General features: G+C 59.7%; 52 protein-coding genes and 1 pseudogene (2 of these 53 cut by a window edge). 29 read left to right on the top strand and 24 right to left on the bottom strand.

Annotated features, from left to right (window positions below; all coding sequences use genetic code 11):
* Positions 1–338: the 5' end (the start) of a hydroxymethylpyrimidine/phosphomethylpyrimidine kinase gene (locus tag JFT87_RS00805; RefSeq protein WP_201198137.1), read on the bottom strand. 460 nt of this gene lie to the left of the window's left edge; the window shows 338 of its 798 coding nt (coding positions 1–338); the start codon lies at positions 336–338; the stop codon falls past the left edge of the window.
* Between the two features lie 370 nt (positions 339–708).
* On the opposite strand from JFT87_RS00805, the gene JFT87_RS00800 reads away from it, so the two are divergent.
* The 4 genes from JFT87_RS00800 (at position 709) to JFT87_RS00785 (ending at position 7,214) form a co-directional block, all read left to right on the top strand.
* Positions 709–3,093 (top strand): hybrid sensor histidine kinase/response regulator, encoded by a 2,385-nt coding sequence (locus tag JFT87_RS00800; RefSeq protein ID WP_201198136.1) that lies wholly within the window; start codon positions 709–711, stop codon positions 3,091–3,093.
* Between the two features lie 72 nt (positions 3,094–3,165).
* Positions 3,166–4,815, top strand: coding sequence for an acyl-CoA dehydrogenase family protein (locus JFT87_RS00795; RefSeq protein WP_201198135.1), 1,650 nt, complete (start codon positions 3,166–3,168; stop codon positions 4,813–4,815).
* A gap of 182 nt (positions 4,816–4,997) precedes the next feature.
* On the top strand, positions 4,998–6,497 hold the full coding sequence (gene amn / locus JFT87_RS00790; RefSeq protein ID WP_201191944.1) for an AMP nucleosidase: 1,500 nt from the start codon (positions 4,998–5,000) through the stop codon (positions 6,495–6,497).
* Positions 6,498–6,572: 75 nt separating this feature from the next.
* Positions 6,573–7,214, top strand: a complete 642-nt coding sequence (locus JFT87_RS00785; protein WP_242486353.1) for a pseudouridine synthase — start codon at positions 6,573–6,575, stop codon at positions 7,212–7,214.
* Here the strand turns inward: JFT87_RS00785 and JFT87_RS00780 are convergent.
* Entirely contained in the window at positions 7,209–7,415 is a 207-nt protein-coding gene (locus tag JFT87_RS00780; RefSeq protein WP_201191946.1) for a DUF2788 domain-containing protein, read from the bottom strand. The genes JFT87_RS00785 and JFT87_RS00780 overlap by 6 nt on opposite strands.
* Before the next feature lie 282 nt (positions 7,416–7,697).
* Positions 7,698–8,177, bottom strand: coding sequence for an Lrp/AsnC family transcriptional regulator (locus tag JFT87_RS00775; protein ID WP_007937367.1), 480 nt, complete (start codon positions 8,175–8,177; stop codon positions 7,698–7,700).
* 415 nt (positions 8,178–8,592) lie between these two features.
* Between JFT87_RS00775 and JFT87_RS00770 the strand changes: the two genes are divergently transcribed.
* Positions 8,593–9,711 carry a DUF6515 family protein gene (locus JFT87_RS00770; protein ID WP_201198134.1) on the top strand — a complete coding sequence of 373 codons (1,119 nt, stop codon included), beginning with the start codon at positions 8,593–8,595 and terminating at the stop codon, positions 9,709–9,711.
* A 24-nt stretch (positions 9,712–9,735) separates the two neighbouring features.
* Here JFT87_RS00770 and JFT87_RS00765 read toward each other — a convergent pair whose 3' ends face one another.
* Both JFT87_RS00765 and JFT87_RS00760 read right to left on the bottom strand, forming a co-directional pair.
* Positions 9,736–10,644: a cation diffusion facilitator family transporter gene (locus JFT87_RS00765; RefSeq protein WP_201198133.1), complete on the bottom strand. Its 909-nt coding sequence runs from the start codon at positions 10,642–10,644 to the stop codon at positions 9,736–9,738.
* A 29-nt stretch (positions 10,645–10,673) separates the two neighbouring features.
* Complete coding sequence (locus JFT87_RS00760; RefSeq protein ID WP_201198132.1) at positions 10,674–11,093, bottom strand: polyribonucleotide nucleotidyltransferase; 420 nt, start codon at positions 11,091–11,093, stop codon at positions 10,674–10,676.
* A 109-nt stretch (positions 11,094–11,202) separates the two neighbouring features.
* Here JFT87_RS00760 and hrpB point away from each other — a divergent pair, with 109 nt between their 5' ends.
* Entirely contained in the window at positions 11,203–13,722 is a 2,520-nt protein-coding gene (gene hrpB / locus JFT87_RS00755; protein WP_201198131.1) for an ATP-dependent helicase HrpB, read from the top strand.
* 185 nt (positions 13,723–13,907) lie between these two features.
* Here the strand turns inward: hrpB and JFT87_RS00750 are convergent, their stop codons facing one another.
* On the bottom strand, positions 13,908–14,987 hold the full coding sequence (locus tag JFT87_RS00750; RefSeq protein WP_201198130.1) for an endonuclease/exonuclease/phosphatase family protein: 1,080 nt from the start codon (positions 14,985–14,987) through the stop codon (positions 13,908–13,910).
* 73 nt (positions 14,988–15,060) lie between these two features.
* Positions 15,061–15,735, bottom strand: coding sequence for a YciC family protein (locus tag JFT87_RS00745; RefSeq protein ID WP_201198129.1), 675 nt, complete (start codon positions 15,733–15,735; stop codon positions 15,061–15,063).
* Positions 15,736–15,912: 177 nt separating this feature from the next.
* On the opposite strand from JFT87_RS00745, the gene JFT87_RS00740 reads away from it, so the two are divergent.
* From JFT87_RS00740 to JFT87_RS00730, 3 genes are all read left to right on the top strand, one after another.
* A complete protein-coding gene (locus JFT87_RS00740) occupies positions 15,913–16,671 on the top strand; it encodes a DUF2076 domain-containing protein (RefSeq protein WP_201198128.1) in 759 nt (252 codons plus the stop codon).
* Between the two features lie 189 nt (positions 16,672–16,860).
* Complete coding sequence (locus JFT87_RS00735) at positions 16,861–17,340, top strand: LabA-like NYN domain-containing protein (RefSeq protein WP_201198127.1); 480 nt, start codon at positions 16,861–16,863, stop codon at positions 17,338–17,340.
* 22 nt (positions 17,341–17,362) lie between these two features.
* The gene (locus tag JFT87_RS00730) at positions 17,363–17,974 is read left to right on the top strand and encodes a 3'-5' exonuclease (protein WP_054052626.1); all 612 of its coding nucleotides are present in this window, start codon (positions 17,363–17,365) and stop codon (positions 17,972–17,974) included.
* A 121-nt stretch (positions 17,975–18,095) separates the two neighbouring features.
* On the opposite strand, the gene JFT87_RS00725 is transcribed toward JFT87_RS00730, so the two are convergent.
* On the bottom strand, positions 18,096–18,551 hold the full coding sequence (locus JFT87_RS00725; protein ID WP_201198126.1) for an Lrp/AsnC family transcriptional regulator: 456 nt from the start codon (positions 18,549–18,551) through the stop codon (positions 18,096–18,098).
* Between the two features lie 165 nt (positions 18,552–18,716).
* Between JFT87_RS00725 and yedA the strand changes: the two genes are divergently transcribed.
* Together yedA and JFT87_RS00715 are read left to right on the top strand one after the other, a co-directional pair.
* Complete coding sequence (yedA, locus tag JFT87_RS00720) at positions 18,717–19,643, top strand: drug/metabolite exporter YedA (protein WP_201198125.1); 927 nt, start codon at positions 18,717–18,719, stop codon at positions 19,641–19,643.
* Positions 19,644–19,708: 65 nt separating this feature from the next.
* Positions 19,709–21,043, top strand: coding sequence for a DEAD/DEAH box helicase (locus JFT87_RS00715; protein ID WP_201198124.1), 1,335 nt, complete (start codon positions 19,709–19,711; stop codon positions 21,041–21,043).
* A 69-nt stretch (positions 21,044–21,112) separates the two neighbouring features.
* Here the strand turns inward: JFT87_RS00715 and JFT87_RS00710 are convergent, their stop codons facing one another.
* On the bottom strand, positions 21,113–22,360 hold the full coding sequence (locus JFT87_RS00710) for a TIGR03862 family flavoprotein (RefSeq protein ID WP_201198123.1): 1,248 nt from the start codon (positions 22,358–22,360) through the stop codon (positions 21,113–21,115).
* Between the two features lie 284 nt (positions 22,361–22,644).
* Positions 22,645–23,565 (bottom strand): histone deacetylase family protein, encoded by a 921-nt coding sequence (locus JFT87_RS00705; protein ID WP_201198122.1) that lies wholly within the window; start codon positions 23,563–23,565, stop codon positions 22,645–22,647.
* Positions 23,566–23,651: 86 nt separating this feature from the next.
* On the opposite strand from JFT87_RS00705, the gene JFT87_RS00700 reads away from it, so the two are divergent.
* The 3 genes from JFT87_RS00700 to JFT87_RS00690 all read left to right on the top strand — a co-directional run bounded on the left by JFT87_RS00700 (position 23,652) and on the right by JFT87_RS00690 (position 25,785).
* Complete coding sequence (locus JFT87_RS00700; RefSeq protein WP_201198121.1) at positions 23,652–24,221, top strand: GNAT family N-acetyltransferase; 570 nt, start codon at positions 23,652–23,654, stop codon at positions 24,219–24,221.
* 104 nt (positions 24,222–24,325) lie between these two features.
* Positions 24,326–25,195, top strand: a complete 870-nt coding sequence (gene tesB / locus JFT87_RS00695; protein WP_201198120.1) for an acyl-CoA thioesterase II — start codon at positions 24,326–24,328, stop codon at positions 25,193–25,195.
* Positions 25,192–25,785 (top strand): HAD family hydrolase, encoded by a 594-nt coding sequence (locus JFT87_RS00690; protein WP_201198119.1) that lies wholly within the window; start codon positions 25,192–25,194, stop codon positions 25,783–25,785. The genes tesB and JFT87_RS00690 overlap by 4 nt, the downstream gene beginning before the upstream one ends.
* Before the next feature lie 96 nt (positions 25,786–25,881).
* On the opposite strand, the gene JFT87_RS00685 is transcribed toward JFT87_RS00690, so the two are convergent.
* The 5 genes and pseudogenes from JFT87_RS00685 to JFT87_RS00665 all read right to left on the bottom strand — a co-directional run bounded on the left by JFT87_RS00685 (position 25,882) and on the right by JFT87_RS00665 (position 31,421).
* Positions 25,882–26,835 (bottom strand): alpha/beta hydrolase family protein, encoded by a 954-nt coding sequence (locus tag JFT87_RS00685; protein ID WP_201198118.1) that lies wholly within the window; start codon positions 26,833–26,835, stop codon positions 25,882–25,884.
* Positions 26,836–27,735 (bottom strand): KPN_02809 family neutral zinc metallopeptidase, encoded by a 900-nt coding sequence (gene ypfJ, locus JFT87_RS00680; protein WP_201198117.1) that lies wholly within the window; start codon positions 27,733–27,735, stop codon positions 26,836–26,838.
* A gap of 134 nt (positions 27,736–27,869) precedes the next feature.
* Complete coding sequence (gene ypfJ / locus JFT87_RS00675; protein ID WP_201198116.1) at positions 27,870–28,718, bottom strand: KPN_02809 family neutral zinc metallopeptidase; 849 nt, start codon at positions 28,716–28,718, stop codon at positions 27,870–27,872.
* Positions 28,719–28,866: 148 nt separating this feature from the next.
* The gene (locus JFT87_RS00670; RefSeq protein WP_201198115.1) at positions 28,867–29,700 is read right to left on the bottom strand and encodes an aldo/keto reductase; all 834 of its coding nucleotides are present in this window, start codon (positions 29,698–29,700) and stop codon (positions 28,867–28,869) included.
* Positions 29,684–31,421, bottom strand: a pseudogene (locus JFT87_RS00665) (FAD-dependent oxidoreductase). Before JFT87_RS00665 ends, JFT87_RS00670 begins: the two are co-directional and overlap by 17 nt.
* Positions 31,422–31,598: 177 nt before the next feature.
* Between JFT87_RS00665 and JFT87_RS00660 the strand changes: the two are divergent.
* The 4 genes from JFT87_RS00660 to JFT87_RS00645 all read left to right on the top strand — a co-directional run bounded on the left by JFT87_RS00660 (position 31,599) and on the right by JFT87_RS00645 (position 35,479).
* Positions 31,599–32,375 (top strand): IclR family transcriptional regulator, encoded by a 777-nt coding sequence (locus JFT87_RS00660; protein ID WP_201198114.1) that lies wholly within the window; start codon positions 31,599–31,601, stop codon positions 32,373–32,375.
* Between the two features lie 215 nt (positions 32,376–32,590).
* Entirely contained in the window at positions 32,591–33,652 is a 1,062-nt protein-coding gene (locus tag JFT87_RS00655) for a Gfo/Idh/MocA family protein (protein WP_201198113.1), read from the top strand.
* A gap of 2 nt (positions 33,653–33,654) precedes the next feature.
* Entirely contained in the window at positions 33,655–34,470 is an 816-nt protein-coding gene (locus tag JFT87_RS00650; RefSeq protein ID WP_201198112.1) for a sugar phosphate isomerase/epimerase family protein, read from the top strand.
* Between the two features lie 118 nt (positions 34,471–34,588).
* On the top strand, positions 34,589–35,479 hold the full coding sequence (locus JFT87_RS00645; RefSeq protein ID WP_201198111.1) for a DMT family transporter: 891 nt from the start codon (positions 34,589–34,591) through the stop codon (positions 35,477–35,479).
* Positions 35,480–35,565: 86 nt separating this feature from the next.
* Here the strand turns inward: JFT87_RS00645 and JFT87_RS00640 are convergent, their stop codons facing one another.
* Positions 35,566–36,882, bottom strand: coding sequence for an MFS transporter (locus JFT87_RS00640; protein ID WP_242486356.1), 1,317 nt, complete (start codon positions 36,880–36,882; stop codon positions 35,566–35,568).
* Between the two features lie 328 nt (positions 36,883–37,210).
* On the opposite strand from JFT87_RS00640, the gene quiC reads away from it, so the two are divergent.
* Together quiC and JFT87_RS00630 are read left to right on the top strand one after the other, a co-directional pair.
* Positions 37,211–39,112: a 3-dehydroshikimate dehydratase QuiC gene (quiC, locus tag JFT87_RS00635; protein ID WP_201198109.1), complete on the top strand. Its 1,902-nt coding sequence runs from the start codon at positions 37,211–37,213 to the stop codon at positions 39,110–39,112.
* A 102-nt stretch (positions 39,113–39,214) separates the two neighbouring features.
* Positions 39,215–39,892, top strand: a complete 678-nt coding sequence (locus tag JFT87_RS00630) for a TetR family transcriptional regulator (RefSeq protein ID WP_201198108.1) — start codon at positions 39,215–39,217, stop codon at positions 39,890–39,892.
* Positions 39,893–39,947: 55 nt separating this feature from the next.
* Here JFT87_RS00630 and JFT87_RS00625 read toward each other — a convergent pair whose 3' ends face one another.
* Complete coding sequence (locus JFT87_RS00625) at positions 39,948–40,802, bottom strand: shikimate dehydrogenase (protein WP_201198107.1); 855 nt, start codon at positions 40,800–40,802, stop codon at positions 39,948–39,950.
* A 5-nt stretch (positions 40,803–40,807) separates the two neighbouring features.
* Positions 40,808–41,248 carry a type II 3-dehydroquinate dehydratase gene (gene aroQ / locus JFT87_RS00620; RefSeq protein ID WP_201198106.1) on the bottom strand — a complete coding sequence of 147 codons (441 nt, stop codon included), beginning with the start codon at positions 41,246–41,248 and terminating at the stop codon, positions 40,808–40,810.
* Positions 41,249–41,576: 328 nt separating this feature from the next.
* On the opposite strand from aroQ, the gene JFT87_RS00615 reads away from it, so the two are divergent.
* Positions 41,577–42,005 carry a DUF4160 domain-containing protein gene (locus JFT87_RS00615; RefSeq protein ID WP_201198105.1) on the top strand — a complete coding sequence of 143 codons (429 nt, stop codon included), beginning with the start codon at positions 41,577–41,579 and terminating at the stop codon, positions 42,003–42,005.
* Positions 42,002–42,448 (top strand): DUF2442 domain-containing protein, encoded by a 447-nt coding sequence (locus tag JFT87_RS00610; protein ID WP_201198104.1) that lies wholly within the window; start codon positions 42,002–42,004, stop codon positions 42,446–42,448. Before JFT87_RS00615 ends, JFT87_RS00610 begins: the two co-directional genes overlap by 4 nt.
* A 54-nt stretch (positions 42,449–42,502) precedes the next feature.
* Here JFT87_RS00610 and trmA read toward each other — a convergent pair whose 3' ends face one another.
* Complete coding sequence (trmA, locus tag JFT87_RS00605) at positions 42,503–43,582, bottom strand: tRNA (uridine(54)-C5)-methyltransferase TrmA (protein WP_201198103.1); 1,080 nt, start codon at positions 43,580–43,582, stop codon at positions 42,503–42,505.
* Positions 43,579–44,874, bottom strand: a complete 1,296-nt coding sequence (locus JFT87_RS00600) for an NCS2 family permease (protein WP_201198102.1) — start codon at positions 44,872–44,874, stop codon at positions 43,579–43,581. Before JFT87_RS00600 ends, trmA begins: the two co-directional genes overlap by 4 nt.
* Before the next feature lie 223 nt (positions 44,875–45,097).
* Between JFT87_RS00600 and JFT87_RS00595 the strand changes: the two genes are divergently transcribed.
* Together JFT87_RS00595 and JFT87_RS00590 are read left to right on the top strand one after the other, a co-directional pair.
* The gene (locus tag JFT87_RS00595; protein WP_201198101.1) at positions 45,098–45,547 is read left to right on the top strand and encodes a DUF4879 domain-containing protein; all 450 of its coding nucleotides are present in this window, start codon (positions 45,098–45,100) and stop codon (positions 45,545–45,547) included.
* A gap of 67 nt (positions 45,548–45,614) precedes the next feature.
* Complete coding sequence (locus tag JFT87_RS00590; protein WP_201198100.1) at positions 45,615–46,166, top strand: DJ-1 family glyoxalase III; 552 nt, start codon at positions 45,615–45,617, stop codon at positions 46,164–46,166.
* 6 nt (positions 46,167–46,172) lie between these two features.
* Here JFT87_RS00590 and JFT87_RS00585 read toward each other — a convergent pair whose 3' ends face one another.
* A complete protein-coding gene (locus JFT87_RS00585; protein ID WP_201198099.1) occupies positions 46,173–47,411 on the bottom strand; it encodes an MFS transporter in 1,239 nt (412 codons plus the stop codon).
* Between the two features lie 553 nt (positions 47,412–47,964).
* Here JFT87_RS00585 and JFT87_RS00580 point away from each other — a divergent pair.
* From JFT87_RS00580 to JFT87_RS00570, 3 genes are all read left to right on the top strand, one after another.
* Entirely contained in the window at positions 47,965–49,404 is a 1,440-nt protein-coding gene (locus JFT87_RS00580; protein WP_201198098.1) for a cytochrome ubiquinol oxidase subunit I, read from the top strand.
* A gap of 2 nt (positions 49,405–49,406) precedes the next feature.
* Positions 49,407–50,414 (top strand): cytochrome d ubiquinol oxidase subunit II, encoded by a 1,008-nt coding sequence (cydB, locus tag JFT87_RS00575; RefSeq protein WP_201198097.1) that lies wholly within the window; start codon positions 49,407–49,409, stop codon positions 50,412–50,414.
* 76 nt (positions 50,415–50,490) lie between these two features.
* A complete protein-coding gene (locus JFT87_RS00570; RefSeq protein WP_201198096.1) occupies positions 50,491–50,658 on the top strand; it encodes a DUF2474 domain-containing protein in 168 nt (55 codons plus the stop codon).
* 78 nt (positions 50,659–50,736) lie between these two features.
* Here the strand turns inward: JFT87_RS00570 and JFT87_RS00565 are convergent, their stop codons facing one another.
* Positions 50,737–51,861 carry a methyltransferase gene (locus JFT87_RS00565; protein WP_201198095.1) on the bottom strand — a complete coding sequence of 375 codons (1,125 nt, stop codon included), beginning with the start codon at positions 51,859–51,861 and terminating at the stop codon, positions 50,737–50,739.
* Positions 51,862–52,037: 176 nt separating this feature from the next.
* Positions 52,038–52,751, bottom strand: coding sequence for an autoinducer binding domain-containing protein (locus JFT87_RS00560; RefSeq protein ID WP_201198094.1), 714 nt, complete (start codon positions 52,749–52,751; stop codon positions 52,038–52,040).
* A 314-nt stretch (positions 52,752–53,065) separates the two neighbouring features.
* Here JFT87_RS00560 and JFT87_RS00555 point away from each other — a divergent pair, with 314 nt between their 5' ends.
* Positions 53,066–53,842 (top strand): ferredoxin--NADP reductase, encoded by a 777-nt coding sequence (locus JFT87_RS00555; protein ID WP_201198093.1) that lies wholly within the window; start codon positions 53,066–53,068, stop codon positions 53,840–53,842.
* Between the two features lie 45 nt (positions 53,843–53,887).
* Here JFT87_RS00555 and mscL read toward each other — a convergent pair whose 3' ends face one another.
* Positions 53,888–54,301 (bottom strand): large-conductance mechanosensitive channel protein MscL, encoded by a 414-nt coding sequence (gene mscL / locus JFT87_RS00550; RefSeq protein WP_201198092.1) that lies wholly within the window; start codon positions 54,299–54,301, stop codon positions 53,888–53,890.
* A 287-nt stretch (positions 54,302–54,588) separates the two neighbouring features.
* On the opposite strand from mscL, the gene JFT87_RS00545 reads away from it, so the two are divergent.
* A protein-coding gene (locus tag JFT87_RS00545; RefSeq protein ID WP_201198091.1) for a catalase crosses the window boundary here: on the top strand, positions 54,589–55,976 show its 5' portion. 154 nt of this gene lie beyond the right edge of the window; the window shows 1,388 of its 1,542 coding nt (coding positions 1–1,388); its start codon is at positions 54,589–54,591; its stop codon lies off the right edge, out of view.

Here is a 55,976-nt window from a genome sequence, read left to right as displayed (position 1 = left end):
CGCAGCACCGGGTCACAGACCACCGGCAAGTGCGGGTGCGCCGAGAGCAGTTCGACCACGGTGTCGACCATTTCCAGGGAACCGAGCATGCCCAGTTTCACGGCCGCGACTTCGGAGTCGTTGAGCACGGCATTGGCCTGGGCCAACACCCACTCACGGTCGAGGACGCGGAAGTCCGTGACGTTGACTGTGTCTTGCACGGTCAGGGCAGTGACGGCCGGGGCCGCATGACAACCCTGAGCGAGCAGGGCTTCGATATCTGCCTGCAAGCCGGCGCCACCACTTGGGTCGTGGCCGGAGAGACAGAGGACAACGGGGCGAGAGCTGTAGATATTCATGGTGCGCGAGCTTACCACCAAACATGTTTTTTCGGTGCGTGCGGACATCGGCGTGTGTTGTCGAAAGTTCAAAAGATCGCAGGCTTCGCCCGCTCCTGCACAAGTTGTGAGCAGGCCAGAAACTGTAGGAGCTGCCGAAGGCTGCGATCTTTTTGTCACATTCTGACCAGGCAAACAGCTCTATCTCAATGCATAGCGCTGAAACGCCCGTTCTAGAGCCTCTACTGTAAAAATTTCAATGGTGCTCAATGGCCATCAACGGCTATGCTAGAGTGGATCCAAACCAATAACAGGTAATACCGGTTTTACGTCTACTCAAAAGGAATGGGGGGCTTCCTGACACAACCGGACAGGCCACGCTGGGGCTTAAATGCGCTATTTGCTGATGTTGCTGTTGTGCTTGCCCCTCCTGGCGAGCGCCGTTGAATTTGACGAATTCACCCAGAGCCTTCCCCTGGGTCGAACCATGCAGGTGTACGAAGACGCGGGCGGTCAGGCGACCATTGCCGACGTCCGTGCGCAAGCCGCCGCCGGAAACTTCAAAACCCACGATAAAGCCACCCTCAACGCCGGCTACTCGCGTTCGGTGTTCTGGCTGAAAATCGACCTGCAGTACCGCCCGACCAACCCGGACGCGCAACGGACCTGGCTGCTGGAACTGGCCTATCCACCCCTCGATCATCTTGATCTGTACCTGCCGGATGCCACGGGCGTGTATCAGTTGATTCGCCGTACCGGGGATCAACTTCCGTTTGACAGTCGCGAGATCCGTCAAAACAACTATCTGTTCAGTCTGGATTTCAAACCCGAGCAAGCGCAAACGGCGTATCTGCGCCTGCAAAGCGAAGGCTCGATCCAGGCGCCAGTGACGTTGTGGTCGAGCACCGCGTACCTCGAAGAGCAGCCTTTGCGCCTGTATGTGTTGGGCCTGATCTACGGTGTGTTGCTGGGGATGGTGGTCTACAACCTGTTTATCTTTCTCAGCGTGCGCGACACCAGTTACCTGTATTACATCTTCTATATAGCCTCGTTTGGTTTTTACCAGCTGTCAGTGAATGGCGCGGCGGTGGAGTATTTCTGGCCGAACAATCCCTGGTGGGCCAACGCCGCCACGCCGTTTTTTATCGGCTGTGCCGGGTTGTTCGGCAGCCAGTTCGCCCGCAGTTTCCTGCAAACCGCGCAACACAGTCGCTGGCTGGATCGGCTGCTGTTGGGCTTGATTGCGTTTGGTGCGGTGGTGGTCGGGTTGTCGCTGATGACCAGTTACGCCCTGGCCCTGCGCTTGGCGACTACCCTGGCGCTGCTGTTTACCGTGGTGATTTTTGCCGCCGGGATCTTCGCCTGGGTGCGTGGCCTGCGTGTAGCGCGCTATTTCATCATCGCCTGGTCGGCGTTTTTGCTTGGTGGCGTCATTAATACGCTGATGGTGCTGGGCTACCTGCCAAATACATTCCTGACCATGTACGCCAGCCAGATCGGTTCGGCCATCGAAGTGGCGCTGCTGTCCCTGGCGCTGGCCGACCGGATCAACGCCATGCGCGAGCAACAAGCGCAAACGCTGTTCGATGCCGGACAGAAGCTCGAAGTGCTTAACCAGCAACTGGCCCGCAGTAACAAGCTCAAGGACGAATTCCTGGCGACCCTGACCCACGAGTTGCGCACGCCCATGAACGGCGTGATCGGTTCGCTGGAACTGATGCAAACCGTCGAGATGGACCCGGAGCTGGAGCAATACCAGCAAACCGCCGCCGGTTCGGCGCGGGACATGATGCGCATGGTCAACGGCATCCTCATCCTGACCGAGTTGCAGGCCGGCAAACTCAAGGTTTACCCGCAAACGTTCAGCTTGCGCGGCGTGATCGAGACCTTGCGTACGCAGTTCGAGGGCAATGCGTCGAGCAAGTCGCTGGACTTCAAGGCCGAGGTGACGCCGGGGCTGCCTGATCGCCTGCTTGGCGACAGCAGCAAACTGGCGCAGTGCCTGGAATGCCTGCTGGACAACGCGATCAAATTCACTCGGGTCGGCGGGGTTGCGCTGCGGGTGACGGGCAAGACGACGGATCAGGGGCGGCTGGCCCTGTCCTTTGCGGTGATCGACACCGGGATTGGCTTTACCGATTTTGGGGAGGCGACGATGTATCAGCGTTTCTTCCAGCTCGACGGCTCGATGACCCGCGAATACGGTGGCCTGGGCGTTGGCCTGGCGATCTGTCGGCAATTGATCGAATTGCTCGGCGGACGCCTGACTCACCGTTCCGAGCCGGGGCGCGGCAGTCGCTTCCAGTTGGACGTCGAAGTCGAGTTGCCGGTGGTGGAGCGCACGCCTGTGCCTTTGATGCCCCGGGACTTTCCGCGTTTGCGCCTGCCTCAGGATTGCACGGTGCTGCTGGTCGATGACAACAGCATCAATCAATTGGTAATGCGCGGCATGTTGCTCAAGCTTGGGTTCCGGGTGCGATCCGCCGACAGCAGCATGGCCGCACTCGACCATTTTCAGCGTGAAACCTTTGATGCCGTGGTGCTCGATTGCCAGTTGCCGGCTCAGGACGGCGCATCGCTTTGCTGCCAGATCCGTGCCTTGCCGGGCTGCGACGAATTGCCGGTGTTCATGGTCGCCTTGAGCGTTGATCGGGAACGCTGCCCGAGTGGCGTCGTGATCGATTACCTGAGCAAACCGGTGAAATTCGAGGATTTGCAGGCAGCGCTCTATCGTCGGGTACTCTGTCCGAAACAAGGTGAAAGCGCCGACATTTAGGCAGATATGACACTTTGTTCGGCCGGGGAGCGGTGCTTAACTGAAATCCTGGCTGACCAAAGGAGCCCCGTCATGAACCTGCATCAGTTCGCCGAAACCCACGAAGTCACCAACCAGCCGCCGTCGCTGGACGGCACCAACCTGTACCGCATTGACCTGCCGTTACAGGAGTGGTCGCGACGTTTTGGGGCCGGTTGGGCCGAGTCGCGGATCGATGCGTACGGTGCGCTGGCCGGCGGTCCGCTGATGGAAGCGGGGTTCCTGGCCAATCAGAACAAACCGGTGTTTGTCAGCCATGATCGCTACGGTCATCGCATCGACCTGGTGGAGTTTCACCCGGCCTATCACGAACTGATGCGCACGGCGATCGAGCACGGTTTGACCTCGTTGCCCTGGACCGATCCGCAGTCCGGCGCCCACGTCGCTCGCGCCGCCATGAGTTACCTGCACAGCCAGGCCGAGGCCGGCAGTGGTTGCCCGCTGACCATGACGTTCGCCAGTGTCCCGGCGATGCGCCTGCAACCGGATCTGGCCAAGCAATGGCTGCCGAAAATCCTCGCCACCGAATACGACCCGCGCAACGTTGGCATGGCCCACAAGGCCGGCGTCACCATCGGCATGGCCATGACCGAGAAACAGGGCGGTACCGACGTGCGGGCCAACACCACCAAGGCCTATCCGGTTGGCGCCAGCGGTCCGGGCCAGGCGTATGAGCTGGTGGGGCACAAGTGGTTCTGTTCGGCGCCGATGTGCGATGCCTTCCTGACCCTGGCCCAGACCGACAAGGGCTTGACCTGTTTCTTGTTGCCGCGCCATCGCCCGGACGACACGCGCAATCAGTTCTACATCCAGCGCCTGAAGAACAAACTCGGCAATTGCTCCAATGCCTCCAGCGAAGTGGAGTTCCGTGGCGCGCTGGCGTGGATGGTCGGCGAAGAAGGCCGGGGTGTTCCGACCATTATCGAAATGGTTGCCATGACCCGCTTCGATTGCATGGTCGGTTCCAGCGCGCTGATGCGCCAGGCGCTGACCCAGGCCAGCCATCACTGCGCCCACCGCACGGTCGGCGGAAAACTGCTCAGCGAACAACCGTTGATGCAGAACGTGCTGGCGGATCTGGCCCTGGAAAGCGAAGCCGCCCTCGCGCTCAGCCTGCGTATGGGCAAGGCGCTGGATCATCTGGATGACAGCCATGAAGCAAAATTCGCCCGGCTGGTGACGGCGGTGGGCAAGTACTGGATCTGCAAACGCGCACCCGGAATGATCAACGAAGCCGCTGAATGCATGGGCGGCGCCGGTTATGTCGAAGAAAGCATCCTGCCGCGGTTGTACCGTGAGGCGCCGGTGAATTCGACGTGGGAAGGTTCCGGCAACGTGCAGTGTCTCGACGTGCTGCGGGCCTTGTCGAAAGAACCGGGGGTGCTGGATGTGCTGTTCAGCGAGTTGGGCGATGGGCATGGCGACAAACGTTTGGCTGCGCACATCAGCCAGTTGCAGGCAGCATTCAAGGACACCAGTGACATTCAATACCGTGCGCGGCAGCTGACCGAAGATATTGCGTTGGGGCTTCAGGCCAAGCTCCTGTTGGAGGCCGGAAACTCAGCCGTCAGCGACGCCTTCATTGCCAGCCGCCTGAGCGGCGGTGGCCGCGTATACGGCGCGCTACCGCGAGGCCTCGACGTCGAAGCCATCGTCGCCCGCGCAACCCCACAAGGATTCTAACCCACCACAAATCCCCATGTGGGAGCGGGCTTGCTCGCGAAGACGGAGTGTCAGTCAGCATAGATATTGAATGACCCACCGCATTCGCGAGCAAGCCCGCTCCCACAGGGGATCTTCATTGATTTAAAGATTTAGGTACCGCCACAACGCCACTGTTCCCGTGACGCGACGATGCAGGCAAGATGAAGGTCTGCAAGTCAGAACACAGGAAGCTGATCGTGACCGAAGCGTTTATTGTTGTTCAAACCGCCGAACAAGCCGTTGACCGGCTCGCCGCCCTGCATGAGCAGGCTACTTCTGCGCTGAGCCAGGCGCTCAAGCGTTACCTCAAGGATCGTGTCGAACCGGACGCCGAACAGCGTGCGATGTTTCGTTATCCCGAACTGCGTTTGACCTACCTCTGCCAGGGTGAAGTCCCTCAGACCACTCGCGCCTACGCCAAGGTTCAGTTGCCGGGGACTTACAGCGTCACCGTCACCCATCCTGCGGCGTTCCGTAAATACCTGCTGGAACAGCTGGTGCCGTTGATGCACGACTTCACCGTCACGGTCGAAGTCGGCGTCAGTCAGCAGAACATTCCGTATCCGTACGTGGTCGAGCAGGGAGATGAGCTGGCCGGTTCCGGCGTCACCGCTGCCACGCTGGCGCGAGTATTCCCGAGTACCGACCTGTCCGCCGCCACCGACGGCATCGCCGATGGCTTGTACGACTGGGAAAACACCGATCCGCTGCCGCTGGCCTTGTTCGATGCGGCACGGGTGGACTTCTCCCTACGCCGACTGGTGCATTACACCGGTAGCGACTGGCGCCATGTGCAGCCTTGGATTCTGCTGACCAACTACCACCGCTACGTCGATCAGTTCATCGTCCATGGTCTGGAACAGTTGCGCAGCGACCCGCGTTTTGTGCGCATGGTCTTGCCGGGCAACGTGATCATTGAAAAGAGCATGGACCACGGCGAAGCCTCCGCGATTGCGGCGGGCGTGGTCTGGCACCGATACCAAATGCCGGCCTATCACCTGATCGCCAGCGATGGCCACGGTGTGACCCTGGTGAACATCGGCGTCGGCCCGTCCAACGCCAAGAACATCACCGATCACCTGGCGGTGCTGCGTCCGCATTGCTGGCTGATGATCGGCCACTGCGGCGGTTTGCGTCAGTCGCAGACCATTGGTGACTACGTGCTGGCTCACGCCTATATGCGCCGCGACGGGATTCTCGACCGGGTTGTGCCGCCGAACATTCCGATCCCGGCCCTGGCTGAAGTGCAGATGGCGTTGCAGCAAGCGGCGGCCAACATCACTGGTGAGAAGGGCGATGAGCTGAAAAAGCGCCTGCGCACCGGCACCGTGCTGACCTACGACGACCGTAACTGGGAACTGCGCTGGGCTCAGGAACGTCCGTTGATCAACCTGTCCCGCGCCGTGGCGGTGGACATGGAAAGCGGCACCATCGCCGCGCAAGGTTATCGTTTGCGGGTGCCATATGGCACGTTGCTCTGTGTCTCGGACAAACCTTTGCACAGCGAAATCAAGCTGCCGGGTTCGGCCAACGCCTTCTATGAGCGCGCGGTCAGCCAGCACTTGAAAATCGGCATCGAGGCGGTGGACTTGTTGCGCACCGAACTCAACTCGTTGCACTCGCGCAAACTGCGCAGCTTCGACGAGCCGCCGTTCCGCTGATAGAGAGTTGTCATGGTCATTTGGCGGTCAGGCCACTAGCATAGTGAGCCCTGACCGTTAGATGCTCCTTTCCCCATGTCTCGTCCTCAACGTCCCGTTTCCCGCCGTCCTGGCGTGAAGCCTGCGCCAACCACTTCAGCCCCGCGCCGAGTCGCCAAAGCGCCGCCGGCCGAGCCGAAACTGATTCTGTTCAATAAACCGTTCGATGTGCTGACGCAATTCAGCGACGGCGAGGGGCGGGCGACGCTCAAGGATTTCATCGAGATTCCGGGGATCTACCCGGCCGGGCGGCTGGACCGCGACAGCGAAGGTTTGCTGCTGCTGACCAACGACGGCCAGCTTCAAGCGCGGATCGCCGACCCGAAACACAAACTGGCCAAGACCTATTGGGTGCAAGTGGAAGGCGAGCCGAGCGCCGAGCAGTTGCAGCGCTTGCGCGATGGCGTCGAGCTGAACGACGGCATGACCTTGCCCGCCGAAGCGCGGCAGCTTGAAGAGCCAGCACTGTGGCCGCGCAACCCGCCGGTGCGTTTTCGCAAAAGCGTGCCGACCAGTTGGCTGGAGTTGGTGATTCGTGAAGGTCGCAACCGTCAGGTACGACGCATGACTGCTGCGGTCGGCTTACCGACATTGCGCCTGGTGCGAGTCAAAATTGGCGACTGGACGATCGAAGGGCTCGATCAGGGCCAGTGGAAGGAAGTGCCAGCGCGTTTATGACGAGCTTTCGATGTAGGCGATGACCACGCTTTTGATGATGAACGCGAGAATCCCCAGGCCCAGCACGAAGAACAGAATGAAGGTGCCGAATTTGCCGGCCTTGGATTTTTTCGCCAGATCCCAGACGATGAAACCCATGAAAATGATCAGAATGGTGACCAGTCCGGTCATCATCCACTCTTCGAATACTGCTGGATCCATTAGGTTTCTCCGACGCGCGCGGGGCTAAAAGGGCGCGGCGAGTATACGCCAAGGTGTGTGGGGGTGGCATTGATCTGGGTCTGATCCGGAGCTGTTGCCCTCACCCTAGCCCTCTCCCAGAGTGAGAGGGGACCGAACCGGGGATGCTGATGAACTCCGCCGACCTGTTTTAGCGGTTGTGGATCCATAATCGACTCGATCTTTCAGGTCAACGTATAGCGGCAGACCCTGCGGTCGGCTCCCTCTCCTTCCGGGAGAGGGCTGGGGTGAGGGGGCTTTTGATCAGCTGCGCAAATGAGTCAACGGCAACTCGGTACTGTTCAACACCTGGTTCAACACAAAACTCGACCGCACACTGGTCACGCCTTCAATCCGGGTCAAATGCCCCAGCAGCAGTTTCTGATAGTGGTCCATGTCCGGCACCACCACCTTAAGCTGATAGTCGGCATCCATCCCGGTCACCAGGCTGCATTCCAGCACCTGCGGCAACGTCCGAATTGCCGCTTCGAAATTTTCAAAACGCTCGGGCGTGTGGCGGTCCATGCCGATCAACACATAGGCCGTCAGACTCAAGCCGAGCATCTTGCGGTCCAGCAAGGCGACCTGGCGGGAGATGTAGCCGTCGTCTTCCAGCTGTTTGACCCGGCGCGAGCACGGTGAAGGCGACAGGCCGATGCGTTCGGCCAGTTCCTGGTTGGAGATGCGCGCGTCACGCTGCAGTTCCGCCAAAATGCTCAGGTCGTATCGGTCGAGTTTGCTCATCAATCAGGCCTTTGTCATAACTATTGCGGAAGATTATCTATCCAGGGTTAAAAATTGCGCAAGTGATGTTTGTTTGAGCAATCTTCGCAATCCCCTGCCGGTGGCCCAAGCCTATTCTTATTACCAGAATCACTGCTCGGACAAACAGTCCACAACGGCTCGCCCAATCAGGCCTGCCGCGGCCGCCACCCCCACCGGGGATGTGCCGGCCTCCGAGCTACACACTGTCCAGAAGACGGCGTGAGGTGAGCCAACGTCAAAAGCGTTGAGCACGGACGAAGTTCTCAAAGGGAGGCCGACGGGTCTCCCTTTTTTATTGCCTGCGAAATAAGTTGCGCGACTGATAACCTGTCGCAGAACCGGCCTGTGGTTTTTCAGTCTTACGTACAGGCCCTAACCCGCAGTGAGGAAAAGCATGAAGTCGCACATCTGGCGTTTGGCCGGTGTTGGTTTGCTGTGTGTAAGTGTCACTGCGCAATCGCTCGCCGATGACCCCGAGAGCCGCAGCCCCAACGGTGGGCAGCATGGCCCGCAGCATCAGGGCAACAATAATCAGGAACATGGCGGCAGTAATCAGCCGCGCCCGCAGAACAATGTGCCGCAAAATCAGCCACGCCCGCAGAACACCCCGCAACAGAATAATCAGCCGCATCCGCAAAACGTTCCGCAGCAGAATCAGCCGCGGCCGCAGAACAACGAAGTCATTCGGGGTGAGAACAGCCGACAGTTCGAACACAACGGGCAGCCGCACAATAACAATGGTCAGTGGCAAAACCACGACCAGAACCGGCCTGCCTACAACCCCAATCCGGTGCGCCAACCGCCACCGCCGGCCAACAGCCTGCCGATTCAGCCGCGCCCCGATGCCGTGCGCCAGACCCAGGAACCGCGTCAGGGTTACTACCGCGACGAGCGTCCGCAAAACGGCTACAACAACCAGCATTGGCAGACCAACAATCGCCCAAACGACAATCATTGGCCGGGGCGCCCGGATGGGCACGGTAATGGCTGGGGGCCAGGACCGCAGTATCGTCCTGGTCATATGATCGACCGCTTCCCGGATCGTAACTTCCGCGTGCCTTACCGTGGCCAGGATTACTTCTTCTCTGGCGGCTACTGGTATCGCCCGCAAGGTCCGCGTTATGTGGTGGTGCAGCCGCCTCGCGGGATTCGTGTGCACTACATGCCCGATTACGCCCGTGAAGTCTGGATCGGCGGGGCGCTGCTGTTCCTCGCGGCGGGTTCTTACTACGCCTACGAAGAAAGTACCCAGGATTATGTCGTGGTCGAACCGCCAGTGCAGCAACAACCGCAACCGCAATCCCCGGGTTATGACGTCGAGGCGTATCCAGCCAACGGTCAGTCGCCGGAGCAAGTGCAGCAGGACGGTTACCAGTGCTATCAGTACGCGGTGCAGCAAAGCGGCTTCGACCCGCGCACCGCGACCTATCAACCGGCGCCCGAAGTGGTTCAGGCGTATCGCCAGGCGCAGGGCAATTGCCTGAGCAGTCGCGGTTATCAAGTCCAGTACTAGCAGCGGCGAGCTGCAAGCTTCGAGCTACAGGATTGAAGCTTGAGGCTCGCGGCTTGTAGCTGCTTTTATCGGGTCGGCGTGCACCAGCACTTCGGCTCGCGGGTAAGCGGCGTGAATCGCATCGGCGGCTTGATCGCTGATGCCGTGGGCGACTGACAGGGTCAGCTCTCCCGGCAGTTCCAGGTGCAGTTGCACAAACCAGTGATTGCCGGAAATCCGCGTGCGCAGGTCATGCGCTCCCAAAACACCCGGTACCCCGCAAGCCAGTTCAAGCATGTGCTGGCTGACATCCGTCGGCAGCTCTTCATCCATCAGCACCGCAAAACTTTCCCGGGCGATCTGCACCGCACTCCAGAGGATGTACCCGGCAATCCCCAGGCCAAACCAGGCATCCAGTTGATTCCAGCCGAACCCGGCCAGCACCAGTGCCACCAGAATGCTGCCGTTGAGCATCATGTCCGACCGGTAATGCAGGGAGTCAGCGCGCACAGCGTTGGAGCCGGTTTCCTTGATTACCCGATGTTGCAGCATCAGCAACGCCAGGGTCAGCGCGAGGGAAAAGACGATCACCCCGATGCTGAGCCACGGTGCGCCGACCGGTTCCGGATGCTTGAGCCGATCAATCGCCTGCAATGCAATCAACACCGCACTGCCACCAATAAACAGCGCCTGGGCCATGCCCGACAGCGATTCGGCCTTGCCGTGGCCGTAACGATGATCGTCATCGGCCGGGCGCAGGGCGTAATGCACCGCCAGCAAGTTGAGCAGCGAGGTGATGCCGTCGAGCGCCGAGTCGGTCAGCCCGGCGAGCATGCTCACCGAACCGCTCAGCCACCAGGCAATGCCTTTGGCAACAATCAGCGTACAGGCGACAGCCACGGAGGCGCGGGTCGCCAACCGCAGCAGGCGAGCATGTTCAAGGCTGGTGGTCATGGGAACGGCTTTTCCTTTAAGTGCACGGGTTACGCGGCAGGTTGCAGGCCGAACATGGCCAGTTGCTGGGTGCTGCCCTTGTGTTGGATCAGGCGTGGATCGTCCAGCGGGAAGCTGCGGCCCAGTTCAGTTTCGAGAATGGTCTGCAACTTGTGGTTATCGACCTTGCCGTCAGCACCAATCGCTTCCTTGAGTTTTTCCGGCGCCACTTGAGCGGTCTTGCCCGGCTCGAAGTAAATCGCGCCAGTGGCGAAGTCCACGGCAAACGCGACCAGGCCGGGGATGATGTAGAACAGCAAACCCACGGCATCGAGGACGGCGATGGCCGGGTCGACTTTGCCGTCGATCTGACCACGACGGTCAGGGTAGAAAATCGAACCGCAGGCGGTCACCTGGGTCAGCAGGGTGGCGACCAGTACACCGCCAATCAGGCGAAAGGGGATACGCATATGAAATCTCCTGAGTCATCTAGAAACGAAGCGTCGTTGTTATGAATTAAGACCGCGACAAACGCCTGGCAGTTCGCCGTTATACTCGGCCCTCTGTTTTGGAGCCAGCATGATTTCTTTGCCGATTGATGAAGTTTTACCCGCCCTGCGTGAAGCCTTGGCGACACGCCATGAAGCCGTGCTCGAAGCACCGCCCGGCGCCGGTAAAACCACCCGCGTGCCGTTGGCCTTGCTCCACGAGCCGTGGCTGGCCGGGCAGACCATTCTGATGCTCGAACCGCGCCGGCTGGCGGCGCGGGCAGCGGCGGAGCGCCTGGCCAGTGAGTTGGGCGAGAAGGTCGGGGAAACTGTTGGCTATCGCATTCGCCTCGACAGCAAAGTCGGCCCCAATACCCGGATCGAAGTGGTCACCGAAGGCATTCTCACCCGGCGCTTGCAGGATGATCCGGCGCTGGATGGCGTCGGTTTGCTGATCTTCGATGAATTCCACGAGCGCAGCCTCGACGCTGATCTCGCACTGGCCCTGAGTCTTAATGGCCGGGAGCTGTTTCGCGAAGACCAGCCGCTGAAAATCCTCTTGATGTCCGCGACGCTGGAAGGCGAACGCCTGGCCGGGTTGCTCGATGACGCGCCGATCCTGCGCAGCGAAGGCCGGATGTATCCGGTGGTGATGCACTGGGGCCGGCCGTTCCAGCCCGGTGAATTCATCGAGCCGCGTCTGGTGCAAACCATCCTCGAAGCCTTGAATGACGAAACCGGCAGCGTGCTGGTGTTCTTGCCGGGGCAGGCGGAAATCCGTCGGGTGCATCAACAGTTGGCGGATGCCTTGGGTGCGAGCACGCAGATTTTGCTTTGTCCGTTGCACGGTGAACTCGATCTGGCCGCGCAACGCGCCGCGATTGATCCGGCACCTGCAGGCTTTCGCAAAGTGGTGCTGGCCACCAACATCGCCGAGACCAGCCTGACCATCGACGGCGTGCGCGTCGTCATCGATGCCGGGTTGGCGCGGGTCCCGCGTTTCGACCCCGGCAGCGGCATGACTCGCCTCGACACCCAGCGCATCTCCCGCGCCAGCGCCACTCAGCGCGCCGGCCGGGCCGGGCGGTTGGAGCCGGGCGTGTGTTATCGCCTGTGGTCGCAGGATCAGCATGAACAACTGGCGGCCTACGCCAGTGCGGAAATTCTCTCGGCAGACCTTGCCGGCCTGGCCTTGCAATTGGGGCGTTGGGGCGTAAAGCCTGGGCAATTGGTGTGGCTCGACGTGCCGCCGGCAGCGGCTTATGCACAGGCTCAGGATCTGCTGGAGCGCCTCGGCGCACTCGACGGCGAAGCGCTGACCCGACACGGCCAGGCCATGGCCGAACTGCCGGCGCATCCACGGATCGGGCATTTGCTGTTGCGCGGTCAGGCGCTAGGGCTGGCCGACATGGCTTGCGATGTCGCGGCCCTGCTCGGCGAGCGGGATATCTTGCGCGGCGCCGGGGCGGATCTGCACAGCCGATTGGTGCTGTTATCCGGCGAAGAACGAGCCGCACGCGGTGCTCAGGGCGGTGTGCAACGAGCCCGGCAACTCGCACGGCAGTATCGCGGCTACTTGCGCGGCAAAGCGTCGGAGCTGGTCAGCGATCCCGATCACCCGCGTTGGCTCGGTGCGCTGTTGGCGCTGGCTTATCCGGATCGAGTCGCGCAACAGCGGCGGCCCGGTGGCGCGGAATATCGTCTGGCCAATGGCCGGGCGGCGTTGTTCGCCGAGGCCGACAGTTTGATGAAACAGCCTTGGCTGGTGATCGCCGATCTGGGCAGCCGTCAGGGCCAGCGTGAAGAGCGAATATACCTGGCGGCGGATTTCGATCCGGCGTTGTTCGATTCAGTCCTGGCCGAGCAAGTACGCTGCGTCGATCAACTGGATTGGGACGAGCGCGAAGGCGTGTTGCGGGCCGAGCGTCAGCGCAAGGTCGGCGAGTTGATCCTCAGTCGCGAGCCCTTGACCGGCCTCGACGAAACCGCCCGCAGCCAGGCGTTGGTCAATCTGGTGCGGCGCAAAGGTCTGGAACTGTTGCCGTGGACCCCGGAGCTGCGTCAGTGGCAGGCGCGGGTGGCGTTGTTGCGGCAGTTGGACCTGGGCAGTAAAGGTGAGAGCGAATGGCCGGATGTCAGCGACGCCGCGTTGCTCAAGAACCTTGAACACTGGTTGATGCCGTACCTGGGCAAGGTCTCGCGGCTCAGTCACTTCGGCAATCTCGACCTGTCGAGCATCGTCCATAACCAATTGCCGTGGCCATTGCCGCAACGGCTCGATGAGCTGGCGCCGCATCATCTGAGCGTACCGTCCGGTTCATCGATTCGGCTGGATTACAGCGAGCATCCACCGATTCTGGCGGTGCGTTTGCAGGAACTGTTCGGCCTGGCCGAAACCCCGCGCATCGCTGGCGGCCGGCAGGTGGTCAAACTGCATCTGTTATCCCCGGCGCGGCGGCCGGTGCAGGTCACCCAGGACCTGGCCAACTTCTGGCGCAGCACCTATGCCGAGGTGAAGAAGGATTTGAAGGGGCGTTATCCGAAGCATTACTGGCCGGATGATCCGTTGGTGGCCGAAGCCACCGCGCGGGCTAAACCGCGCGGCACCTGAGGAGCGCAACCAACAAAAGAAGATCGCGCAGTGCCTGATTGAAGATGGACGGATCCTTCATGGCAAGTGCACCAGCGTAAGGTCTGTCCCCGGTTACATTCTGCCTGGGTTCCAAGCGTTCTTTGCGCTCAGTCGTTCGCACAATGATTTGTGTTGTACCGGAGATCCGGCTCCCAGAATTTGATCTATGGGGTGGCGGGCAGGAGGAAACGCGCGATCACCGGCAAATGATCGGAGATCCGCAATGTATCGTCCTGGCGCACCGTTGCCTCGACCCGTTTGATCCGCGGGCTGTAAAACAGGTAGTCGACCGTCCGGTCCGGGCCGTTCAAGCCGGGATCGTTCGGGTAATGGGTCAGCCATTGCGCCCGATCAGCACCGCTGGCTTCGTTGTTGGTCGGGATCATCGGGTATTTGTCCCACAGCACATGCAATGCGCTGTCGGCGGAGTAGGGCGTACGTTGCTCGGCGGGCAGGCGTCGGTATTGGCCCAGCGGCAACAGATTGAAGTCGCCGCCAATCAGCCACGGTGTGCCGCGGCTTTCGTATTTGTCGAGGACCTTGGCCACCGCTGTCACTTGGGCTTGCAAGGTGTCGTCGGGCTGGCGGACGCGGTCCAGGTGGGTATTGAGCACCGCGATCTGCCCGCCATCGCTCAACGGCAGATACGCCACCAGCAAAGCGTTTTTCGGTTTGAACTGACGGCTGATGACGTTGGCGGGTGCCACCGGCAATTGCAGGCGCTCGGCATGTCCGATCTGGAAGCGGCTCAGGGTGGCGAGTTGCCGGCCGACGCTGCCGAAGATATGCGGATCTGGCACAAAGTCGGCCTTCCAGTCGAAGGCGTGGGCGTTGCAGGGGTACAGGTCGGCGACCCGTTCCTGCAAGAGTTTGACCTGATTCTGATAGTCGCTGGCCTTGGCGCCGTCATCGAGTTCTTGCAGCAGCACGACGTCCGGTTGCTCGTCACGAATCACCCGCGCCACTTCATCGAGGCTGAAGGCCATGTCTTCGAGCGTGGGGCTTTCGTCGTCACCCTGGGCCAGGTCGTTCCAGAACACGTAGCGTTTACCCGCCAGGTACTGAACGTTCCAGGTCATCACCTTCAAGGCTTGACCGGGCACCAGGGTCGGCGCCTTGGCGTTGCAACTGACCGGCAGCACTTCCTTGGCGTCGGGTCGCCAGGTCACGCTGTAGATCAGCAGGCCGATCAGGCCAACGAAAGCAAACAGGCCCAGCAGGGTGTAGCGCAGTAGACGGGTCATGGCTCGGCTTATAGCGTTACAAAGATGACCCGAGCATACCCGAGAGCGAGGGCCGCGCCCAAGGGTAGAGCGGTCAGACAGGTCTGTCGTTTTTGTCAGGCACTTCGCCAATCAGCATAAACAGGCGGAACAGCACCACGCTGGTGAACAGTTGCAGGAAGCTGTGGACGCTGTCGATCAGCAGGGCGATTGCCGGGTTCTGTGGTTCGGGATAGACCGCGTAGCTGGCGCCCTTGAGCACCCACAACGGCCCCATAACACAGAGGATGCACACCAGAATGCGCAGGAAATGGCCGCGGGTCAGGCGCAGGCTTTCTTTCATCGCCGCCAGCGGCGCCATACCGCGCAGCACCAGCAAGTACTCGGCGAAGGCCAGCGTCACCATCAGCCACAGGCCCGGCAGGAAATACAGCGACAGGCCGATCAGGATCAACAAGGTGTTGAGCGCGGTGAGCAGGGCAAAGCGTGGCCACAACGTGGCGGACATCGCCAGCAGGTCACGGATGCGCGGCGATTCGCCACGGCTGCGGGCGTCGAGAAACAGGATCAACGCGGCGGTATACAGCGGATACACCAGTAAACCAACGACCACGCTGTAACCGGGGAAACCGTCCGGGGCGGCGGTGTTGTCCACCAATTGTTGCAAGAACGCCTCAAGAATCACCAGCGGCAGGCACAGTTGCACGATCTGGCCCAGATTGCGCTTGAAGAAGTACAAGGAGTCACGCAGCACATCGAACGGATTCATCAGTCGGTATCGCAGGTTAAAAGCAGTCCCACACTTTAACCGATGAAGCGTCGGGGGGCGCAAACGTAAACGTTAGGTAAAGGCTATTGAAACATCCTGTATCAGCCCCATAACTGGTAGGCGCCTTGTCCATCGTGGATGAGGAAGACGATATTCCCGGCAATCTACGAGGTCGCCATGAACAGCGAAGAACAAACCCTGATCGATGGACTGTTTTCCCGGCTGCAACAGGCCGAAACGGATTCAGCCCCGCGCGACGCTCAAGCCGAGGCGCGGATCAAGGAACACCTGACTCGCCAGCCCGCCGCGGGCTATTTCATGACCCAGGCGATTCTGGTGCAAGAGGCTGCCATCAAGAGCCTCGACGAACAGAACAAGCAACAGACCCAGCAAATCCAGCAATTGCAGGACGAACTGCAACAGGCCAAAGCACAAAGTGCCGCGCCTGCGCCGAGCGGCGGCGGGTTTTTGTCGAGCATCTTTGGTGGCGGCAGCTCGCGCCCAGCGCCAACCCAAAGCGCTCCAGCCTCGACCGGCGGCTGGCGCGAGCCGGCGCCGCAGCAGAACTTTAACGCGCCTGCGCCCCAGCAGAACTTCGGCGCGCCGCCGCCTAACTACGCGCAGCAAGCCGCTCCGGCGGCGGGCAGCGGCTTCCTCGGTGGCGCGCTGAAAACCGCGGCTGGCGTGGCCGGTGGTGTGATGCTGGCAGAAGGCATCAGCAGTATGTTCCACAGCAATCAGCAGCCGCAGCAAATCGTCGAAGTCATCAAGGAAGAACCGGCCCAGGTCAATGATCAAAGCGGTAATGACCGGGGCAATGACCAGCGCATGGCCGGCAACGACTCCAACGATCAGGGCGACCTTAGCGACACCGACTACAACAACGATGACGACTCATCGTTCTTCGGCGGCGATGACGACGACTCCTTCGTCTGACACCTGCATTCATCAGGTTTGACACCAAACCTGTGGTGAGGGGATAAATCCCCTCACCACTCGTCAGCAGCACCTGCGCGCCTGCCGGTGATTATTCGCGGAACAATCCTTCAGGCTGGCATACTGGGCAACTTTTCGGGCCTGGGGCCTGATCCTGCCCGCGCGCTTGTGCGCTCATGAGGATGCACGGTGAAAAAAATCGCAGTGTTTGCCGATGTCCAAAACCTCTATTACACCGTGCGTCAGGCTTATGGTTGCCACTTCAACTATGCCGCGCTGTGGGCAGATATCAGTAAACAGGGCGAGATTGTCGAGGCGTATGCCTACGCCATCGATCGTGGTGACAGCAAGCAGCAGCAGTTCCAGCAGATCCTGCGCAACCTGGGCTTCATCGTGAAGCTCAAGCCTTACATCCAGCGCAGCGACGGCTCGGCCAAGGGCGACTGGGACGTAGGTATTACCCTCGACATCATGGACGCCGCCGATCATGTCGACGAAGTGGTGCTGGCTTCCGGCGATGGTGATTTCGACATGCTGCTGGATCGCATCATCAGCAAGCACGGCGTACAAGCCGTGGCTTACGGCGTGCCGGGCCTGACCGCGAACTCGCTGATCCGCGCCGCCAGCCGCTACGTGCCAATCGAAGGCGCGTTGCTGCTCAAGAATTGATTTTTACGGAGTTGAAACAGGTTTGGAACGCATAGCAGTCATCGACTTTGAAACCACCGGGATCTCCCCAAGCAGTAGCTGCCGGGCCACGGAAATCGCCGTGGTGATCCTTGAACAGGGGCGCATCGTCGAGCGTTACCAGAGCCTGATGAACGCCGGCGTGCGCGTACCGGCGTTCATCGAACAACTCACTGGCATCAGCAACGCCATGCTGCGCACCGCACCGTCGGCCGAGCAGGTGATGAACGAGGTGAACGAGTTCGTCGGCATTACGCCGCTGCTGGCGCACAACGCCGCGTTCGACCAGAAGTTCTGGGACTTTGAACTGGGGCGGATCAAACGCACACGGTTGCAGAACTTTGCCTGCTCACTGTTACTGGCCCGGCGTCTGATGCCGGCGGCGCCGAATCACAAACTCGGGACGCTCACCACTTTCGCCAGCCTGCCTAATACCGGCAAGGCTCACCGGGCGATGGCGGATGCCGAGATGGCGGCGAACCTGACGACGCACTTGGCTGAGCAACTGCGGCAGCAGCACGGGTTGCGGGAGTTGTCCCATGATTTGCTGGTCAGCTTGCAGAAAGTGCCGGCGGCGAAGATCAACGAACATCTCAAGCGCCATCGCGGGTTCTGACGACACCGCAAATCCCCTGTGGGAGCGGGCTTGCTCGCGAAAGCGGCCTGTCAGTCACATCGAGGTTGGATGTGCCGACGCTTTCGCGAGCAAGCCCGCTCCCACAGGGGCATGTTCGTCCTCAGGATTTGCCGTTGTTTTCGATGTGGTCGAGCGGCACGCGTTTTTCGATGGCGCTCGACAACACAATCGACGTCTTGCTAAACCCAAATTTCGCCACCCGATTAATCAACGCCTCCAACTCCGGCATCGACCCCACCGCCGCTTGCATGATCACGCACGGATCCCCCGTCACCCGGTGGCACTCGGTCAGTTGCGGGATTTTGATCAGTTCGTCGTAGGTTTTCTGATTGCCGTGCTGGTTTAGCCGCAATTCGATGACGCACTGGATCGGCAGGCCGATTTTTGACAGGTCGACCTTGGCCTGATAACCGGTGATCACCCCGCAGGACTCAAGTTTGGCCACGCGCTCGGCCACGGCCGGGGCGGACAGGTTCACCTTGCGCGCCAGTTCGGCGTAGGACGCTCGACCGTTTTCCAACAGGGCGCTGAGGAGCATGCGGTCGTACTTGTCCATCGTGGGAATTCCTGAAAATGACATGACTTTCGAATACACGGTTTATAGCGGTGATCTCCGTGTTTTGAAAAGTGTACCGGCGCGATAAACAGGTTTTGTAGCTTATTTTTAGCCGTTGGCCTTTCTAGAATATCTGCTCTCCTTCTCTTGCCTGAGAGCTGCCCAATGCCTGGCTTACGTCGCTTCCCCTTACCGTTGATCGCTGCTTTTTTCGCGTTGTACGTGATTTGGGGCTCGACCTATCTGGTCATTCGCATTGGCGTGCAGTACTGGCCGCCGTTGATGCTCGGCGGTATTCGCTTTGTGATTGCCGGATCGTTGATGTATGCGTTCCTGCGCTGGCGCGGGGCCCCGGCACCGACCTGGGCGCAGTGGAAAGCGGCGGGCATGATCGGCATTTTGCTGCTCAGTTTCGGTAACGGTGCGGTGAGCATGGCCGAGCATAGCGGGGTGGCCTCCGGTGTTGCCGCGCTGGCGGTGGCGACGGTGCCTTTGTTTACGCTGCTGTGCGGTTATTTCTGGGGGGCGCGTAATACGCGTCTTGAATGGGCCGGGATTGTGCTCGGGTTGGTCGGCATCGCCATGCTCAACCTCGGCTCCAACCTGCAATCGAGCCCGTTGGGCGCGATGTTGCTGGTGTTCGCCGCCGCAGCCTGGGCTTTCGGCTCGGTGTGGAGCAAACACTTGCCGTTGCCCCAGGGCGCGATGGCCAGTGCTGCGGAAATGCTGGTGGGTGGCGTGGTGTTGTTGATCGGCAGTGCGCTGAGTGGTGAGCGTCTGGACAGTGTGCCGCCGGTCGAAGGCTGGTTGGCGCTGGCCTACTTGATCGGTTTCGGTTCGATCATTGCCTTCAACGCCTACATGTATTTGTTGAAGCACGTACGTCCAGCGGCGGCCACCAGTTATGCCTACGTCAACCCGGCGGTGGCGGTGTTGCTGGGCATCGTGTTTGTTGGCGAGACCATCGGTATCGAGGAAGCGATTGCCATGGCGGTGATCATCAGCGCCGTGGTCTTGATCGGCTTGCCACAATGGCGTCGGCGCCCGGAACGACCTGCGGTGGTGGCACCGACAGAATCCCGTGTGAATTAGGGTAAACTGCGCGCCATTGCACACTCGTTTTGCACAACCGCGCTGAATTTTCCTACGGTAATCCCATGACTTTCGCCTCCCTTGGCCTGATCGAACCCTTGCTGCGCTCTCTCGAGACGCTCGGCTACCAGACACCTACGCCGGTCCAGGCGCAAGCCATTCCGGCGGTGCTGGCCGGTCGCGACCTGATGGCTGCGGCCCAGACCGGCACCGGCAAGACCGCCGGTTTCGCGCTGCCGCTGCTGCAGTTGCTGGCCATGGAAGGGCCGAAAGTGGCCTCCAACTCGGTGCGTGCACTGATCCTGGTGCCGACCCGCGAACTGGCCGAACAGGTTCACGAAGCCGTGCGCCAGTACGCCGAGAACCTGCCGTTGAGTACTTACGCGGTGTACGGCGGCGTCAGCATCAACCCGCAGATGATGAAGCTGCGCAAAGGGGTTGATGTGCTGGTGGCGACTCCGGGTCGTTTGCTCGACCTGTATCGCCAGAAGGCCCTCAAGTTCAATCAGCTGCAAACGCTGATCCTGGACGAAGCCGATCGCATGCTCGATCTGGGCTTCTCCGAAGAGCTGGGGAACATTTACCGCGTGCTGCCGAAGCAACGTCAAACGCTGTTGTTCTCCGCGACCTTCTCCGACGCGATCCGCTTGCTGGCCGGGCAAATGCTCAACGACCCGCTGAGCATCGAAGTCAGCCCGCGCAACGTGGCGGCCAACACCGTCAAGCAATGGGTTGTGGTGGTGGACAAGAAGCGTAAGCCGGAGCTGTTCATTCACTTGCTGCGCAAGGGCAAGTGGAAACAGGTGCTGGTGTTCGCCAAAACCCGCAATGGCGTGGACGCGCTGGTGGAAAAACTTCAGGGCCTGGGCATCAATGCCGACGGCATTCACGGCGACAAACCCCAGGCGACCCGTCAGCGCGCGCTGGATCGTTTCAAGGCCAGCGAAATACAGATTCTGGTGGCGACCGACGTTGCGGCCCGTGGTCTGGATATCGAAGATCTGCCGATGGTGGTCAACTTCGACCTGCCGATCGTGGCTGAGGACTACATCCACCGTATCGGCCGCACCGGTCGTGCGGGTGCCACCGGTGAGGCAATTTCCCTGGTGTGCGCGGATGAAGTGAATCAGCTGTCCGCCATTGAGATGCTGACCCGTCAGACCCTGACGCGCCAGATGGAGCAGGATTTCGAGCCTGAACATCGGGTGCCGGATACTGATTCCAGTGGTCAGGTGGTGAAGAAACCGAAAAAACCGAAGAAGCCAAAGACCTCCGGTGGCAGCAAGCGCAACCTCGGTAAATGGGTTGAGAGCGGGGATGCTTCGGCGGTGGAACCTTCGCTCAAGCCTGTGCGAAAAGTGCCGGTGTTTAACACTGGGCCGCGTAAGCGTAAGCCGTAAAAGCGGCTTCGAGTAAATAGCTGCAAGCTGCAAGTCAGAAGCGTTGTGCTTTTGCTTGCAGCTTGTGGCTCAAAGCCTGGCGCTGCTTTTAAGCCACTGCACGACACCCAACCCCGCCGCCCGCCCACTGGCAAAACACCCCGTCAGCAAATAGCCGCCCGTCGGCGCTTCCCAGTCCAGCATTTCGCCCGCGCAGAACACCCCAGGCAGCTGCTTGAGCATCAAGCGCTCATCCATCGACTCGAACTTCACGCCGCCCGCACTGCTGATGGCTTCGTCCAATGGACGGGTTTTCACCAGCGTCAGTGGCAATGCCTTGATCGCTTTTGCCAGCAATGCCGGATCGGCAAAGGATTCTGCGCCGGTCAGTTCGCGCAACAGCGCCGCTTTGACGCCATCAAGACCCAACTGACTGTGCAAGTGTTTGGACATCGAGCGTGAACCGCGCGGTTTGCTCAGCGCAGCCTCAACTTTATCCACAGGTCGGCCCGGCAATAGGTCGATATGAACAGTCGCCGAGCCATGCAGATTGATGGCTTCACGGATCGGTGCCGACAGGGCGTAGATCAAACTGCCCTCAATGCCCGTGGCGGTGATCACGCACTCGCCGAGGCGCGGGATGTCGTCATTGAGGCCGATGGCGATATTTTTCAGCGGCGCGCCGGCGAATTTGCTGACCATCAATTCGCTCCAGGCCTGCACCTCGAAGCCGCAATTGCTCGGTTGCAACGGCGCCAGTCCTACGCCGTGCTGTTCAAGTGGCAGCATCCAGGCGCCGTCCGAACCGAGGCGCGACCAACTGCCGCCGCCGAGGGCTAACAAGGTTGCGTCGGTTGTTAAGGTTTTTTCACCTTCGGGGCTGGACACTTTCAGGCTGCCATCGGCATTCCAACCCAGCCAGCGGTGGCGGGTGTGGATAACTACGCCACTGTCCCGCAGGCGTTTGAGCCAGGCGCGCAGCAGGGGCGCGGCTTTCATGTCCGTAGGAAATACCCGGCCGGAGCTGCCGACAAAGGTTTCGATGCCCAGGTCATGAATCCATTGGCACAACGCATCGGCATCAAAGTCGCGCAGCAGCGGGGCAATGTTCGGCGCGCGCTCGGCGTAGCGTGAGAGGAATGCCGGGTAGGCTTCGGAGTGGGTGATGTTCATGCCGCCGACCCCGGCCAACAGAAACTTGCGGCCTACCGAGGGCATGCCGTCGTACAGATCAACGCGAATTCCGGCCTGGCTCAGCACTTCAGCGGCCATCAGGCCAGCGGGGCCACCGCCGATGATGGCGACGTGAGCGGGGGAGGAGGCGGAGTTCTGGGTCATGGCGAGCGCTGCGGTATGGCGGGATAAGCCGCGCATTCTAACAGCGCAGATCCTTTGTAGGAGCCGAGCTTGCTCGCGAAAGCGCTGGGTCAGTCAGTGAGATGTTGAGTGCACCGACGCCTTCGCGAGCAGGCTCGCTCGCACAAGGGGATTTTCGTTTCATTCAGTACCTGGTTAAAAAATAGTCAGTACGCTGTGAGCCTCGGCCACTATGGGCGGTAGGCGCTTTCACTCAGGTTATCCACAGGCAGTTCCACAGGCATTGTGGGTAAAGCATCCACAACTCAGTGACAACCTGATGACTGCCAGACCCGTTGCGCACTGTGATGGAGGATGCCGTGGCGGCGGGCCAGGGCCTGGCGGTCCTTGCTGTAGCCGCCGCCGATCACCCCGACCACCGGAATGTCCCGGCCCAGGCAGTGGCGCATCACGCTTTCATCGCGGGCGGCGACGCCTTCGTCTGTCAGCTTCAGGTAACCCAGTGCGTCATCCTTATGCACATCCACCCCGGCGTCATACAGCACCAGATCGGGTTGGTAGAGCGGCAGCAAATAGTTGAGCGCGTCGTCCACCACCTTCAAGTAATCGGCATCGCCCATGCCCTTGGGCAGTGGAATGTCCCAGTCACTTTCGGCCTTGCGTGCAGGAAAATTCTTCTCGCAGTGCAGGGAAACGGTCACCGCGTCCGGGGTGTTGTGCAGAATCCGTGCAGTCCCGTCGCCCTGGTGTACGTCGCAATCGAAGATCAGTACCCGATTCACCCGACCGCTTTCCAGCAGGTAATGGCTGATCACCGCCAGGTCATTGAAGATGCAGAACCCCGCCGGGTAGTCGTAGTGAGCGTGGTGGGTGCCGCCGGCCAGGTGACAAGCCAGTCCGTGTTCGAGTGCTTGTTCGGCCGCCAGCAATGAACCGCCAACCGCCCGCACCGTGCGCCGGGCCAGGGCTTCATTCCACGGCAGGCCGAGCCGCCGCTGGTCTTCGCGGGACAACTCGCCGCTCATATAGCGTTCGATATACGCAGGGTCATGAGCGAGGGCCAGAATCTCGGCAGGACAGAGCTCAGGACGCAGCAAATCGGCGTCCCGGGTCAGGCCGCTGTCCACCAGGTGATCGCGCAGCAGGCGAAACTTGTCCATCGGGAAGCGGTGCTCCGCCGGGAACTCGGGGCTGTAGTCTTCGTGGTAGATCAACGGCAGGGGCATGGCAGATTTATCTAGGAAGGCCTGTAGGAATCAGTGAAGGATCCTACCAGCGATGTAGACTCGGAGCATGGAATTGGAGGAGCACGATGGAGCCGATACTGGAACTCGAAAGCGCACGACTGCTGCTCAGGCAATGGCGCGATGAGGATTTGCCGGAGTTTGCGGCGATGTGTGCCGATCCACAGGTGATGCGTTATTTCCCGGCGCCGTTGAGTCGACTGGAAAGTGCTTCGCTGATCGGGCGGATTCGCGGGCATTTTGCCGAGCACGGTTTCGGTCTCTGGGCGCTGGAGCGCAAGGATACCGGCCAGTTCATCGGGTTTACCGGGCTGGCGGAGGTTAACTTCGATGCGCCGTTTGTGCCGGCCATCGAGATCGGCTGGCGCCTGGCCCGCGAGCATTGGGGGTTGGGTTACGCCAGTGAGGCCGCGTGGACCGCTCTGCGCTGTGGCTTTGACCGGTTGGCGCTGAAGGAAGTCGTGGCCTTCACCACGCAAACCAATTTGCCGTCGGAGAAAGTCATGCAGGCCATCGGAATGCACCATGAGTCAGCCGATGACTTTGAGCACCCGAGGCTCGCGGTCGATCATCCGCTGCGTCACCATGTGTTGTACCGCATCACCCGTGAGCAATGGCTGCAAACCTTGCATGGATAAGCAGGCACGGACGTTTACAATGGCCGCCATTGGCGTGAGCCATTAACTGAGTCGACCGCCGCAGCCAAGACTGCGCGGCATTGCGTTGTGTGAGGAGAGCCTGAATGAGCCAAGTGTTGGAAGATCTGGTAGACCTGCTGACCCTGGAACCGATTGAAGAAAACCTGTTCCGTGGCCGCAGCCAGGATCTGGGTTTCCGTCAGTTGTTCGGCGGCCAGGTGCTCGGCCAGTCCCTGTCGGCGGCCAGTCAGACCGTTGAAGAAACGCGGCATGTACATTCGATGCACGGTTATTTCCTGCGTCCGGGCGATGCCAAGTTGCCGGTGGTGTATCAGGTTGATCGAGTGCGCGATGGCGGCAGTTTCAGCACTCGTCGGGTGACGGCGATCCAGAAGGGCAATCCGATTTTCACTTGCAGTGCCTCCTTCCAGTACGACGAAGAAGGCTTCCAGCACCAGACCGAAATGCCACAAGTGGTCGGCCCGGAAAACCTGCCGTCTGAACTCGAGCTTGCCCAGCAACGCGCGCACTTGATTCCGGAACACATGCGCGAAAAACTGCTGTGCCCGAAACCGATCGAATTCCGCCCGGTGACCGAGACAGATCCCTACAACCCGCAAGCGTCTGACCCGATCAAGTATGTGTGGTTTCGTGCTGATGGTGCCTTGGCCGATTCGCCGGCGCTGCACAAATACCTGCTGGCCTACGCCTCGGACTTCGGACTGCTGACCACTTCACTGCTGCCTCATGGCAAATCGGTCTGGCAGAAAGACATGCAGGTCGCCAGCCTTGACCACGCGTTGTGGTTTCATTCGGACCTGCGTGCCGATGACTGGTTGCTCTATGCCATGGACAGCCCGTGGGCCGGCAATTCCCGCGGGTTCTCCCGTGGCAGCGTGTTCAATCGCGCCGGGCAACTGGTGGCTTCGGTGACTCAGGAAGGCCTGATTCGCCATCGCAAGGATTGGGCATGAGCCTGGCCGAGGTGCGGCACTGGGTGTTCGACATGGACGGCACCCTGACGGTGGCCGTGCATGACTTCGCGGCAATTCGCGTGGCGCTGGCGATCCCGCCCGAAGACGACATCCTGACCCACCTCGCCGCACTGCCAGCCGAAGAAGCCGCTGCCAAACATGCGTGGTTGCTGGAGCATGAACGGGACTTGGCGTTGGGTTCGAAGCCGGCACCGGGTGCCGTGGAACTGGTGCGGGAACTGGCCGGGCGCGGTTATCGCCTCGGCATCCTTACTCGTAACGCACGGGAATTGGCCCATGTGACGCTGGAGGCAATCGGCCTGGCCGACTGCTTCGCGGTCGAGGACGTGCTGGGCCGTGACGAAGCGCCGCCGAAGCCGCATCCCGGTGGTTTGCTGAAGTTGGCTGAAGCCTGGAGCGTGCCGGCGAGCGAGATGGTGATGGTCGGGGATTACCGCTTCGACCTGGATTGCGGTCGAGCGGCGGGCACGCAGACGGTGCTGGTGAATCTGCCTGAGAACCCGTGGCCGGAGTTGGCGGATTGGCATGCGCAGGATTGTGTTGAGTTGCGGCAGATGCTTTTCGCTTGAGATTGTTGCTGGATGCTTGGGCCTCTTCGCGGGCGAGCCTTGCTCCTACAAATCAGCGCTGATCTGTTGGAGCAAGGCTTGCCCGCGAAGACGTCCTTACTGCTCGAACAGAGCCTTCTGCCCCTCCGGCGAGGTCAACATTCCATCGCCGTTATGCCCAACCCCGGGTACCTCGACCAGTCGTTGATTGACTCCTTCCGGATGGCGGCGCAGCAGGTAGCCGAAAAACAGCTTGCCGCGCTCCAAGCGATAAGCGCCTTGCGCTTCGGCTGAACAGCTCTTGTCCAGCGCCGGATGCTGGGGGTCGATATCCTGTTGCCCGAGTAAATAAATCACTTCGCGTTTGGTGTAACTGCTTTCCAGCTGCAACGGTGTTTGCCCGCCGGCATACACCGGCATGTCTGCCAGACCGTACTTCCAGCGATTGAAACCCGCGCACTTGGCATGATCGAACGCCACCGGTCGTTGCTCATTGAAGTACGCATAAGAAGACGGATTGGCTACCACATAACGCAAGCGGATGCCGTTGGCTTTAAGCGCCGGCTGATCCTTGGCGAGCAGGGCGTAACGCTGCACCACCTGGCCGCCGCCAGAGTGGCCGAAGATCACGATTTGCTTCACGTCGGGAAATTGTTTGCGATCACTGATGCGCGCAACGATTTCATCCAGCGCCGCATAGGAACTCAATGGATTCGGCCCTGTGGATAAACCGCCGCCCATCCATTCGTTGCCTTTCCAGCGCAGCAATGTTGCGGGCAAGGAATACAGGGCAACATCGCTTTCGTTGAGAAACTGCGGCGCGATCACCAGCGTGTGCGCGGTTTGTCCCGCCAGTTCGGCAGCGCTTTCGGCGCTTTTGCGATAGGTCTCGGCGTTACGCAACCGACCATGAATGACGATCAGCACGCGCTCGATCTTCTCGGGCGCGGGGCCGATGCCCACCGCCATTTCGCCAGCCTTGAATTGCAAGCGACCGGAGCTGATCGCGTCGACGCCGGCCGCTTGCGCGGTGCTGCCAATGATCAGTAACGCCAAAAGCCATCTATGCATTTACAGGTTTTTCGCCGCAAAGGTATCGCACTGGCCAACCTGGCCTTGGGCGAAACCGGTTTTGAACCAGCGCACCCTTTGCGCTGACGTGCCATGAGTAAACGAGTCCGGGACCACGCGGCCCTGACTTTGCTGTTGCAAGCGGTCGTCGCCAATGGCATTGGCGGCGTTCAAGGCTTCCTCGATGTCACCGGGCTCCAGCCAGTTCAGACGTTTCTGAGCATTGTTGGCCCAGACCCCGGCCAGGCAATCGGCCTGAAGCTCTTGGCGCACCAGTAAACCACCATCGCCTTCCATCTGCCGGCCTTGTTGGCGAGCCGCCTGAATTTTCGCGGAAACGCCGAGCAACGTCTGAACATGGTGTCCGACTTCATGAGCGATCACGTAGGCCTGAGCGAAGTCGCCCGCAGCGGAGAAGCGTTGCGACATTTCCTGGAAGAACGCCATGTCCAGATAAACCTTCTGATCGGCCGGGCAGTAGAACGGACCGGTCGCCGAAGTCGCCAGGCCGCACGCCGAGTTCACGCGGTTGCTGAACAGCACCAGGGTCGGGTTCTTATATTGCTTGCCGGCCTGCTGGAAAATCTGGCCCCAGGTGTCCTCGGTATCACCGAGGATCGAGCGCACGAATTCGGCCTGTTCGTCATTGGCCGGTGGCGCCTTGCGAGTCTGAGTCGTGGCCGGCGCCGATTGTTCGGTCATTTGCCCGGTCAGTTGTCCGAGGATCTGCAACGGATCCTGGCCGGTAATCCAGCCAATCCCGACGATCAACAGGATCGCCGTCAGGCTCAAGCCCTTGCCACCACCAAAGCGCATTCCGCCGCCGCCACCGCCACCACCGACATCATCACCACGGGCATCGACCACGTTGTCGCTGCGTCGGCCTTTTTTCCATAGCATGTGGGAATCCTCTATTTGTACGGTAAAGAGTTACGTGGTGATGAGTGTTGCTGGTGCGCGGTCACGGCGCCAGTCCGGTCGTCAGACCATGCTGATCGCTGACGGTTCGACCAGACACAGCCGTATCGGTGAGCTTACAGTTGCGCGGCGTTGAAGGTAGCGCAGGCATCGATCCGGCCGCTATCGAATCCTGCGCTGAACCAGGCGCTGCGTTGCTGCGAGGTACCGTGGCTGAAGGTCTCCGGGCGTACTGTCTGGTTTTGCGCGCGTTGCAGGTAGTCGTCACCGAATGTGGCGGCTGCGTTCAGAGCCCCGTCGATATCACCCGGCTCCAGCCACGCCAGACGCTGCTGGGCATGATGTGCCCAGACCCCGGCCAGACAATCAGCCTGTAGCTCAGCGCGTACCTTGAGGCCGGCGTCGCCGGTCACTGGCAGGCGAGCCGACAGCGCAGTTTCAAACGCCGCGGAAAGTCCCAGTTCGAGCTGTACGTGATGGCCGACCTCATGCGCGATGACAAAGGACTGGGCGAAGTCGCCGACCACCGAATAACGCTGAGCCATTTGTTCGAAGAACGCCGGATCCAGATAGAGCTGTTGATTTTCCGGGCAATAGAACGGGCCGCTTGAAGCCGCAGAAAAGCCACAACCAGAAGCCACGCCATCGCTGAACAGCGTCAGCGTTGGGGCCGGGTAATGCCGATCACTCTTGGCAAACAGTTGTTTCCAGGTGTCTTCGGTATCGCCCAATATCGATTCGATGAACCTCAGTTGAGGATCGTCGTTGGGCGCTATCAGTTGGCTGACTTGATCTTCGACGGAATCTTGCGACGGTAGCGCATTGAATGTCGAATGGAGTGCCGCGCCGCTCAGTACGACAGCGGCCAGTCCTGCACCGAGATTTTTCCCTGTCAGTGTGCGGGCGTCCTTGCCCTTTCGCGTGTCGTTGATGTTTTCACTGCGTCTTGCCTTGTTCCATAGCATGGTTGCGGTCTCTCATAGGTTGATGAGGCGTTTGTCGCCTCGCCTATGAATAACTGCATGGATCAAGTTCTGCAGGGCGGATGTGTAAGAGCGCGTAAGACCGATCTTGTAACGGACGTTTCGAACCGGGCAAACGCTGCTTTCCTACTCAATCATCAAACGCGTCCCACACTGGCGCGAAGTCCGGGCTGACTTGACGTTCGCGCTTCGACAGGCTGGCGATCAGTGCACGGTCGTCATCGTCCAGATTGACCTCCAGCGCCGCCAGATTGGCCAGTTGATTGGTTTTACTGCTGGCCTTGGGAATGGCCGCAACATTGGCTTGGTCGAGCAGCCATTTCAGTGCGACCTGGGTCGGCAGCACGCCATGTTTCGCCGCAATTTGCTGGATCTCGCTAATGTGTGAAACCTTGTTGCGGGCCAGCGGTGTATAGGCCGTCAGCGCCATGTCGTGTTGCCGGGCGTAGTCGAGCAGGGCGTTTTGTCCGAGAAGCACGTGGTACTCGACCTGAATCGCCGACAGAGCAATGCCGTATTCCTCGACGACTTTGCGCAGCAGCGGCAGAGGAAAGTTCGCCACGCCGATATTGCGCGCCAGTCCCTGCTGTTTGAGCGAGGCCAAGGTGTCGAGGGTGCGTGGCAGATCCCAATCGGTGCTCGGCCAGTGGATCATGAAGAGGTCGACGTAGTCGCTGCGCAGAGCCTTGAGGCTGCGATCCATGGAGTGGCGCATGGCGTCTGGTTGCAACTGATCCCACCAGACTTTTGTGGTGACGTGAATCTGCTCGCGGGGTGTCGGCGTATTCGCCAGCGCTTGTCCGACCGCGTCTTCGTTGTTGTAGCCCGCTGCCGTATCAATGTGTCGGTAACCCAGTTCCAGCGCCTGCTCTACTGCACGGGTGCATTCTTCATCGAGCATCGGCGAGGTGCCGAGCCCGAGTTTGGGCATGTTCAAACCGTGTGCGTTAACGATGCGCTGCATGATCGCTCTCCTGTTCGAAAGCAGTGATGCCGGCGATGTGGCGCGCGGCGATGTAGCCGAACGTCAGCGCCGGGCCGATGTTGATTCCCCCGCCGGGTAATGACCCCCATGATGCTGGCCATATCGCCGCCCGCCGCATAAAGCCCGCTGATGGGCTGATCGCTGCCGTCGAGCACCTGGGCGTGTGGGTTGACTTTGAGACCGGCGAAAGTGCCAAAGCACCCCGGTTGTACTTTCACGGCGTAGAACGGGCCGGCTTCTATTGGGGCAACGCAAGGGTTGGGCAGGTTCGTCGAATCGCCTTGCTTGCGGTTGTATGGGGTCGAGCCGCGACCGAATAACGGGTCTTCGCCGTGGCGCGCGTGGCGGTTGTAGTCGTCGAGGGTTGCGCGCAAACCGCTCGGGTCGATGCCACAGGCCAGGGCTAATTCTTCGACGGTATTACCGGTTTTTCAGATAGCCGCTGCGGATAAATTCTGACAGCGGAAGCGGAAACGGCCGCGAGATGCCGAGGCCATAGCGGCGCTGAAAGGCGTGTGTGCAGATCAGCCAGGAGGCAACATCTTCGCCGTGTGGCGCGGCGTCGACCATGGCGCTGACATAGTCGAAGTAACCGTTGGCTTCATTGACGAAGCGCTGACCGTTGCGCAATACGCCGATGATCCCCGGTTTGCCGCGCTCGATGATGTGTGGGAAATGACCGGTGCTGCCGTCGGAATGTGGCACCAGCGACACCGGTGCCCACGCGACGGGCGAAGCGACATTGTTGTTGACCCTGGCACCGACGCTTTCACCCAGGCGCAAGCCGTCGCCGTTGACCGCCAGTGGCGGCAGCGCCCAGTGTTCGTGGCCCGTAGGCGTGCGCGGGAACAACGCTTTGCGCCGCTCGATGTCATTGGCGAAGCCACCTGCCGCGAGCACCACGGCTTTACGCGCATGAATGCGCATCGGGCCTTTGTCGGTGTTGACCACCGCGCCCGAGACGCGGGAGCCGTCGCGCAATAATTCAGTGACCGGCGCCGACTCCCAGAGCAGGACGCCGAGGTCGTCGGCCGATTTTGCCAGTCGCGCAATCAGCGCCACGCCGTTGACCAGTTGCAGTGCTCGGCCATGCAGCGCAAGGTCAAACAGGTGCCGAGTGAAACGTCGGGTTACGTGCCATGCGGCCTTGAACGAGCGGGTCAGATTGAGGAAGGCCGACAGATCCGCCCCGGCCATGATGGGCATGCCCATGAAGGACGTTTCGCGCAGGGTAGTGCGAAGGCGTTTGAGCAAGCGTCCGACTTTGCGCCCCTCGTAGGGCGCGGCAATCACTGAGCGTCCACCAGTGCCCGCGCCTGGCGTGTCGCCATGAATGTCGGCGATGGCGTTGCCGTCGGCAAATTGCAGCGCGGTGTGTTGTTCGAAAAACGCGACCATGCGCGGGCCTGCTGCTAGGAAGGCGTCGATCATGCCCGGGTCGAAGTGCTCGCCCAATTCATGGCGCAGATAAGTGCGCGGTTGCTCGACGTCTTCGATGATGCCGGCACGACGGGCCAGTGGGTTGCAGGGCACCCATGCCCAGCCCCCGACCACGCCGTGGCGCCGCCAAATACCGGATCTTTTTCGACCACGATGACTTTCAGGCCATGCCACGCTGCTGTGACGGCGGCTGAAAGCCCGGCGGCGCCAGAACCGACGACCAAAACGTCGCAGTCGATATCAGAGAGTTCGGCAGGCATCAGACAACGCTCCAGCGGTTATTTATTTTTGGAATTTGATTCCAGAAAATAACCAGTGCGACAGGCGGACGACAAGCCTTGAAACCACAAAACGGGCGGTTATCGGACAGCGAGTTCCAGATTTCGCATCCGGGAGGTTGTCTTCTAGAATCGGACAAATTGTGTTGGGAGCCTCCCATGGCCGGCAGTCAGATTGAACGAGTTTTCAGTGTGCTGGAAAGCCTCACCAGCGACCCGCGTGGCCTGCCGATGCAGACGTTGGCGGAGCAACTGGATATTCCGAAAAGCGCGACCCATCGCCTGCTCGCCGAGCTGATTCGGCTGGGTTATGTGCGGCAGAATCAGGACACCTTGCGCTATCACCTGTCGACCAAACTGGTGGCGATGGGGTTCCGTTATTTGTCGAGTAGCGGGGCGGATATTGTCCAGCCAGTGCTGGATCGCCTGGCGCAGGAAACCGGCGAGCTGGTGCGTCTGGGGGTGATTGAAGGTGAGCGCCAGACCTGGATCGCCAAATCCCAGGGCGCTCGATCCGGGCTGCGTTATGACCCGGACATGGGGCGCGATGCACCGCTGTTTTACACCGCGTCCGGCCACGCGTGGCTGGCCTGCATGAGCGATGCCGAGGCGTTGTCGCTGGTGGAGCGCCAAGGGGCGGAGCGACCCAAGGATCTGGGGCCGAATGCGCCACGCTCCAATATTGAATTGCTTGAGCGCCTGCGCCTGGCGCGCGAGCAGGGTTATGCCTGGGTCGAGGAAAGCTCGGCGGTGGGCACTTCGGCGATTGCGGCGGTGGTACGACATCCGGGCGATGGACGGGTGATCGGTGTGCTTAGCGTTGCCGGGCCGAGCGCGCGAATGCCGGGTGCAAGTTTGCATGAGCTGGCGCCGCTGTTGTTGACGTTTGCCGAGGAGTTGTCGGCGGCGAGTCTGGCGTCGGAGTTGTTCATCTAATCGCCCAATCCCCTGTAGGAGCTGCCGCAGGCTGCGATCTTTTGCTGTTGTTTTTAAAATCACGATCAAAAGATCGCAGCCTGCGGCAGTGCCCACAGGGGAGAAGTTGTGCGGTGTTCGCACGGTTTTGGGATTGCTGGGTTTTGGATTGTGGAACTCGGTTCTAAATTGTTGCTGGAGTGATATTCCAACAACAATCACAAAAGGATCGAGCCTTGAATTCGCCCCTTCGAATCGCCCTGATCGGCGCTGGCAACATGGGTCAGCAACATTATCGGCACCTGCAAACCCTCACTGAAGCAACACTGTGCGCGGTGGTGGATCCCGGCCCGCAAGCCGCAATCCTGGCGGCTGAGTGGGGTGTAAGGCATTTCGCCGATCACCGTCAGATGCTCGAGCAAATCAGGCCAGACGCGGTGATCGTTGCCAATCCGAACAATCAACATGTCAGCACGGCGCTTGATTGTCTGTCGGCGGGTGTGCCGGTGTTGCTGGAAAAACCGGTCGGCGTGCACCTTGATGAAGCGCGCGAACTGGTGGCTGCGGTTAAAAGCAGCGGCGTGCCGGTACTGGTCGGCCATCACCGACGCCACAACCCGCTGATCGTGCGTGCCCATGAGTTGCTGCAGAGTGGCGCACTCGGGCGTCTGACCACGGTCACCGCGCTGTTCCAGTTGCGCAAACCGGACAGTTATTTCGAGATCCCGTGGCGTCGACAACCGGGAGCGGGCATGTTGCTGACCAACCTGATTCACGACCTCGATCTGCTCCGGCACCTGTGCGGTGAAGTGCGCTCGGTGCAGGCGATCACCGACAACGCTGTACGTGGTTTTGCCAATGAAGACAGCGCGGCGGTTTTGCTGCAATTCGAGGGCGGCACATTGGGTACGTTGAGCGGCTCGGATGCCGTCGCAGCGCCGTGGAGTTGGGAGCTGGATTCCGGCGAGAACCCGGTGTATCCGCGTCAGGCCGATCAGCCGTGCTACTTGCTGGCCGGCACCGCCGGGGCATTGAGCATTCCCCAGCTCAAACGCTGGCACTACGCCGCTGATCAGGTCGACGCCGGTTGGCATGAACCGTTACTGATGGTGGAAGAGTCCTACACCGGTGACGAAGCTTTACGTTTGCAGTTACAGCATTTCGTACGCGTGGCGCGGCGTGAGGTCGAGCCGCTGGTGAGTGCGGCCGACGCCGCCCGCACCCTTGCGCTGATTGAGGCCATTCGCGACGCCGCTGCTACCGGCCGTGCTTGCGCCCCTGCACTGATCGAGGCTTGAACATGAGCGAACGAATCCTGTCATTGGCCAGCCTGACCGTGCTGGAGCTGTCGCCGCCGCAGATGGTTGAAGTGGCGGCGCGCGCCGGTTACAGCCATGTCGGCTTGCGTCTGGAGCCGGCAACGCCTGAGGAATATCACTTCCCGTTGGTAGCCGATGGCGACTTGCGTCGTCGGACAATGGCGCAGTTACGTGATACCGGTGTGCGTGTGCTCGACGTGGAAATTCTGCGTCTGAAACCGCAAACCGTCGTGGCCGATTTCGAGAAACTGCTGACGGTCGGCGCGGAGTTTGGTGCGACTGAGTTGCTGGTGGCCGGTAACGACCCTGACGAGCAGCGGCTCACCGATAACTTCACGGCACTCTGCGATCTGGCGGCGCCGTATGGGTTGCATCCGCATCTGGAATTCATGCCCTGGACGGATGCACGCAATCTCGAGCAAGCGCTGCGCATTGTCGAGAACGCGGATCGCGAAAATGCAGCAGTGCTGGTCGATGCGTTCCACTTTGATCGTTCGGCGTCACGGTTGCAGGATCTGGCAGGGGTGCCAGCGTCGCGCCTGCGTTATGCGCAATTATGCGATGTCGCGGGACCGAGACCGTCAGACATGGCCGAGATCTTGCGTCAGGCGCGCAACGAGCGGCGGTTTCCCGGCGAAGGCGATTGCGACCTGCTCGGGTTGCTGAAAGCGCTGCCGGCTAATATCCCACTGAGCCTGGAAATTCCCACGGTTAAACTGCTGGAGCAGGGCGTGAGTGGATTGCAGCGGGCGCAGATGGCGATTGATAAAACTCGAGCGTTGTTGGCGCGACTGTAAGCGGCGCTGCGCACCTGTTCGCGGGCAAGCCTTGCTCCTACGGGGTTTACCCAACCCCTGTAGGAGCAAGGCTTGCCCGCGAAGCTTTTGATCTTTTTCGGCACCACAAGGAAACCCAATGACCATCAGCACCCCACTCTCCGGTGTAAACAAACCCTTCAAGGGGATTTTGCTGATCGTTGCCGCGACCTTCCTGTTTTCCAGCCATGACGCGTTGTCGAAATACCTCTCCGGGTTCTACCCGATCATCATGGTGGTCTGGGCCCGATATCTGGTTCACACCTTGTTGATGGCCGGGATTTTTCTGCCGCAATCCGGGTTGCGTGTCCTACGCACCAAACGACCATTGCTGCAGTTGGCGCGGGCGTTGTGTCTGCTGGGTACCAGCCTGTTTTTCACCACCGGTTTGTTGTACATACCCCTGGCCGAAGCCACGGCAGTCAACTTTCTTGCGCCGGTGTTGGTCACTGCGCTGTCGGTGCCGCTGCTCAAGGAGCACGTCACCCGTGGCCAATGGATCGCGGTGATTTGCGGTTTTATCGGCGTGCTGATCATCATCCACCCCGGCGGCGAACTGTTCACCCCGGCGGTGTTGTTGCCGTTCTGCTCGGCGATGTTTTTCTGCTTCTATCAGTTGCTCACTCGCAAGCTCAGCCAGATCGACAGCCCGACCACCAGCAACTTCTTCGCCGGGTTGTGCAACACCCTGGTGATGAGCGCGCTGGTGCCGTTCTTCTGGCAGTTGCCAAGCCTCGGTCATGGGTTGTTGATGCTGGCGCTGGGGAGTTGCGGGATGACCGCGCATTTGTTCCTGACCCAGGCGTTCCGTTACGCCGCACCGGCATTGCTGGCGCCGTTTGGTTATTGTCAGATTGTGTTTGCCGGGCTGCTGGGCTGGCTGCTGTTTTCTCACACGCCGACCCTGACCACGGTGGTCGGGATCGCGGTGATTTGTTGCAGCGGGTTGGCGGCTGCGTGGCAGCAAAGCAGAAAACACAAACCTTTGTAGGAGCTGACGAGTGAAACGAGGCTGCGATCTTTTGATCTTCAGCATCAAGATCAAAAGATCGCAGCGTGCCGCAGCTCCTACAGGGTTTAGTCGGTAACGGCAGGAATCTTGCGCGGTGCCATGAAGTACATCCAGATCAGCGCGATGAAGTACATCGCCGGAATCATGGTGAACAGCACCGTGTAGTTGTTGTTGGTCACCGTCAGGATGTGCCCGACCAACTGCGTCATGAACATGCCGCCGATGGCCGCGCACATGCCGCCGAAGCCGAACACCGTGCTCATCATGTGTTTGGGCGTGTAGTCCATCACCAGGCTCCAGATGTTCGCAGTCCAGGCCTGGTGCGCACCAATGGCCAGGGAGATGGCGAACACCGCGACCCACAAGTTGCTGGAACCCGCCGCCATGATCACGCCGATGATGCAGCAGGCGAACAGGAACATCGACATCAGTCGCGCCTTGATCGGGTTGACTCCACGGCCGATCAGGAAAGAGGACAGAATCCCGCCACCGACGCTGCCGAAGTCCGCCGTCAGGTAAATGATGATCAGCGGGATGCCCATCTGGGTCACGTTGATGCCCAGGTTGTATTGCTGATTGAGGAACGGTGGCAGCCAGTAAAGGTAAAACCAGAACACCGGCGCGGTCATCGAGTAGGCGAGGGCGAAGGCCCAGGTGCCACGCATGCGCAGGATTTTCGAGAACGGGACGCGGGATTGTTCCGGCTCGACTTCCTTCTGGATGTAATCCAGTTCCGACTGTTTAACGCTCGGGTGATCTTCAGGGTTGAAGTACTTCAAACCCCAGAACACCAACCAGATCCCGCCCAGTGCCGACATGCACAGGAACGCCGCTTGCCAGCCCCACGCGTGAAGAATCAGCGGCAACAGCATCGGCGTGAACATCGCGCCGACGTTGGTCCCGGCGTTGAAGATGCCGGTGGCCACGGCGCGCTCGCCCGCCGGGAACCACAACCGGGTGGTTTTCACACAGGCCGGGTAGTTCGCCGCCTCGGTCAAACCAAGAATAAACCTACAGACCATGAAGCCTGCGGCCGACGTGGCCAGGCCATGGGCGCCGGTGGCCAGGCTCCAGAGCAGTACCGCGCAGAAGAACACGCGCTTGACGCCGACCCGGTCGATCAACCGGCCTTGCAGCACGAAGCCAATGGCGTAGCCGACCTGAAACCAGAAGTTGATGTTGGCGTAGTCCATCGCCGTCCAGCTCATTTCCTTGGCCAGGATCGGTTGCATGACGCCCAGTGCGGCGCGGTCGATGTAGTTCAGAGTGGTGGCGAAAAATACCAGCGCCAGCATGCCCCAACGGGTTTTGCCGACCGCCATGGCGCCGCGGATCTTGTCGCCGATGCCGCTGCTGGCAGGAGTCATGGAGGAACGCTCCATGGGAGAGCTTTGAGAAGGAGTCATGTAGGCCACCCGATTATTTTTATGTGGTGTTCTAGGTCTTTGGTAACCGAGACCGATGGTTTGTGACCGGTCTCAATGTGCAGCAGATGTTGGGCAGTGGACGAAAAGTCGTCAATTCGCCAAGGGCCATTGTGTTCGATAATCGCCCGCAAAACTAACCGGGTAGTACACTTTAAATTGCTGTGCGGGATACTGCAGCCAATAATTTACCCCAAGAAAAACGCGATCCCTGTAGGAGCTCCTACAGATAGCAGCGCGTGCAATGCCTCTAACAAGATGATCTCCACCCACCGGGAGTCGATATATGCAGCGTTCCATTGCCACTGTTTCCTTGAGCGGTACCCTGCCGGAAAAACTTGAAGCCATCGCCGCCGCCGGGTTTGACGGGGTGGAGATTTTCGAGAATGACCTTCTCTACTACGACGGCAGTCCCCGTGAAATTAAACAGATGTGCGCCGATCTCGGGATCGCCATCACGCTGTTTCAACCCTTCCGGGATTTCGAAGGTTGCCGCCGCGATCGTTTGCCGCGCAATCTGGAACGGGCAGAACGCAAGTTCGACCTGATGCAGGAACTCGGCACCGATCTGGTGCTGGTCTGCAGCAACGCTTCGGCTGACTCCCTCGGCGATGAACACATCCTGGTGGATGACTTGCGTTTGCTGGCCGAGCGGGCCGGTGCTCGTGGCTTGCGAATCGGTTACGAAGCCCTGGCTTGGGGCCGTCACGTTAATACTTATCAACAGGTGTGGAACATCGTTCGCCAAGCTGATCACCCGAGCCTCGGTGTGTTGCTGGACAGCTTTCACACGCTCTCGCTCAAGGGCGATCCGAGCGCCATCGCCGAGATTCCGGGCGACAAGATTTTCTTCGTGCAAATGGCCGACGCGCCGATCCTGGCCATGGATGTGTTGGAGTGGAGTCGGCATTTCCGCTGTTTCCCCGGCCAGGGCGAATTTGATCTGGCAGGTTTCCTCGCACCGATTATCAAGAGTGGCTACACCGGGCCGCTGTCGCTGGAGATCTTCAACGACGGCTTTCGCGCCGCGCCGCCACGGGCTAACGCCGCCGACGGTTTGCGCTCGTTGCTGTACCTGGAAGAGAAAACCCGCCAGCGTCTGGCCCAGGAAGCCAAGCCTGTGGCCAACGTCGATATCCTGTTCGAGACCCCCAAGGCCAGCGAGTACAACGGCATCGAGTTTCTTGAGTTTGCGGTAGATGAAAGCCTCGGCGCCAAGCTTTCGCACTGGCTGGAGCGGCTGGGTTTCGTCAAGGCCGGGCAACATCGCTCCAAGAGCGTCAGCCTGATGCGCCAGGGCGATATCAACCTGATTCTGAACTCCGAACCGTACTCCTTCGCCCACAGCTTTTTCGAAGCCCACGGCCCGTCGTTATGCGCAACGGCAGTGCGGGTCAAGGACAGCGCCAGTGCCCTGGCGCGTGCCGTGGCCTACAAGGGCCAGCCCTATCGCGGGCTGGTCGGCCCCAACGAACTTGAGCTGGCGGCGGTGCGCGCACCGGACGGTAGCCTGATTTATCTGGTGGACGAGGAGGCCGATGTCTACGGCACCGATTTCAATCTGCAACCAGTGGCGACGGCCAGCGGCGGCCTCAAGCGCATCGATCACATGGCGATGGCGTTGCCGGCGGACAGCCTCGACAGTTGGGTGCTGTTCTATAAAAGCCTGCTGGATTTTGAGGCAGACGACGAAGTGGTGCTGCCCGATCCGTACGGCTTGGTGAAGAGCCGGGCGCTGCGTAGCCGTGACAGTTCGATCCGCTTGCCGCTGAACATTTCCGAGAACCGCAACACCGCGATCTCACACGCACTGTCGAGTTATCGCGGTTCCGGGGTGCATCACATTGCCTTCGATTGCGACGACATCTTTGCCGAAGTCAGCCGCGCGAAAGAGGCGGGCGTGCCGCTGCTGGATATCCCGCTCAACTACTACGACGACCTCGCCGCGCGGTTCGATTTTGACGACGAGTTCCTCAGCGAACTGGCCTACTTCAACGTGCTCTACGACCGTGATGCCCAAGGTGGCGAGTTGTTCCATGTGTACACCGAGCCATTCGAAGGGCGGTTCTTCTTCGAGATCATTCAGCGCAAAAATGGCTACGCCGGTTACGGTGCAGCCAACGTCGCGGTGCGTCTGGCTGCGATGGCAAAATCCCGAAGTGGTGCCGTACGTCAGGCAAAGTTGTAGGAAAATCGTAAACATGGCGTTAAACCGCAGCCGTGCGGCTTCCTTCACTGTGCGGCGCGGCCCATAATCGCCAGCTTGTGCAGTAATGGCCGTGAGCCCGCAATGACAATAACTTCAGAACTCCCCGTTGCCACCGACGAACCGCTTGTCGAGCCTCGCAAGAGTCGCAAGAACAACCCGGAAAAGACCCGCGAAAACATCCTTCAAGAAGCGATTGTCGAGTTCGTCCAGCAAGGACTTTCCGGCGCTCGCGTCGATGCAATCGCCGAGCGTATCCACACCTCCAAGCGCATGATCTATTACTACTTCGGCAGTAAGGAACAGCTCTATATCGAGGTGCTGGAAAAGCTTTACGGGGATATCCGCAGCACGGAAAACCGTCTGCACCTGGCCGAACTGGCGCCGGTGGAGGCGATTCGCCGACTGGTGGAGTTCACCTTTGATCACCATGATCGCAACGTCGATTTCGTGCGGATCGTCAGCATTGAAAACATTCACAACGCCGAATACGTGAAGCGCTCCGATGCGATCAAGGCGATGAACAACACCATTCTTGATTCACTGGGCGAGATTTTGCTTCGCGGGGCTGAAGCGGGTGTTTTTCGTTCCGGCGTCAATGCGCTCGACGTGCATTTGTTGATCAGCTCGTTCTGCTTCTATCGAGTGTCGAACCGCCATACGTTTGGTGAGATTTTTCAGATTGATCTGCCGGATGAAAGCGTCAAACAGCGTCATCGGGAGATGATTTGCGAGTCGGTTTTGCGATACCTGCAGGCCTGACCTGTGGCGAGGGAGCTTGCTCCCGCTGGGCTGCGAAGCAGCCCCTTCCGATCTATCACCCATTCATGCTTTGAAAGTGCGCCAGCATCCGCTGCGCATCCGGCACCACACCACTGAACAATTCAAACGCCTTCACCGCCTGAAACACCGCCATGTTGCCGCCATCCAGCGTCCGGCAACCCAAGGCGCGGGCGCTGCGCAGCAGTTCGGTTTCCAGCGGGAAGTAAACGATCTCCGCCACCCACATTTCAGCTCTCAACAGCTCCACCGGCACTGGCGTGCCTGGCAGTTTTTTCATGCCCATGGGCGTGGTATTCACCAGGCCGTCGGCCACGGCCAGGGTGCTCGCCAGATCGTGCCCTGCCACCGCCCGCCTTTCACCGAAATGCTGATTGAGGTTGTTCGCCAGCGCCTGCGCCCGGCTGTCATCCACGTCGAAAATGCTCAATTGCCGGACGCCTTCGCTCAGTAGCGCGTGAGCCACCGCCGCGCCCGCGCCACCGGCGCCCATTTGGACGACACGTTCACGGGCGACGTCCTTCAACCCCCGGCGAAAACCTTCGGCAAATCCCAGGCAATCGGTGTTGTGGCCGATGCGTTTGCCGTCCTTGAGCACCACCGTGTTGACCGCGCCAATGCCTCGGGCTTCCGCAGACAATTCGTCGAGTAACGGAATGATGGCCTGCTTGCACGGAAAGGTGATGTTCAGCCCGGTAAAGTTCATACGCTCGGCGGCCATCAGCAGGTCGGGCAGGGCGTTGAAATCAAGCTTCAGTTGGTCGAGGTCGATCAAGCGATAGAGGTAACGCAGTCCTTGGGCATCGCCTTCATGTTCGTGCAGCGCCGGCGTGCGAGAGGCCTGGATGCCAGCGCCGATCAGACCGGCGAGTACCACGGTGTTCTGTGTCATGGCGCTTATCCCTTCAAACGTTGGCTGAAATGCTCCAGCGCCAAGCGATAACCGTGGCTGCCGAAACCTGCCATAACAGCCGTGGCGATGGCCGAGACAAAGGAGTGGTGACGGAACGGTTCGCGGGCGTGGACGTTGGACAGGTGAACTTCGATCACCGGTAGTTCGCTGGCCACCAAGGCGTCGCGAATCGCCACCGAGGTGTGCGTCCATGCCGCCGGGTTGATGATAATCCCGGCGCAGCGGCCGCGGGCAGCGTGAATCCAGTCGAGCAATTCGCCTTCGTGGTTGGTCTGGCGAAACTCCACCGCCAGGCCGAACTCCTCGGCCGCACGACCGCACAACGCGGAAATGTCGGCCAGGGTTTCGTGGCCATAGATCGCCGGTTCACGGGTGCCAAGCAGGTTCAGGTTCGGGCCGTTGAGCACCAGAACGATAGGGGGCATGGGTGACTCTCCACTTATTATTTTTGGCATGGCTGTCAGTTTCAGCCTGTGGAGATAAATTGTACTAGTCGGTTACTTTGGTCAAATGAACAAAAATGGCCGTGGCGTTTTATGTTCGGTGATCGCACACAAGTAATATTCGCGTTGCGCTTGGATCGAGATGTGACGACAGCTTTGCTTACGGTTTTTCCCGAAAACTGTGCCACTCACCGACCGCTTCGACGCTAGCCTTGACTGCGGTGGGAGGCCTGGTCGAGCTGTTCACCAGTCGTCGGATTTGAACGGGATATCAAATCCTGAAACTTATTAACCTAACGGATGGGTTAGCATGCGGGTGTGCAGTTACAAAGGATTGTCGATTGTCGTCATGCTGCGAGATGAGCATTGCCCGCCACATGTTCACGTGAACGCAGGCGCCTGGAATGCCCGGTTGCAGTTTAGTTTCTGGCATAACGATATTGAGGTCTGGGATGTCGCTCCGCTCTCTTGTCGACCGCCGCTGGCCGTGCTGGAAGGCTTGTGCCAATCCCTTGAACAGCCCGCTCATCTGCGACGGGCCCGTAGGATTTGGTGGTCGAGATTACAAACCGTCTGTCTCGACAATAAATTGTGGGACAACCACTCAAACCAGGTGCTGGGGATGAAAGTCGTCACTCACACAACTTACAGAGTCGGTTCGGCACGTTATGAGCCGGAAGGGGACAAGACCTTTCTGACCTTGATAGGCGCATTGGAGGGAGTCGAAATCAATTTATGAACATCATCAAGGCAAAGCCTTCCGCACGTAGGCCATTGACGGAAGAAACGATCGATGCAGCAATCAAACGCGGGGAAGCAAACCGCGCCAGCAGCTTGCAGGCTGTCTCTGTAACCTATGAAAAACCATCTTTGGTCATTCGTTTTGAAGACGGCAGCGGCGTGTTGCTGCCGGTGAATCGCTATCCTGAGTTCAACGGATTCGATGCACAGGATTATGCGAACCTGACGATAGGATTCGCGGGCACTGCACTTTGCCACGAGGGCAAAGACCTCGATGTTTCCATCGCCGGACTGATCTCGGCGAGTCCGTCACTGATGGCGATGGCGGCTTCGGTAGTCGCTTCGCGCAACGGTCGTCAAAGCAGTGCTGCAAAGTCTGAAGCAGCACGGGCCAATGGCAAGAAGGGCGGACGTCCGCGCAAAATCGACCCCGCTGTGTGATCGTCCACAAAAAAGCCGTCATCAAGACGGCTGATTTGTATCTGGCACCTGCTATCAACGGCGGGTCAACAACACCCCGGATTCCATGTGATGCGTCCACGGAAACTGGTCGAACATCGCGCATTGGGTAATGCGGTGTGTGTCGTGCAACTGGGCGATGTTGGCCGCCAGGGTTTCCGGGTTGCAGGAGATGTAAAGGATGTTGTCGAAGCGTCGGGTCAGTTCGCAGGTGTCCGGGTCCATGCCGGCGCGCGGCGGGTCGACAAACACGCTGCCGAATTCGTAGCTCTTGAGGTCGATGCCGTGCAGGCGTCGGAACGGCCGCACTTCGTTCAAGGCTTCGGTCAGCTCTTCGGCGGACAAGCGCACCAAAGTGACGTTATCCACAGCGTTTTCGCTGAGGTTGCTCAACGCAGCATTGACCGAGGCTTTGCTGATTTCGGTGGCCAGCACTTTACGCACGCGAGTGGCGAGCGGCAGGGTGAAGTTGCCGTTACCGCAATACAACTCCAGCAAATCGTCAGTGCGATCGCCGAGAGCGTCATAAGCCCAGTTGAGCATCTTCTGGTTCACGGTGCCGTTAGGCTGGGTGAACGCGCCTTCCGGCTGACGGTAACTGAAGGTGCGACCGCCGACTTCCATCTGCTCGACCACGTAATCCTGGCCGATGACTTCGCGCTTGCCCTTGGAGCGACCGATGATGCTGACGTTCAAGTCCGCCGCCAGCTTCGACGCGGCGGTGTGCCAGTGCTCGTCCAGCGGGCGGTGGTAACACAGCGTGATCATCGCATCACCGGCCAGCGTGGTCAGGAACTCCACCTGGAACAGCTTGTGGCTCAGAGCCGCGCTGGCTTTCCACGCGGCTTTGAGTTGCGGCATCAATTCATTGATGCGCAGGCTGGCAATCGGGAACTCTTCGATCAGGATCGGCGTGCGCTTGTCTTCCTGGGAAAACATCGCGTAGTGACGCTCGCCGCCTTCGCGCCACAGGCGAAACTCCGCGCGCAGGCGGAAGTTCTTCAGTGGCGAGTCGAATACTGCAGGTTCTGGCGCGCCAAACGGGGCCAGCAGGTCACGCAAACGCGTGACCTTTTCTTCGAGCTGAGCGGCGTAGGCCTGGGAATCAAAAGTCATGCGTTGAACCAACCCAACTTGATCACAAACAGAATCGACAGAATCACCAGCGCCGGGTTCAGCTCACGAGCGCGCCCCGACAGCAACTTGATCACGGTCCAGGAAATGAAACCGAAGGCGATGCCGTTGGCGATGGAATAGGTGAACGGCATCGCTAGGGCGGTGACCACGACCGGTGCGGCGACGGTGATGTCGTCCCAGTCTATTTCGGCCAGACCGGATGTCATCAGTACGGCGACGAACAGCAGTGCCGGAGCGGTGGCAAACGCCGGAATGCTGGCGGCCAATGGCGAGAAGAACAGCGCCAGCAGGAACAGGATTGCGACCACGACGGCGGTCAGGCCGGTGCGGCCACCGGCACTGACGCCGGCTGCGGATTCGATGTAGCTGGTGGTGGTCGAAGTGCCCAGCAGCGAACCGGCCATGGCTGCGGTGCTGTCAGCGATCAGTGCGCGACCCATCTTCGGCATGTGGCCGTCCTTGCCCATCAGGCCGGCGCGTTTGGCAACGCCGATCAGCGTGCCAGAGTTGTCGAACAGGTCGACGAACAGGAAGGCAAAAATCACGCTGACCAGGCCGATGTCCAGTGCGCCCTTGATGTCCAGTTGCAGGAACGTCGGGGCCAGCGAAGGTGGCATCGACATCACGCCGCCGAACGGGGTGACGCCCAGTGCGATGGAGGCGACGGTCACGACCAGGATGCCGATCAGTACCGCGCCGCGAACCTTCAGAGCTTCGAGGGCAACGATCAGGGCAAAACCCAGGGTCGCGAGGATCGGTGCCGGTTGTTTCAAGTCACCTAGGCCGACCATGGTTGCCGGGTTGCTGACCACGATGCCGGCGTTGTGCAGGGCGATCAGTGCCAGGAACAGACCGATACCGGCGGCAATCGCCGAGCGCAGGGGCAACGGGATGCTGTTGATGATCCATTCACGGATGCGGAAGATCGACAGCAGGAAGAACAGCACCGCCGAGATAAACACCGCCCCCAGCGCCACTTGCCAGGTATGGCCCATGTGCAGGACCACGGTGTAAGTGAAGAACGCGTTCAGGCCCATGCCCGGCGCGAGCGCGATCGGGTAGTTGGCGATCAGGCCCATCACCGTCGAGCCGATGGCAGCGGCCAGGCAGGTGGCGACAAACACCGCGCCTTTGTCCATGCCAGTCTCGCCGAGGATGCTCGGGTTGACGAACAGAATGTAGGCCATGGCCAGGAAGGTCGTGACGCCCGCAAGAATCTCGGTGCGCACGTTGGTGTTGTGTGCCTTGAGTTGAAACAGCCTTTCCAGCATGTCTGCTCCCCGTGGCGCGCATGGCGCCGTGAATGTATCGACCTCAACAGCAAAGCACAGACCGTCGCAAGCGCCTGGAAAATTGTAGTGGGCCGGAAAAAGCCGCGCATCATACCAGCAGCGTGAGGAATATGGCGGTTGTTGGTGTCGATCGTCGGCGAAGTTTTGCGCCGGGGCCAACTGCGCCATACTGCGCGCAGTTTTTTCTAAGGATGTGGATCGCATGAGCAAGCGCTGGATGACGGCTTTCGGATTAATCGCCGGGCTGATGACTGGAGCCTCTGCTGCGTTCGCGGCATCGGCGCCGCCATTGACCCAAGTGAAAGTGATCAAGGTGCAATCGTCGGCCTGCGGCCTGGAAGACATTGCCGATAACCAGCCGCAAACCCAGTGCAATCACAGCGGACCGAGCATCAAGGTCTACGTGCTGGAGGTTGGCTATGGCCAGAGCCAGCCACAAGCGACATTGGACGGCTTCGAAGTGAATGGCACGCGATCCCCGGTATGCGCCTTCGATAACGGCAACCTGACCGAATGCAACCCCGGCAGTAAAACCGTTGGTTCTCTCTATACGTTCGATCTGGCAGGCAAGCAGGAAGGGACGTTCACCTTCAGCAACACCTCGATCAACGCACCGGGCAACACGGTATCGACGCAGCTTTACATCAAGTAACGACCAGGCGCGAACAAGGGTCCTTAAAGCTGACTAAGCTTTAAGGACCCTCCTGTGGACCGTGCCCATGACCTTTAGAGCTCTGATTACCCTCGCCGAGGGCATCGATGACCTGCAATGCGTGACCCTGGTCGACGTGCTGCGCCGCGCCAAGGTCGAAGTGGTGGTGGCCAGCATCGAAGGCCGACGCATGCTCACCTGTGCCCGTGGCACCCGCGTGACCGCCGATGCAATGCTGGTGGATTTGCTGGCCCAGCCGTTCGACCTGATCGCCCTGCCCGGCGGTGCCGTGGGCGCGCAACATCTGGCGGCCCATCAACCCCTGGAACAACTGATCAAGGATCAGGCTGCCGCCGGGCGCCTGTTCGCCGGCATCGCAGAAGCGCCGGCGCTGGCGCTGCAAGCCTTTGGTGTTTTGCGTCAGCGGCGTATGACCTGTTTGCCCACGGTCAGCAATCAACTGTCGGGCTGCACCTTCGTCGATCAACCCGTGGTGGTGGACGGCAATTGCATCACCGCCCAAGGCTCGGGCGCCGCGTTGCCCTTTGCGCTGGCACTGGTGGAGCAACTTTGCGGTAAGGCTTTGCGGGCGAAGGTGGCGGTGGAGTTGGTTATCTGAAGAGGGTCAAACCTTCGCCTCTTCCACCGCCATGTGCATGCGGTCGCGGTTGGCCAGGGTCGGGAACAGTTTGATCCAGGTCCCGGTCACCACCAGCGTGCCGATGCCGCCCATGACCACGGCGGGCACGGTGCCGAACCAGTGGGCGGTCAGGCCGGATTCGAATTCGCCCAACTGGTTTGAAGCGCCGATGAACAGTCCGTTTACGGCGCTGACCCGGCCGCGCATTTCGTCCGGGGTTTCCAGTTGCACGAAGGAGGCGCGGATCACCATGCTGATCATGTCCGCCGCGCCCAGCACCACCAGCACCGCCAGGGAAAACCAGAACGAGGTGGACAGGCCGAAGGCGATGGTCGCGACGCCGAAGATGCCCACGGCGGTGAACATCACGCGCCCGACCTTACGCTCCACGGCAAATCGCGCCAGGAACAGTGACATCAACAACGCTCCCACCGCTGGCGCCGAGCGTAGCAGGCCCAGGCCCCAGGGGCCGGTCAGCAGAATATCTTTGGCAAACACCGGCAGCAGCGCCGTAGCGCCACCCAGCAGCACGGCGAACAGGTCCAGGGAAATCGCCCCGAGGATGTCCGGGCGACTGCGAATGAAGCGGATACCGGCCAGCAGCGAATCCATCGTCGCCTTGCCCTTGTTCAGCGGCGTTTGCCGGGCTGGCAGGTTGAGCATCAACGAGCAGGCGATGAGGTACAGAACCACCGTTGGGCCATAGACCCAGACGCTGCCGAAGGCGTAAAGCAAACCGCCGAGTGCTGGCGCGACGATGGTGGCCGATTGTTGCGCCGATTGTGCGGCGGCCACGGCCCGAGGGAACAACGCGCTGGGCACGATGCTCGGCAGCAGGGCCTGAGTGGTCGGCATCTCGAAGGACCGGGCGGCACCGAGCAGGAACGCAAGGATGAAGATCATCTCCCGTGTGACGTGATCAGTGGCGCTGCCAATGGCCAGGGACAGGGCGATCAAGGCTTGCAGGAACTGGCAGATCGCCGCGACCTTGCGCCGGTCATAGCGGTCCGCAACATGCCCGGTGTGCAGCATGAACAGCACCCGCGGGGCGAACTCGACCAAACCCACCAGGCCCAGGTCCAGCACACTGCCGGTCAATTGATACAGATTCCAGCCGATCGCCACTGTCAGCATCTGAAAACCGCTGGCGGTAAATACCCGTGCCAGCCAGAACGCAATGAAAGGACGGTGATGGCGTAACAGCAGGGGCGCTTGGCTGGGCATCTGAAGGCAGGTCTTGAGCGAGGGGAAGGTCGAGGTTATCACCAAGCTGTAACAAGAAGTTACGCTGACAAAAATTTTAGGTAGCTAGACATCGATCTCCAAAACACAGCGTTGTTTCCCTGTGGCGAGGGGGCTTGCCCCCGTTGGGCTGCGAAGCGGCCCTAAATCCTGACACCTCATTCCTATTGGCAAAACCGCATCAATCAGTTTGCGACTGCTGCGCAGCCGAACGGGGGCAAGCCCCCTCGCCACAGTAAGCATTCTCAATTCAGGGAATGTGTTGCGACTGATTACCAACGTTATGAGGCAACCTGTCACGCGTCAAAAGACCACACCGTCTATCGTCAAAAATGGGACTACTCTTTTAACGTTGCTTGATCCAGATCAATACCCCTCATGGAATTGATCCGGCGGCCAAACGGCCAGACTCCCTACGTTGTGATGATTTTAAAAAAAGAACGAATTGGAATTCGCCACACTCCATATCCGTGGGGGCAGAGTGGGTGCAGGGTCACAAGCCCTTCAGCCTGTATTACCTGACAGAGGAAGACTTATGTTCGGTTTGGAGGCGCTTGATCTCGCCCGGATGCAGTTCGCGTTCACCATCTCGTTCCACATCCTGTTCCCGGCCATCACCATTGGCCTGGCGAGTTACCTGGCGGTACTCGAAGGCCTGTGGTTGAAAACCCACAACGACACCTACCGCGATCTGTACCACTTCTGGTCGAAGATCTTTGCCGTGAACTTCGGCATGGGCGTGGTCTCCGGGCTGGTCATGGCCTATCAGTTCGGCACCAACTGGAGCCGTTTCTCGGACTTCGCCGGTGCTGTCACCGGGCCGCTGCTGACCTATGAAGTGCTCACAGCCTTCTTCCTCGAAGCCGGTTTCCTCGGCGTCATGCTGTTCGGCTGGAACAAGGTCGGGCGCAACCTGCACTTTTTCTCCACCGTCATGGTGGCCATTGGCACGCTGATCTCAACCTTCTGGATTCTCGCGTCCAACAGCTGGATGCAGACGCCACAAGGCTTTGAAATCATCGACGGTCGAGTGATTCCGGTGGACTGGCTGGCGGTGATCTTCAACCCGTCGTTCCCGTACCGCCTGATGCACATGGCCACGGCAGCATTTGTAGCGACAGCATTCTTCGTCGGTTCCTCGGCGGCGTGGCACTTGCTGCGCGGCAAAGACAACCCGGCGATTCGCACCATGCTCTCGATGGCCATGTGGATGGCATTGATTGTGGCGCCGATCCAGGCGGTCATTGGCGACTTCCACGGTCTCAATACCCTTGAGCATCAGCCGGCGAAAATCGCGGCAATCGAAGGTCACTGGGAAAACGTCGGTAATGAACCGACCCCGCTGATCCTGTTCGGCTGGCCGGACATGAAAGCCGAGAAGACCAAGTTTGCCGTAGAAATTCCATACCTGGGCAGCCTGATCCTGACGCACTCCCTGGACAAACAGGTGCCGGCGCTCAAGGACTTCCCGCCTGAAGACCGGCCGAATTCGACCATCGTTTTCTGGTCGTTCCGGGTCATGGTCGGCCTGGGCTTCCTGATGATCTTCACCGGTTTGTGGAGCCTGTGGCTGCGCAAGCGCGACAAGCTGTATACCTCGCGTCCGTTCCTTTACCTGGCGTTGTGGATGGGCCCGTCTGGCCTGATCGCGATTCTCGCCGGTTGGTTCACCACTGAAATCGGTCGTCAGCCGTGGGTGGTCTACGGGTTGATGCGCACGGCCGATGCGTCCTCCAATCACAGCTTCGTGCAGATGAGCATCACGCTGGTGCTGTTCGTTGTGGTGTATTTCGCGCTGTTCGGCGCCGGCCTCGGCTACATGATGCGCCTGGTGCGCAAAGGGCCGAAGATCGACGAAGGCAAGGAAACCAACGACGGTGGTCCTGGCCAGAAACGCACGCCGTCCCGTCCGCTGTCCGCCGCTGACGATAACGGCGACAGTGATCACAGCCCCAGCCTGACCAAGGAGATTTGAACATGGGTATCGATCTTCCGCTGATCTGGGCCGTGATCATCATCTTCGGCATCATGATGTACGTGGTCATGGACGGTTTCGACCTGGGGATCGGGATTCTCTTCCCGTTCATCCCGGGCAAGACCGACCGCGACGTGATGATGAACACCGTCGCGCCCGTCTGGGACGGTAACGAAACCTGGCTGGTACTGGGCGGCGCGGCATTGTTCGGCGCCTTTCCTCTGGCCTATTCGGTGGTGCTGTCGGCGTTGTACCTGCCGTTGATCCTGATGCTGATCGGGCTGATCTTCCGCGGTGTGGCGTTCGAGTTCCGCTTCAAGGCCAAGGACGACAAGCGCCACCTCTGGGACAAGGCCTTTATCGGTGGTTCCATCACGGCGACCTTCTTCCAGGGTGTGGCGTTGGGTGCATTCATTGATGGCATTCCAGTGGTCAATCGCCAGTTCGCCGGCGGTTCACTGGATTGGCTGACGCCGTTCACCCTGTTCTGCGGCCTGGCGCTGGTGGTGGCTTACGCACTGCTTGGCTGCACTTGGCTGATCATGAAAACCGAAGGCAAGTTACAAGAACAGATGCACAACCTGGCGCGGCCGTTGGCGTTCGTAGTATTGGCGGTGATCGGTATCATCAGCATCTGGACCCCGCTGGCCCATGCCGAGATCGCGGCACGCTGGTTTACGCTGCCGAACCTGTTCTGGTTCCTGCCGGTGCCGATCCTGGTATTGGTGACCATGTACGGTCTGATCCGCGCGGTGGCCCGCAATGCGCACTACACACCGTTCCTGCTGACCCTGGTGTTGATCTTCCTCGGTTACAGCGGCTTGGGCATCAGCCTGTGGCCAAACATCGTGCCGCCGTCGATCTCGATCTGGGACGCCGCCGCACCGCCGCAAAGCCAGGGCTTCATGCTGGTGGGTACGCTGTTCATCATTCCGTTCATCCTGGGCTACACCTTCTGGAGCTACTACGTGTTCCGCGGCAAGGTCACCCATGAAGATGGTTACCACTAGCCCCACCCTGTAGGAGCAAAACTTGCTCGCGATGGCGTCCTCACCGGCGCCATCAACTTCAAGAGAGGATTGAGACATGTCCACAAAACCTACCCTGCACGACATTGAACAGGCCGAAAAAAAGCCGCTGTGGCAGCGGCTCGGATGGCTGGCAATGATCTGGACCGGCAGCGTCGTGGTGCTGTTCATCGCGGCCAGCCTGATGCGGATGTTCATGAACGCCGCAGGCTTGACCACTCACTGAAACACCCGAGATTCCCATCCCGTTGCCTTGCGGCACGGATTCATAACCCTCCTGATGGAGGGTTTTTTTTAGCCCGCGTTATTTACGGGCCTTGAGGATCACGAATTTCGGTGTGGCCGCCACTTGCTCGACGCCGCGGAACAACCGCGCGAGCTTGCTGTGATAACCCAGGTGACGATTGCCGACGATGTACAACGCGCCGCCGACCACCAGCGCCTCGCGAGCCTGCTGGAACATCCGCCAAGCCAGAAAGTCGCCAACCACTTGCTGCTGGTGAAACGGCGGATTGCACAGCACGACGTCCAGGGACTGCGGTTCCTGCCCGGCCAGGCCATCGCCAGCCCGCACGATCACATCGCGTGCACCCAGTGCCGCGCGCCAGTTTTCGCTGGCCGATTGCACCGCCATGAACGATTCGTCCACCAGCGTGTAGTGAGCTTCGGGGTTTTGCAGGGCGCTGGCGATGGCCAGCACGCCGTTACCGCAACCGAGATCGGCCACTCGCGCCGCGCCGAGGTTTTTCGGCAGATGCGGCAGAAACGCTCGCGTGCCGATATCCAGCCCTTCGCGACAAAACACGTTGGCGTGGTTGAGCAGTTCGATTGCCGGCTCGTCGAGCAGGTAGCGGGACGGGTAGGGCGAGACGGAGGGCGCTTTGGCTTCTGGGGTCGCGATCAACAGCCGGGCTTTCTTCACCGCCAATGAGGCCTGGACCGGGCCGATGTAGCGCTCCAGCAAGTCCCCGGCGGCGCGAGGCAGGTGTTTGACCATCGCCGCTGCAATCACCTGGGCACCCGGCGCCAGTTGGCCTTGCAGGCGAATCAATTGCTCTTCCAGCAACGCGAGGGTTTTCGGCACCCGGATCAACACCCGGTCAAACGGCCCGACGAACGCTTCATTGGCCGGCACGCTGGGCACCGCGTCGAACGCCTGGCCATTGCGGATCAGATTCTTTTCCAACCCTTGAAATGCGAGGAACGAGTCGCTGCTGCTGGTGACCTGAACCTTGCCTCCCAAACTAGCCGCCAGTGCGCCAAAACTGTCGTTGAGCACCAGCACTCGCGTGTTCGCCGCCGGCAGTTGCGCGGCCAGATGATTGAGCAGGTATTCGTCGGCGGCATCAAACGCTTGCAGCGGTTCGTTCTGCTGTTCGGGCTGGCGGATCAGGTCGAGTTGGGCGAAGGCTGTTTCGAGCAAGGGCATGGGGCGGGGGCTCTGGATAATCAACGGATGTCCCGCGGCCCTGGCGTCGTGCGGCGGAACCGACCGAGTGGAAAGCAGCGCCGAACGTCGACGTTATCACTCAGGAAGGTCACAAATGGTACGTTTTTTTCGCTGTAAATACTTTCAGTTTTTCAGTTGGGTACGATGCCGGGCGTTTAGATGATTCCGGCCCGGGCAGCGGCAATCACCGCGGAAATCTTGTTGCAGACGTTGAGTTTCAACATGATGTTTTGCACGTGGTAGTTCACCGTACGCTCGCTGAGGCTGAGAATCCGTGAGATCTCATAAGCGGTTTTTCCAGAGGCAGAAAACTGCAGCACCTCCAACTCGCGCCGAGACAAATGGGCGAGTTTTGATTTCGGTGCCGTGGCTGGCAGGGTGCTGATGAACAGCTCGGTCAAACGGCTGGTAACAAAATGCATGTAACCCACATGCTCATAAAGCTCCAGCGGACTGACCTCGCAATTTTTTCTTGCCAGGCTCAGGGTGCTGCGTACCGCTTTTTCCTCATTATGAAAAGACTGCGACCAACCGTATCGAAGCCCTTCTTGCTGCAGGGCCCGCCAAAGGTTGGGCGCATGGGCGTAGGCGGTTTGGCTCCATACGAAAGGCAGCATCGAATTTTTACAGTGGGCGATGACCGGATCGGCTTCGTGGTCATTGTCCTGCTCGTGTGCACGCTTCCATATGTTGGAGTAGTTGTTGATTTCCAACGTTTTAAAATGCGGTTGGTGATGCGTCGAGGCAACCGTGACAGCGCAAAAGTTGAAACCAATGTTCTTCGAGAAATTCTCCAAAATCGGATAGGCAGTGTCTATTCCTATTGCAAACGTCAGCTGCCTTAACTGCGATTCCTTCCACAATTCCATTTTCGAGTACTCCGTGAGTGTATTGCGTTGAGGCGCTGGATCCAATCCGCACGAAGCGAGTGTAGGACTATTCCTACAAGTGGTCTGATTTTTTTGCTCTTTATAAGTGGGTTTATTTAGATAAAACGTTATTAGCGGGTTTATCGCTTATATGAGAGATAACATTTCAATTGACTAATGTTCTTGTTGGTTAGTTGTGAATTTAATACGTCTTGTCATAGTCAGGTGAGTCGTTGCGTAATACCACTACAAAATGGCGGTTTTAACCTGCACTTCTTTGCGAGAGACTAGGGCACCGCAAAATGGAGTGCCCCATGACCGCCAGCGCAGAAAAATTCACGCGCCAGACCCTGCTCGACGTCCAGTCCCTGACCCCGAGTCTCTTTACCCTGCGCACAACCCGAGACGCGGGCTTTCGATTTCGTGCCGGGCAATTCGCTCGATTAGGCGTCACCAAGCCCGATGGCAGCACGGTGTGGCGCGCCTATTCCATGGTCTCTTCGCCCCATGACGAATTTCTGGAGTTCTTTTCCATTGTCGTGCCCGGCGGGGAATTCACCAGCGAGTTGAGCCGTCTGGAAGTGGGCGACACGTTGATGGTGGAGCGACAGGCCACGGGCTATCTGACCCTGGATCGTTTCGTCGATGGTCGTGATCTCTGGTTGCTATCCACCGGCACAGGCGTGGCACCGTTCTTGTCGATCCTGCAGGATTTCGAGGTGTGGGAAAAATTCGAGCGAATTATTCTGGTGTACAGCGCGCGCGAAGGTCGTGAACTGGCCTATCAGGCTCTGATCGCGGGGCTGGCGCAGCGTGACTACCTGGCCGAATATGCCCACAAACTGCGTTTTATCCCCACAGTCACGCGCGAGCAGCCCGCGGGCGTGCTGAATGGACGGATCACCACCCTGATAGAAAATGGCGAACTGGAGCGGGCGGCGGGGCTGGAACTGACGCCCGAGCACTCGCGAGTAATGATCTGCGGCAATCCACAGATGATCGATGACACCCGCAAATTGCTCAAACAGCGTGACATGAACCTGAGCCTCAGCCGACGACCGGGGCAGGTGGCAGTAGAGAACTACTGGTAAAAAAACGGCGCCCCGAAGGCGCCGTTTTTTAGTGCAATACAGCCTTCAAGGCCGAGTGTTCTGAGCCTTGAGCAGATCGCGGATCTCGCTCAGCAGCTCTTCTTCCTTGGTCGGAACCGGCGGCAGGGTTGGTGCTACGGCCTCTTCGCGCTTCAGACGGTTGATGGCTTTGACGCCCATGAAGATCGCGAACGCGACGATCACGAAGTCGATCATGCTCTGGATGAATTTGCCGTACGCCATCACCACCGCGGGTACGCTGCCATTAGCAGCCTTGAGGGTAATGGCCAAATCACTGAAGTCCACCCCACCGATCAGCAGGCCAATAGGCGGCATGACCACATCGCCGACGAACGACGAGACGATCTTGCCGAAGGCTGCGCCGATGATGATACCGACGGCCATGTCGACCACATTGCCTTTGACCGCGAAGGCCTTGAACTCGTTAAGCACGCCCATAGGTTATTTCCTTGTTACAGATGAGGTTGGTGAGCGCAGTGTAAATCAGCAAAACACATCCTGCTCGACACAACTGCTTACATGACTTGCCTGCTATCGACCTCCTTATTGGCAGAAAGTTTACAAAAGGCCATCATTCGCGCGCGGTTTACCCGCTCTAGACCGGGCTTTCCAGCACCTTTTCGCTATCGCCCCGGTTTGGCATTTCTATTTAGGTTTTGGGCTGTCGGTCACTAGCCTCTGTTGAGCGCACCTGGATGCGCTTTATAAAATCAGAGGAAACTCCTATGACAACTTCCCTTGGCCTTGGGGCTTTTCCCCATCGCCGCGCCTTGGGCGTTTTGACCGCCAGCGTGCTGTCCTTTTCCGTGAGTGCCGCGACCCTGACCCGCGATAACGGCGCCGCCGTCGGTGACAACCAGAACTCGCAAACCGCCGGTGCCACAGGCCCAGTGCTGCTGCAAGACGTGCAACTGATCCAGAAACTCCAGCGTTTCGACCGTGAACGGATTCCCGAGCGTGTGGTGCACGCCCGTGGTACCGGCGCCCATGGCACGTTCACCGTGACGGACGACGTCAGCGATCTGACCAAGGCCAAAGTCTTCGCCGGCGGCCAGAGCACGCCAGTGTTTGTGCGCTTCTCGGCGGTGGTGCATGGCAACCATTCCCCGGAAACCCTGCGCGACCCACGTGGTTTCGCCACCAAGTTCTACACCGCAGACGGCAACTGGGACCTGGTGGGCAACAACTTCCCGACCTTTTTCATCCGAGACGCCATCAAGTTTTCGGACATGGTCCATGCCTTCAAACCGGACCCGCGCACCAACCTTGATGACGATTCTCGTCGTTTTGACTTCTTCTCCCATGTCCCGGAAGCCACCCGCACACTGACCGAGTTGTATTCCAACTCGGGAACACCGGCCAGTTATCGGGAAATGGATGGTAACGGTGTGCACGCCTACAAGTTGGTGAATGCCAAAGGCGAAGTGCACTACGTGAAATTCCACTGGAAAAGTTTACAGGGGATTAATAATCTCGATCCGAAAGCGGTCACCAAAGTTCAAGGTCAAGACTACAGTCATATGACAAATGACTTGGTCACTCATATCAATAAGGGTGACTTTCCAAAGTGGGACTTGTACATCCAAGTTATAAATCCGCAAGATCTGTACAAGTTTGATTTCGATCCTTTGGATGCCACCAAAATCTGGCCAGGTATTCCTGAACGAAAAGTAGGACAAATGGTGTTGAACCGTAATCCGGCCAATGTATTCCAGGAAACCGAACAAGTTGCCATGGCACCGGCCAATCTGGTTCCCGGAATAGAGCCTTCGGAAGATCGTTTGTTACAAGGTCGAGTGTTCTCGTATGCCGATACGCAAATGTATCGTCTTGGGCCTAATGCGCTGCAACTGCCGATCAATGTGCCAAAGGTTGCCGTGAACAACGGTAATCAGGATGGCGCCATGAACAGCGGTGCCAGCAGCACCGGTGTGAACTATCAGCCAAGCCGATTGCTGCCCCGTGAAGAACCGCAAACCGCCCGCTATAGCCAGTCGGCCCTGTCGGGTAGCACCCAGCAGGCGAAGATCCAGCATGAGCAGAACTTCAAGCAGGCCGGCGATCTGTATCGCTCGTTCAGCGAGAAGGAGCGCCAGGACCTGATCGACAGCTT

The organism is Pseudomonas sp. TH15 (assembly GCF_016651105.1).
In the GTDB taxonomy this organism is placed as follows: Bacteria; Pseudomonadota; Gammaproteobacteria; order Pseudomonadales; family Pseudomonadaceae; genus Aquipseudomonas.
The sequence above is the reverse complement of the archived record's forward strand: the minus strand, read 5'-3'. Positions and strand labels throughout refer to the sequence as shown.

Excerpts from the sequence above, each read along its gene's own strand:
- JFT87_RS00800 (WP_201198136.1), top strand. The coding sequence starts at position 709 with ATGCGCTATTTGCTGATGTTGCTGTTGTGCTTGCCCCTCCTGGCGAGC.
- JFT87_RS00795 (WP_201198135.1), top strand. The coding sequence starts at position 3,166 with ATGAACCTGCATCAGTTCGCCGAAACCCACGAAGTCACCAACCAGCCG.
- amn (WP_201191944.1), top strand. The coding sequence starts at position 4,998 with ATGAAGGTCTGCAAGTCAGAACACAGGAAGCTGATCGTGACCGAAGCG.
- JFT87_RS00785 (WP_242486353.1), top strand. The coding sequence starts at position 6,573 with ATGTCTCGTCCTCAACGTCCCGTTTCCCGCCGTCCTGGCGTGAAGCCT.
- JFT87_RS00780 (WP_201191946.1), bottom strand. The coding sequence starts at position 7,415 with ATGGATCCAGCAGTATTCGAAGAGTGGATGATGACCGGACTGGTCACC.
- JFT87_RS00775 (WP_007937367.1), bottom strand. The coding sequence starts at position 8,177 with ATGAGCAAACTCGACCGATACGACCTGAGCATTTTGGCGGAACTGCAG.
- JFT87_RS00770 (WP_201198134.1), top strand. The coding sequence starts at position 8,593 with ATGAAGTCGCACATCTGGCGTTTGGCCGGTGTTGGTTTGCTGTGTGTA.
- JFT87_RS00765 (WP_201198133.1), bottom strand. The coding sequence starts at position 10,644 with ATGACCACCAGCCTTGAACATGCTCGCCTGCTGCGGTTGGCGACCCGC.
- JFT87_RS00760 (WP_201198132.1), bottom strand. The coding sequence starts at position 11,093 with ATGCGTATCCCCTTTCGCCTGATTGGCGGTGTACTGGTCGCCACCCTG.
- hrpB (WP_201198131.1), top strand. The coding sequence starts at position 11,203 with ATGATTTCTTTGCCGATTGATGAAGTTTTACCCGCCCTGCGTGAAGCC.
- JFT87_RS00750 (WP_201198130.1), bottom strand. The coding sequence starts at position 14,987 with ATGACCCGTCTACTGCGCTACACCCTGCTGGGCCTGTTTGCTTTCGTT.
- JFT87_RS00745 (WP_201198129.1), bottom strand. The coding sequence starts at position 15,735 with ATGAATCCGTTCGATGTGCTGCGTGACTCCTTGTACTTCTTCAAGCGC.
- JFT87_RS00740 (WP_201198128.1), top strand. The coding sequence starts at position 15,913 with ATGAACAGCGAAGAACAAACCCTGATCGATGGACTGTTTTCCCGGCTG.
- JFT87_RS00725 (WP_201198126.1), bottom strand. The coding sequence starts at position 18,551 with ATGGACAAGTACGACCGCATGCTCCTCAGCGCCCTGTTGGAAAACGGT.
- yedA (WP_201198125.1), top strand. The coding sequence starts at position 18,717 with ATGCCTGGCTTACGTCGCTTCCCCTTACCGTTGATCGCTGCTTTTTTC.
- JFT87_RS00715 (WP_201198124.1), top strand. The coding sequence starts at position 19,709 with ATGACTTTCGCCTCCCTTGGCCTGATCGAACCCTTGCTGCGCTCTCTC.
- JFT87_RS00710 (WP_201198123.1), bottom strand. The coding sequence starts at position 22,360 with ATGACCCAGAACTCCGCCTCCTCCCCCGCTCACGTCGCCATCATCGGC.
- JFT87_RS00705 (WP_201198122.1), bottom strand. The coding sequence starts at position 23,565 with ATGCCCCTGCCGTTGATCTACCACGAAGACTACAGCCCCGAGTTCCCG.
- JFT87_RS00700 (WP_201198121.1), top strand. The coding sequence starts at position 23,652 with ATGGAGCCGATACTGGAACTCGAAAGCGCACGACTGCTGCTCAGGCAA.
- tesB (WP_201198120.1), top strand. The coding sequence starts at position 24,326 with ATGAGCCAAGTGTTGGAAGATCTGGTAGACCTGCTGACCCTGGAACCG.
- JFT87_RS00690 (WP_201198119.1), top strand. The coding sequence starts at position 25,192 with ATGAGCCTGGCCGAGGTGCGGCACTGGGTGTTCGACATGGACGGCACC.
- JFT87_RS00685 (WP_201198118.1), bottom strand. The coding sequence starts at position 26,835 with ATGCATAGATGGCTTTTGGCGTTACTGATCATTGGCAGCACCGCGCAA.
- ypfJ (WP_201198117.1), bottom strand. The coding sequence starts at position 27,735 with ATGCTATGGAAAAAAGGCCGACGCAGCGACAACGTGGTCGATGCCCGT.
- ypfJ (WP_201198116.1), bottom strand. The coding sequence starts at position 28,718 with ATGCTATGGAACAAGGCAAGACGCAGTGAAAACATCAACGACACGCGA.
- JFT87_RS00670 (WP_201198115.1), bottom strand. The coding sequence starts at position 29,700 with ATGCAGCGCATCGTTAACGCACACGGTTTGAACATGCCCAAACTCGGG.
- JFT87_RS00660 (WP_201198114.1), top strand. The coding sequence starts at position 31,599 with ATGGCCGGCAGTCAGATTGAACGAGTTTTCAGTGTGCTGGAAAGCCTC.
- JFT87_RS00650 (WP_201198112.1), top strand. The coding sequence starts at position 33,655 with ATGAGCGAACGAATCCTGTCATTGGCCAGCCTGACCGTGCTGGAGCTG.
- JFT87_RS00645 (WP_201198111.1), top strand. The coding sequence starts at position 34,589 with ATGACCATCAGCACCCCACTCTCCGGTGTAAACAAACCCTTCAAGGGG.
- JFT87_RS00640 (WP_242486356.1), bottom strand. The coding sequence starts at position 36,882 with ATGGAGCGTTCCTCCATGACTCCTGCCAGCAGCGGCATCGGCGACAAG.
- quiC (WP_201198109.1), top strand. The coding sequence starts at position 37,211 with ATGCAGCGTTCCATTGCCACTGTTTCCTTGAGCGGTACCCTGCCGGAA.
- JFT87_RS00630 (WP_201198108.1), top strand. The coding sequence starts at position 39,215 with ATGACAATAACTTCAGAACTCCCCGTTGCCACCGACGAACCGCTTGTC.
- JFT87_RS00625 (WP_201198107.1), bottom strand. The coding sequence starts at position 40,802 with ATGACACAGAACACCGTGGTACTCGCCGGTCTGATCGGCGCTGGCATC.
- aroQ (WP_201198106.1), bottom strand. The coding sequence starts at position 41,248 with ATGCCCCCTATCGTTCTGGTGCTCAACGGCCCGAACCTGAACCTGCTT.
- JFT87_RS00615 (WP_201198105.1), top strand. The coding sequence starts at position 41,577 with ATGCGGGTGTGCAGTTACAAAGGATTGTCGATTGTCGTCATGCTGCGA.
- JFT87_RS00610 (WP_201198104.1), top strand. The coding sequence starts at position 42,002 with ATGAACATCATCAAGGCAAAGCCTTCCGCACGTAGGCCATTGACGGAA.
- trmA (WP_201198103.1), bottom strand. The coding sequence starts at position 43,582 with ATGACTTTTGATTCCCAGGCCTACGCCGCTCAGCTCGAAGAAAAGGTC.
- JFT87_RS00600 (WP_201198102.1), bottom strand. The coding sequence starts at position 44,874 with ATGCTGGAAAGGCTGTTTCAACTCAAGGCACACAACACCAACGTGCGC.
- JFT87_RS00595 (WP_201198101.1), top strand. The coding sequence starts at position 45,098 with ATGAGCAAGCGCTGGATGACGGCTTTCGGATTAATCGCCGGGCTGATG.
- JFT87_RS00590 (WP_201198100.1), top strand. The coding sequence starts at position 45,615 with ATGACCTTTAGAGCTCTGATTACCCTCGCCGAGGGCATCGATGACCTG.
- JFT87_RS00585 (WP_201198099.1), bottom strand. The coding sequence starts at position 47,411 with ATGCCCAGCCAAGCGCCCCTGCTGTTACGCCATCACCGTCCTTTCATT.
- JFT87_RS00580 (WP_201198098.1), top strand. The coding sequence starts at position 47,965 with ATGTTCGGTTTGGAGGCGCTTGATCTCGCCCGGATGCAGTTCGCGTTC.
- cydB (WP_201198097.1), top strand. The coding sequence starts at position 49,407 with ATGGGTATCGATCTTCCGCTGATCTGGGCCGTGATCATCATCTTCGGC.
- JFT87_RS00570 (WP_201198096.1), top strand. The coding sequence starts at position 50,491 with ATGTCCACAAAACCTACCCTGCACGACATTGAACAGGCCGAAAAAAAG.
- JFT87_RS00565 (WP_201198095.1), bottom strand. The coding sequence starts at position 51,861 with ATGCCCTTGCTCGAAACAGCCTTCGCCCAACTCGACCTGATCCGCCAG.
- JFT87_RS00560 (WP_201198094.1), bottom strand. The coding sequence starts at position 52,751 with ATGGAATTGTGGAAGGAATCGCAGTTAAGGCAGCTGACGTTTGCAATA.
- JFT87_RS00555 (WP_201198093.1), top strand. The coding sequence starts at position 53,066 with ATGACCGCCAGCGCAGAAAAATTCACGCGCCAGACCCTGCTCGACGTC.
- mscL (WP_201198092.1), bottom strand. The coding sequence starts at position 54,301 with ATGGGCGTGCTTAACGAGTTCAAGGCCTTCGCGGTCAAAGGCAATGTG.